We start from the raw sequence: 57,225 nt of genomic DNA on the forward strand, positions 1-57,225 counted from the left end.
GAGTGCCGTCAGCGAACTCGTCGTCATCGTCCGCTCGCCAATGATTGCCGATGCCACCTGGGTCAGGCGGACCGTAGGCGACACCTGCCAACCGAAATCGACCCCCGCGAGCCCCGTCAACTCATTTTCATAGGGGCGCCGCAGGAATTCTGTACGGCGCCACGCCGGCCCCGCCTTCACGCTCAACGTCAGATCCTTGGCGTCGAACAGCTTGTACCCCATTCCCCCCGACAGGTTCCAGCGCGCGCTATACCCCTGCATCCGATCGCGTTCCCATCGGCCGAACCCATATGCGAAAGCGCGTTCCCCGACCTTGATCTGCGGTTCATATTCGGCGAGATATTTTTCGATCGTCGTGCGGCCGTTGGTCCGCTGATAATCGGCCTGCGCACGAAAGCGCTGGTTCCAGTCGATCCCCTTGCGCGCGAGGGCAATGCCCAGACTGATCCCTGCCGAGCGGGTGTTGCCGGTGGCATGCGAAGCGCCGATCTGCCCCTCGCCTTTCCAGTTCTGCCAGATTTTCGCCTGCGCCAACCGCTCGCGTTCGGCGGCGGCGGCGGCGCGCTTTTCCTCGGCACGCTTCTGGCGATAATCGTCGAGCAGGGCATCGACCTCTGCCGCCTTGTCGGGCGCCGCGCGCTTGGCCAGCTTGCCGACTGCCTCGACATCGCCATCCTTCTTGCTCTCGATCGCCGCAGCGAGCATGTCACGAACCGGGTCGGGATCGGCTTGCAGATCGCCGTTGCGCCGTGCCTGATGCGCCGCGAGGATCGCATCAATATCGCCAATCGAGCGCGGATTGGTCGCCTTTGCCAGCGACACCACGGTTTCGACTTCGCTTTTTTTTCCGCCTTCCAGCGCGGCCTCGATCATGGTGCGAACCGGGACGGGCAGCGGCCGGGGCGCCATTTCGGACAACAGCACCGGCACGGCGGGAGGAACTAGCAACGGCGAGATTGGCGGAACCACGACCGGCGCCTGGGCAAAAAGCGGCGCGCCGAACGGAACGATCAGCAGCGACAGGGCCGACAGGCGCGCAAATTTGGTCATCGGACGGTCCTTCGCCGGAAAAGGAGAGGCAGATTATCAAGGGACGGCGGGGTTTTGCCGACCCCGGCGCCAGTCTTAGGCGGAAAGCCACTGGCATTTCCACCCTTAACGCCCCATGTGCAAACCTATGCTGATCGCGATCATCGCCATTTTTTGTGCCGGTATCGGCAATTTTGCGATGCACCGCGCCTTCATGGAAAGCGAAGATCCGCTGATCCAGCAGATGGTTCGCCCGCTCGCCGAAAAGGTCGGGCCAAATATCACCTATGTCTTCGAATTCCTGTTGCTGGTCGGTGCGATGGCGATCACGACGCGCAACTGGTTCACGGGCCTGCTCCTGTACGGGCTTTACACCATGTTCAACGCCATGGCGTTCAGCTGGATCATGCAACGCCCGAAATAGGCAGAACGGCACGCGCCAGCCGGATCGCCGGCATCGCCTTTCCTTCCCGCGACACTAGGCAGCGACAAAGCGGATCGGCAGACGCTTAAGACCCCCGACAAACACCGATTCAACGCGCGCCGGATCGCCCGCCAGCTCGATGCTTTTCAAACGCGGCAGCAATTCTTCCATCAGGATGCGCATCTCCATCCGTGCCAGATGCTGACCAAGGCAAACATGAGCGCCAAAGCCGAAAGCGATCTGCTGGTTCTTCGGCCGATCGGGATCGAAGGTAGAGGGTCGTTCGAACACCGCCTCGTCGCGATTGGCGGAAACATAGTTCAGCATCAGCCAGTCGCCCGCCCGGATCATCTGCCCGCCCAGCTCGACATCCTCTTTCGCGCTGCGCATGAAATGCTGAACCGGCGTGGTCCAGCGGATCGCCTCTTCGATCAACCCCGCCTTGTCGGCTCCGGCATCGCGGAACCGGTCGAACAGTTCCGGATTTTTCGCGAGTTCCATGATCGCCCCGGCGGTGGAGGCGCTCGTCGTGTCGTGCCCGGCGGTTGCGATGATCATATAATAGCCCGCAAGCTCACGGTCGGGAATTCGCCCGCCGTCGATCGCTGCATTCGCGATCACCGTCGCAATGTCTTCGCGCGGGCTGGCGCGCCGGTCGGCCGTCAACGCCCCGAAATACTGTTCAAAATCGGCGATGACATAGTGGAGCATTGCAATCGCCTGTTCGCTCGACGTGATTGCCTCGCGGCTGCGATTGAGTTCGGGGTCGGTCGGCCCGAACAATTGCTGCGTCAGCATCAGCATCCGCGGCTCGTCCTCCGCGGGCACTCCCAAAATGTCCATGATCACGCGCAGCGGATAATAAGCCGCCACGTCCCGTGCGAAATCGCACGCGCCGCCAAGCGACAGCATATGATCGACCGCCGCGCGGGCGTGATGCCGAATGCGATCTTCGACGATCTTCAGATTTTTGGGCATGAACCAGCTCTGTGTCAGCAGCCGGTATTTCATGTGGTCGGGCGCATCCATCTGGACCAGCGAGCGGACGAGATGCCCATCGCCGCCGGGAGTGGCCGTACGCGCCAACGCTTCTCCCGCACGGTCGGTGAGCACCGTAGGGCGGATACCGTTTGCAAAACGCTGGGGATCGCGGCTGATTGCCATCACATCGGCATGGCGCGTCACCAGCCAGAAGGGATCGTGCGACGGGTTTTCCGCGACCGCAAGCGGCGCGTTGGCGCGTGCCCAGGCGAGCCGTTCGTGGAGCGGATCCCACGCGCCATAAGCGGTCGGATCGATAACCGCGGCGGCGACCTCGACGGGCAGGATAGGTTTTACCATGCAACGAAGCTGCCGCGTTTCGAACCGCATGTCGAGCCGCAATAATGCCTGCGATCAACTTGCGCCCTGCAGCGACGATCCGGCAATGGCAGCGGTCCATTCGCTGTCGGCCCGGCGCACCATCGCCTTTAGTGCTGCCGCCTGGCGCCGCCAAGCCGCCTCAGCAGTCGCATCCCACCCATCCCCCGATGCCGCCGCGACGGCATCGACTGTCATGTCGATGAACGCATCATATTCGGCGATGGTCAGCGCGCCATAATTGCGATGGGTGACGACCAGTTCGGCAACCAGCGGCCACACCCACCCCTCCCCACCGGCGAGCCCGTAAAGTATTTGCAGCGTTTCGTCGGTCATCCGCCGCGATGCCGCGTCGAGATTCAGAAAGACGTCTCGACGATGTGGAAAGGCCGCGAGAAAGCGCTCGAACAGCGTGTGGCGAATATCGATCTCCGCCGCGGCGATGGCAACCAGGTTCGCTTCCATCGCCGCCGCGTCGGTCATTTGAACAGACCTCCAAGCAAACCGCGCAGCAACTGGCCACCGAATTTTCCGCCGACTTGGCGGCCAATGCTGGTCGCGGCCGATCGCGCTGCAGACTGCATCATCTTTTCCGCCATGCTGGGCTTTGCCGCCTCGCGCGCCGCGGCCTTTTCCAGCCGCAAGCGCTCGCGCTCCTCGGTCGCCTTGCGCTTGGCTTCTTCCTTTGCGGCAAGAGCCGCCTGTTTGTCCGCTTCGGCCTGGGCCTGGGCCTCTATCGCAGCCGCCTGCGCCTGTTCGGCCTTCGCCGCGAGCAATTCCTCCGCGCTTTCGCGATCGACCACCGTGTCATATTTCCCCTCGACCGGAGAAATCGACTGGATGATCGCGCGTTCCTTTGCGTCGAGCGGCCCCGCACGCGAGCAGGGCGGTTTGATCAAGGTCCGTTCGACCGGGGATGGCGCACCATCGGCCATCAGCAAGGAAACAAGCGCCTCGCCGACCTTGAGTTCGGTAATTTCGCGCGCGACATCAACAGCCGGATTGGGACGGAAGGTGTCGGCAGCGGCCTTTACCGCCTTCTGATCGCGTGGGGTAAAGGCTCGGAGCGCGTGTTGAACGCGGTTGCCGAGCTGCCCCGCCACCTCTTCGGGGACATCGATCGGATTCTGGGTGACGAAGTAAATCCCGACCCCCTTTGAACGGATCAGGCGCACCACCTGTTCGATCTTGTCGGTCAGAGCGGCCGGCGCATCATCGAACAGCAGATGGGCTTCATCGAAAAAAAAGACCAGCTTTGGCTTGTCCGGATCCCCAACCTCAGGCAGCGTTTCGAACATCTCGGATAGGAGCCAGAGCAGGAAGGTCGCATAAAGCTTGGGGCTGGCCATCAACTTGTCGGCCGCGAGTATGTTCACATAGCCACGCCCACGATCGTCGCACCGGATCATGTCGGCGATGTCGAGCGCGGGCTCGCCGAAGAAATGATCGCCGCCTTGGCTTTCAAGCGTCAGCAACTGACGCTGAATTGCCCCAACGCTTGCCTTGGTCACATTGCCATATTTGGCCGACAGATCGGCCGCGTTCTCCGCGCACCAAGCAAGCATCGCCTGAAGATCGCCAAGATCAAGGAGCAGCATATTCTGTTCATCGGCTACGCGGAATGCAATGGCCAGTACGCCTTCCTGCGTTTCGTTGAGCCCCATCAACCGTGCCAGCAGCAACGGCCCCATCTCTGAAATCGTGGTGCGCACGGGATGTCCCTGTTCGCCGAACAAATCCCAAAAGATCACGGGATTGTCGCGATAGGCCCACTCGCTATCGCCGATTTCAGCCGCGCGCTTGGCAAAAGGTTCGTGGGACTTGGCGGTCGGGCTGCCTGCCATCGCCATGCCCGACAGGTCGCCTTTTACGTCAGCGACAAAAACCGGGACGCCTACGGCCGAAAAGCTTTCGGCCAGCCCCTGCAACGTCACCGTCTTGCCGGTGCCGGTCGCCCCGGCGATCAGACCATGCCGGTTTGCACGCTTCAGCACCAGCGACTGGCGCGGCCCGTCGGGCGCCCCGCCGCCGCCCAGGCCGATATAGATTTCGCTCACCGTGCTGCCGTCGCTCACGCTTGATCCTCCGCTCTTGAACTTTTTCAAGGTCTAGAGCGCAAGGGCGGGAAATCAAGCCGAGCGCGGCATCAGGTCGCCGCCGCCGCTGGCGAGCTCGGCCGCGAATACAGCGGTTCGGCGAAACGCGGCGCGGCGCAGATGCTGCCAATCACCACCCCACCCCCCGCAAGCTGAGCCAAGCTGCGCGCTTGGTCCGGAAAGACCCAGCCGAGCAGCACGGCGGTTAGCGGACCGAGGAAACCGCGTGGCGATACCAGCGGCGCAAATTTGCCGGAGCGGGGCGGCGCCTGGGGCTGTCTCCGCCTGCGGTCAGCAAGAACATCAGCGAGTTGGAGGCCCATCTCGGTAACCGCCTGATCCACCGGCCCTCCCGGTGGACGAGCTTGACCGAGACGGGGATGGTCTATCTCGACCATGTCGGGCGCATTCCGGAGGACACGAAGCGGATCGCGCGCAAGCGAACCACCTTGCGCCTGGTCCTATTGGCGGCGGCGCCTTCCGCCTGACCGCGACAGGCGAATGGCGGCGCGCGCTCCGTCCGATCAGCTCATCACAAAGGCATTGAGCTTATTTCCATCGGGATCGCGGAAATAGCCCGCATAGAAATTGTCCGAACGCGGTCCCGGCGGGCCTTCGCACGTTCCGCCATGGGCCAGTGCAATGTCATAGAGACGGTGGACCTGTTCCTTGTCCTTGGCCTGAAACGCGACCATCACGCCATTACCGACCGTGGCGGCATTGCCGTCGAACGGTTTGGTCAACGCGATCCCTGCCGGCCCGTCAGCCTTGCCCCACGCGATAAAACTGTCGAACTCCATCATCCGCGGCGTCTCCAACTCTGCGGCGATGGCATCGTAAAAAACGGCCCCTTTGGCGAGGTCGTTGGTACCCAGCGTCACATATCCGATCATGTTCAGTCTCCCGATTTGAAGCGCGAACATAATAAGAACAAAATTCATTGGCGCAAAGAAAAAGGCGCCGAACCGAAGGATCGCGGCGCCTTTTTCTTTGCTCATCCGTTGAGATGGGGGACAGTCAGCTCTTCACGCGCACCGCAAGGAAAGCCGACGGACCGCCACGACGGAGCACTTCCAGCAGCACCGCATCGCGACCCGTCTTCTTCGCATCGGAAACCGCCTTGGCCATCGCTTCAGGGGTCGTAACCGGCGTACGGTTGACGCTCAGGATAACGTCACCGCGGCGCAGTCCTTTGCGACCAGCGTCACTGCTGCCCGAAACAGCAGCGATGACCAGTCCCTTGGTATCGATATCGACACCAACGGCGCGAGCAATGTCAGTGGTCAGAGCCTGAACCGCCAAACCAACCGCTTCCTGAATCATCTTGTCGGCCGCCCCCGACGGATCATCGGGCATAGCCTGCTCATCTTCGGGGTCGAAGTTCGATCCGGCCGAATCATTTTCCGGCAGACGCGTGCCGACAACGGCCTGCACAGTCATGGCTCTACCATCGCGCACCAGATCGATCGGAACGCGTGTGCCCGGCTTGATGTTGGCGACGATATAAGACAGCGTCTGCTGCGGCGTGACGTCCTTCCCATTGATTTTGGTCACGACGTCGCCGCGCTTCAGTCCGGCCTTGGCCGCCGCGCCATCAGGCTCGACACGCTGAACGAACGCACCCCGATTCTTAGGTAGGCCAAGGGCCGCTGCCAGATCTTCGTCGACGGGCGCAATGCCGATGCCGAGGAAACCGCGCTCGACGCGCTCGCCAGCACGCAAGGCGTTGATCACCGGAATGGCGGCATCGGAAGGGATTGCGAAATTGACGCCAATATTCGCACCGACAGGCGAGATCAGCATGTTGTTGATGCCGACGACATTGCCTTGAAGGTCGAACAGCGGGCCGCCCGAGTTCCCGCGATTGATGGCGGTATCGGTCTGGATATAGCGGTCATAGGCAGGGTTTATATTTGGATCATCCGTGTTGATACTCCGTCGAACGGCAGAAATGATACCCGCCGTAACCGTCGAACCGAGGCCCAATGGGTTGCCGATTGCTACCACCCAGTCGCCGACGCGCGCAGTGCTGCTGTCGGCGAATTTCACGAACGGCAAACCGCTCGCATTAATCTTGAGGAGCGCGAGATCGGAAGCATCGTCGCGACCGACAATCGTCGCCTTATATTCCTTTTGATTGGTCAGCGTCACCGTGACCTCCTTGACCTCCCGCTTGTTCTGGTCGGTGATCACATGATTGTTGGTGACGATATAGCCATCGGCGGAAATCAGGAAGCCCGACCCCCCGCCTTGCTGCTCCCGAGTGATCGGTTCGCGTGTCCCTTCAAAGCGATTGAGCCGAATGCCGACTGCCACGTCCTGCTTGGTCGAGATGTTGACCACCGCAGGCTGAAGCTGCTCGACGAGGTCGGCGAAGCTTTCGGGCGCGCCGGAGCGTGGGACGACCTTGGCGATCTCGCTGCGCTCATTCTGCGCGACCTGTGCGCCGACGGGCGACTGGGTTACAAGCGCCAGCGCCGTTCCGCCCACCAGCAGCGCCGAAGTAATGCCATATACATAACGCACGATCGCAATTCCTTTTCTCTTACGAAAATCCACGGTCCCGGCGTGTCGCTGTCTGCGACCCGGCGGCTGAACGCCATTTGAACATGAACGGCTCCGATAGGTTCCGTTCATGCCCCGATTCCCGACTAATTTCCGCGAAAACGCCGCAGATATTCATTGTCCGGCGACAGAATGATCGACGTTCCACCCTGGTTATTCTCGCCCAGGAAGGTCTGGCGATAGCTCTGCATCGCGCGGTAGAAATCATAGAATTCAGGATCCTTGCCAAAGCTGGCAGCATAAATGCGCGCCGCTTCGCCATCGGCGTTACCGCGGATGATCTGCGCTTCCTTTTGCCCCTCGGCGCGGATCGCCGTCGCTTCCTGCTGGCGGGCAGAACGCATGCGGTTATAGGCTGCAACCAGCGTGGCCCCTTCGGGAAGGTCCGCGCGCTTGATCCGGACGTCGATGATCTCCGCCCCATATTTCTGCGCCTCGCGGTTCAGCGCGACCTGGATATTGTCCATCACCGCGCCGCGTTCGGGCGACAGCAATGTCGCAAAGGTCCGCTTGCCCAGTTCATTGCGCAGCGACGAGCCGAGGATGGTCGCCAGCTGTTGCTGCAACCGTTCCTCGGTACGGATCGCGGTGTACATGCGCACCGGATTTGTAATCCGGAAACGAGCAAAGGCATCGACCTGCAACCGCTGCTGGTCGGTCGACAGCACCTGCTGGCGCTCCATATTGATGCCCAGAATGCGCTTGTCGATATATTGGATATTATCGAAAAAAGGCACGCGCATGACGAGACCGGCACCCGAGCGGCCGAAATCTTCGTTCGCCTTGTAGCGGTTCACCGTGCCGCGGATTTCACCGAAGCGCAGGATCAGCGCCTGCTTGTCTTCCGGCACGATGGCCAGCGTCGACGTCAGGACGACCAGCGCCGCGACGGCAGCAACCAGAAGACGGATCGGGTTGTTGAAAAGCGATTGCAACATCACTGTCCTCCCTTCGTCGCGACTTCGGGTTCCGCAAGCGGGGCAGCGCGGCGCTGCAATTCATTGAGCGGCAAATAGGTCGTCACGCCGCGCGGTTCGACAATCGTCTTGTCGACGTTCGACAACACATTCTCCATCGTCTCGTAATAAAGGCGCTGGCGGGTCACGCCCGGTGCCAGCTTGTACTGCTCGTAAATCATGTCGAACGCGGCGGTGTCGCCGCGGGCGCGCTCCAGAACCTGTTGTTCATAGGCGCGCGCCAGATTGATCGCCGACTCGCGTTCCTGGCGTGCCGCGGTGACTTCCTTGAAGGCTTCGTCGACCTGGCTCGGCGGGTCGGCCTGGCGGATCGCGATCCCCTGAATCGCCACCCCGGCGCGATACTGGTCGAGCAGCGCCTGCATGCGCTGCTGCACCTGCGCCTCGATCTCGACACGGCCGGGGCCGATCGCCTGGACAAGGTCGAAGTTGGCGACCGTCGCGCGCATCGCGCTTTCCGCAACCTCGCGGATCGTGCCTTCGGGATCGGCAAGCTGGAAAAAGAACAACTGCGGCTCGCGCACCGACCAGCGAACCTCATAAGCAAGATCGACAATGCTCTGATCGCGGGTCAACACGAAATTCTCATCGGTCGCATTGGGCGACCCGATCGGCATGGTACGGATGGCGCGCACGTCCTCCATCCGCATCTGTTCGATCGGCGCCGGCCACGTGAGCTTCACGCCTGGCTCAACCGTGCGGCTGTAGCTGCCGAGACGGGTGACGACGCCTTCCTTTTCGGGCGGCACAATATGGAACGAAGAAAAGAGGAGCCAGCCGACCACAAGGGCGCCGACGCCCCATTTCCACAGTCGGGCCGATTCGGGCAGGTTCATCTGGCCACCACCGCCGCCACCCGACCCGCCGCCGCCAAAGCCACCGCGCCCCTTGCGCAGCAACTCGTCGAGCGCCGAAGGGCCGCGCGGCTTGCGCCCGCGATTGATGTCGACCGGGTCGGGCGTCACCCAGGGGTTGCGCGGGCCGGGGCGTTTGTCGCCGCCATTGCCCCCGTCCCCATCCTTGGGACCATTGCCCCAGGGGCTGTTCGCCATCTGGCTGATTTGATGGAAAAAATGCCGCAACCCGCGAGGAGTACGGCGTCCCATGCTGACGTCATTGTCGTTACTCATGCTGCATTTATAGGCGCGGCGCGCGCGATTAACAGGGGGGGCGCGCGAAAATGGCTGGCAATCGCCTGCATCATGCCTATCTGCGCGGGACATGACCCAAAAAGCCGACATTGACCGCCTTTCCGAAACCGCCGCCGCCCTGACCGACGGACGCGCATCGGGCCTTCGCATGCTCGACGATACCGGCACGCTCGCTGTGGTGCTCGACGTAACCGGTATCCCCGCAGACGCACGCCAGCCGATCGAGGATCGCCTGCGTGCGGGGCTGCTCGCCGAACCAGGCGTCAAGGAAGTCCGCGTGGCGATGACCGCCGAAAGGCGCGCTATGACGATCATCGCGGTCGGCAGCGGCAAGGGCGGGGTCGGAAAATCGACCCTCGCAACCAATCTGGCGGTCGCCTTGCAGCGACGCGGCGTGCGCGTCGGCCTGGTCGATGCCGATATCTATGGCCCATCGCTGCCGCGTCTTGTCGACAGCGAGGGCGTAAAGCCCGAAGCGCGCGGCTCGAAACTGGTCCCGGTGCCCAACGCTTATGGCGTCCCGATGCTGTCGACCGGGCAGATCGCTGCTCCCGGGCAAGCCATCGCCTGGCGCGGCCCTATGGCGGGCAAGGCGCTCGAACAGCTCATCGACGCAAGTTGGGGCGACATCGACACGCTGGTCATCGATCTGCCCCCCGGCACCGGCGACGTCCAGCTGACGATGATCCAGCGCCACAAGCCGGCGGGCGCGGTGATCGTGTCGACACCGCAGGATCTCGCGTTGATGGATGCGACGCGCGCGATCAATTTCTTCGAACAGGCGAGCGTCCCGATCATCGGACTGGTCGAGAATATGGCGGGCTATGCCTGCCCTCATTGCGGCGAGGTCAGCGATCCTTTCGGCAGTGGCGGCGCAGAGGCGGCAGCAGCCGAGATGCGGCTCGACTTCCTGGGCCGCGTTCCGCTTGCGATGGGCATCCGCCTCGCCAGCGACGGAGGCGTTCCACCCGCGGCCGGAACCGACCCGCACGGCGAACCGTTCCACGCCATAGCGGCGAAAGTCGCCGACTGGCTCGAGGCACGAAAGGGCAAATGATGGCGATCAACGACGAAGGTGAAATTCGTGTCCTGATGGGCCAGCCACGGCGCATCGCGGTAATCGGCGCGTCGCCCAATCCCGATCGCCCGTCGAACGGCGTCCTCGCTTTTCTGATGGCGCAGGGGCATGACGTGATTGCTGTCAACCCTGGGCATGCGGGCAAGACAATCCACGGCGCGCCGGTCGTCGCGACACTCGCCGATGTCGAACCGCCGGCCGAGATGGTCGATATTTTTCGGAACAGTGATGATGCCGCCGCGGCGGTCGATGAAGCCATCGTCCACGGCGCCAAAGCCGTATGGATGCAAAAGGGCGTCGTCAACGAAGCCGCAGCAGCCCGCGCCGAAAAAGCCGGGCTGACCGTTGTGATGGATCGCTGCCCCAAGATCGAGATTCCGCGGCTGGGACTGCTGCGGTGAAGCGCGCCGCCGCCCTTCTCGCCGCGCTTTGCATGCTGCCAGGTTGCGCGGCAACGTCCGCCCCACCGGCCAGCAATCCCCAAGATGCCTTTTTCGCCGACCTGACGGCACGCTGCGGCAAGGCTTATGCCGGGCGCCTCGTCAGCGACCAGCAGGCGGACGCTGCCATGCAGGACAAGGCGATGGTAATGCACATCCGCAGCTGCACCTCCGATCGCATCGAAATCCCCTTTCACATCGCGGGCCTTGGCCCCGACGGCAATTGGGATCGTTCGCGCACCTGGATCATCAGCCGCACGCCCACTGGCCTGCGCCTGAAGCACGACCATCGCCACGCCGATGGCGAGGCCGACACCGTGACCTATTACGGCGGCGACACCGCCGATGCGGGAACCCCCACACGTCAGAGCTTTCCGGTTGACGCCGAATCAATCGCGATGTTCGGCAAGAACGGCTTGACCGCATCTGTAACCAATGAGTGGGCGGTCGAGACGAACGCCACCGACTTTGCTTATGAAATGCGGCGCGAAGGGCGCCATTTCCGTGTCGCCTTTGACTATGACAAACCCGTTGCCCCACCGCCCGCTCCCTGGGGCTGGTAAACGAAAGGCTTTGCCTCGCCCCGACCGGCCGATTATCAGCGTCAGCGATGACCGGCATTCGGGACAAGATAACGGACAATGGCAAGCGCGCGCGCCGCGTTAACCGCCGGTCGATACTGGTTGGTGCAACCACAGCGGGGGGCCTCGCCATCGCGTGGAGTCTGTGGCCCCGCGCCTATACCTCCAATCTGACGGCGGCGCCCGACGAGCACATCTTCAACGCCTTTCTGAAGATCGGCGACGACGGCCATATCAGCGCGATCGTTCCCCAGTGCGAAATGGGCCAGGGAGTGACGACGCTGCTGCCGCAGATCATGGCCGACGAGCTGGGTGCCGACTGGCGCACCATCGCCGTCGAAACCGCGCCGATCAGCCCCCTTTATACCAACACGCTGATCGTCAACGAAGATAGCGCAATCTTTACCCCGCGCGGCGGGGTTCCCGATTTTCTGTCCGACGTGCGCGGCTGGGCACGCCGCGAATGGGCGGTCCGTAACGCAGTGATGCTGACCGCCAACAGCTCATCGGTGCGCATGTTCGAAGGGCCGTGCCGCGATGCCGCAGCGCAAGTGCGCGCACTGTTGATGATGGCAGCGGCCAAACGCTGGGATGCCGACTGGCAGGATTGCGACACCCAGGACGGCTTCGTCACACTGGGAACCCGAAAGATTCGCTTTGGCGAACTCGCGTCCGCAGCCGCGACGTTCGACCCACCCGCCGAACCCATTTACCGGTCGAACAGCCCTGACCCGCTTTATGGCAAGGAGCTGACCCGGCTCGACCTGCCGGCGAAAGTCGACGGGTCAGCCAACTATGCGGGCGATATCCGCCTGCCAGGCCTTGTCTATGCGGCGATCCGCCAAGGCCCGCTCGGCGCAACGCGGCTGAAAAGCATCGACCGGAAACAGGGTATGGCCGCGCCCGGCCTGCTCCATGTCGTCACCCATGACCGCTGGGTCGCCGCCGTCGCGCGCAACTGGTGGGCGGCGAACCGCGCCCTCGACCATCTGGCCCCGACCTTTGAAACCACCGGCGCCCAGGTTTCGAGCGATCGAATCGACAAGGCGCTGAAAGCGGCGTTGAAGTCTGACGCCTATCGCATCGCCAAAAGGGGCGATGTCGCGGACGCGATGGAAGGACGCCCCCGCGTCGCGGCCGAATATCTGGTGGCGCCCGCACTGCACGCACCGATCGAGACGCGCACAGCGACCGCTGCCCCCGATGGCGACGGACTGCGGCTGTGGGTCGCAACCCAGGCCCCCGCCCAGTGCCGGGCGGCCGCGGCCCGCGCGGTCGGCCTGCCGGAGGCGGCGGTGACGCTGTTCCCGATGATGGCGGGCGGATCGTTCGACGCCTGCCTCGACCACAGCGTCGCGGTGCAGGCGGCGATCATCGCGCGGCAGATCAATCGGCCGGTCCAGCTCGCCTGGTCGCGGGCGGAGGAAATCATGCGTCTGCCGCCGCGCGCGCCGGCTCGCGCGCGGCTGACCGCGACGCTGAATGCAGCGGGTGGGATCGACGCGCTCGTCACGCGCATCGCTGTACCGGCCACCAATCATGAGGTGCGCGAGCGGCTGTTCGCGGGCACCCCTGCAGATGTCGCACAGCGCGAAGCGGCCGGACAGGCCGACGCCGCTGCAGTCGAGGGCGGCAATCCAGGCTATGCTATCCCGCATTTCGCTCTCGACCATTGCCCCGCCGACATCGGCCTGCCGACCGGGCGCTGGCGCGGTAATGCTGACAGCTATACCGCCTTTTTTACTGAGTGTTTCATAGACGAGATGGCGGCCCGCGCTGGATCGGACGCATTATCCTATCGCATGGCGATGCTGAGCGATGCGCCACTGATGGCCCGATGCCTGCTCACCGCAACCAGCCTAGGCGGCTGGGAAGGCGGCCTGTCGGGAACCGCGCAGGGGCTGGCGTGCCACGCGATGCGCGGCAGCCATATCGCGCTGATGGCCACCGCACGGCAAAGCGACAAGGGGCTGCAGGTCGAACAACTGGTCGCGGTGGTCGATGCCGGGCGGCTGGTGAACCCGGCGATCGCACGCCAGCAGATCGAGGGCGGGCTGATCTTCGGCCTCGCTGCCGCGGTCGGCGCGACGACCGATTATGAAGACGGGGTCGCAACTGCGCGCAAGCTGCACCAGCTGGGGCTACCGCGCCTGTCGCAATGCCCGCAGATATTGGTCGAATTCATCGACAGCGACCGCGACCCAGGCGGTCTTGGCGAAATCGGCGTTCCGGTTGTCGCGCCCGCGATTGCCAATGCGATGTTCGCCGCGACCGGCCGCCGTATCCGCCGCATCCCCCTGTCGGCCCATCCCATATGACCCGTCCCTTTGATCACTCCACCGTCCCGGCCGCGCGCGTCGGCGTGCTGCTCGTCAACCTGGGCACCCCCGATGCCCCTGAACCGGGACCGGTGCGCCGCTATTTGCGCGAATTTCTGTCCGATCGCCGCGTCGTCGAAATTCCCCCCCTGCTATGGCAGCCAATCCTGCGCGGCATTATCCTGACCACCCGGCCCCGAAAATCGGCGCATGCCTATGCACAGGTGTGGACCGATGCCGGATCGCCGCTGGCCGCCATCACCCGCGCCCAGGCCGATGCGCTGCAAGCCGCGATCGGGCCGGCGGTGACGGTGGCGCACGCCATGCGCTATGGCCAGCCGGCAATCGGGCCGGCGATCGATACGCTGGTCGAGGCGGGGTGCCGCCGCATCCTGATCGCCCCGCTTTATCCGCAATATTGTGCTGCGACGACCGCCACGGTGGTCGATGCGGTCGGCGCGCATCTCGCCCGTCTGCGCTGGCAGCCGGCGCTGCGCACCCTGCCGCCCTATCATGACGACCCCGCCTATATCGGCGCGCTCGCGGCATCGGTCACCGCGGGACTGGCGACGCTGGACTTTGTGCCCGATGTGCTGCTCGCGAGCTTTCATGGCATGCCGGAACGCACGCTTCGGCTCGGCGACCCCTATCATTGCCAATGCCTGAAAAGCGCACGACTGCTGTCCGAAGCACTCGGCCGTCCGGTCGAGGTTGCATTCCAGTCGCGTTTTGGCCGCGCCAAATGGCTTGAACCGGCGACCGACACCATGCTCGAACGACTTGGAAAAGAGGGGCGCAAGATCGCCATCCTCGCCCCCGGCTTTTCGGCCGACTGCCTCGAAACGCTGGAAGAGCTGGCCATACGCGGCAAGGAGCAGTTCGAGGCGGCGGGCGGACGCGATTTCGCCTATATTCCGTGCCTGAACGACAGCGCGGCGGGGATGGCGCTTCTTGAAACGCTAACACGCCGCGAACTGGCAGGCTGGGTCCAAGAATAATATGCCTAAATGCGTGTGCGCTTACTTCCTGTTTAGACATTTTTACTAAACTGCGCCCATAGGGCGCCGGAGGGTTATTCCGGCCTGGTTTCCGGAGGTAGCGCGGTGGACGATCTTGAAAGGGCCATGCTGCAGCTCGCCATTTTCACCCTGGCGTTTCTGGCGATCGGCGCCGGGATCTGGTGGCGGCGGCGACCAAGGGCCGAACCTGCCGGGCCGACGCCGTCCAAGTCCGCACGCACATCCGGCGAAAGCCGGTTTTCCCGCAAGTCCGGCCCGATCGTCGAAGCCATCGACATCGCGCCGTCGCGCCTCGCGCGGATCAGCGGCAAGCGTCCTGCCGACGAACCCGAACCCATCCCATATCATTCGCCCGCCGCCCCGCCCGCCGTCGCCCGCCCGCCGATGTCATCAGCACCAGCACCGGCAGGCGACGGCGCATTTCAGGAACCGGCTGCCCAATCGGTGGTCGAGGAGCGCCTGGACGCAATGGCCGTCGAAGCCGCCGAAAGGGCTAGGTCCGCCACCATCCCCCACGGCGACGGTCCGACGGTCTGCCTGGTACCGCAGGTGCCGCCGCACGACGCGATACTGACCACAAGCTGGCTGGGCGGCCGCCCACACCTTCCGCCCGGTACCGCCTGGCCGCTGATCGACGGGCGCGAAGGCGACTTCCTGGCCCAGATCGGCTGCGCCGATCTTCCGCCGGATCTCTGGGAAGGCCTGGGCCCCCGTCGCGGCTGGCTTGCCATTTTCGCCAACCCCGACAGCGGCGCTGCCCATGCGCTGCACCTGTCAGAGGACGGTCCGGCCCGGGAACCAGCGCGGCCGCCGGGGATATTGTGGTCAGCTCCCCCGGGTGCCGCCGCGGCTTTTGCCATTCGCGCCTTTCCGCACTGGCCCGTCGACCTTGTTGCCGTTCGTGCAGATGGCCCTGACCCGCGCAACGAGGCGGCAGCCACCGACCCGCTCGCGGACTTTGCCGCGACCGGTTATGATATCGCCGACCCCGCCTTTCATCCTTTCGACTGGGATATGATGCTGGCGATGGTGGTGCTTCTGGAAGGCCAGACCGCCGCGCCGCCCGACGTCGACGACGACCCCAATGCCGAGCCCCGCGAACGGGCGCAGGATATCATCACGATCGTTCGAGAAAGTTCCGGGCAAACAGCCTTTTCACCCACCGACGCAACGGCGGTGATGTCGGCGCTGCACGCGATCCGCTGGACCAGCACTAACGCGAACGGCGAACGGATAGAGCTGCCATTGACCCGCCACCATCAGGGCGCGAACCCCTGGATCGAGGATTATCTGGCCCTGCTGTTCGATCGCGCCAAGCATCTGTGGTGCGCGCACCCCGGCCATCTGAGCGCTCCGGCACGGGCATTGTTCGAGCCGCTGTGGGAGGGGATGGCTGCGCGCGAGATCGCGACGATCGGTGGACAGCCTTCGCGGCTGGTCACGGGCTTCGATCCCGAGCGCGACCTGTTGCTGATCGATTTGCCCGAAAGCCGTTTGATGAGCCGCGGTCCGGGGCCGAAGGGCCGCTATCGCATTGCGATGCGAAAAGCCGATCTGGCAGCGGGCGACTTTTCGAAACTGCGCCTTCTTTCCGACGCCTGAAACGCTCGCAACACCGCTTGCTGAATAGCTTTGCGATTGACGTTCCGGTCAACTTGCGGCCTCATGATGCGCACCCTAATCAAAGGGTTCAACTCTGTGGGAGAGCGGATTCATGGCACGCATCGCAATCGTTACCGGCGGCAGTCGCGGCATCGGGGAAGCCATTTCCCTGAAGCTTCAGGAAATGGGCGTCACCGTCGTCGCCAACTATGCCGGCAATGACGAAAAGGCGCGCCAGTTCACCGAACGCACCGGCATCAAGGCCTATCGATGGGACGTCGGCGATCATCAGGCGTGCCTCGACGGCTGCGCGCAGGTCGCGGCAGAGATTGGCCCAATTGATATCGTCGTCAACAATGCCGGCATCACCCGCGACGGGACGCTTGCACGGATGAGCTTCGACGACTGGAACGACGTGATGCGCATCAACCTGGGCGGTTGCTTCAACATGGCCAAGGCCACCTTTCCCGGCATGGTCGAGCGCGGCTGGGGCCGCATCGTCAACATCGGATCGATCAACGGCCAGGCGGGCCAATATGGCCAGGTCAACTATGCCGCCGCAAAATCCGGCATCCACGGCTTTACCAAGGCGCTCGCGCAGGAAGGCGCCAAGAAGGGCGTGACGGTCAACGCGATCGCGCCGGGCTATATCGACACCGACATGGTCGCGGCGGTCCCGGCGCCGGTGCTGGAAAAGATCGTCGCCAAGATTCCCGTCGGCCGCCTGGGTCACGCCGAAGAAATCGCGCGCGGCGTCGCTTTCCTGTGCAGCGAAGATGCGGGCTTTGTCACCGGGTCGACGATGTCGATCAACGGCGGCCAGCATATGTATTGACGATGGCAGGCGGGTAGCCAAGCGTTCGCACCGCGAACGGCGATGTTGGGTGCCGGTGCCGAAAAGCGGCAGCCATCGGAACGGTCAGCGGGGCGGCGATCCCAAAAGATCGCCGAACCCGTCTGACGGCAGGTGGCGGCGTTGCCGTGGGCATCAAGGCCGCTATATCGTCACCATGACCAACCCGTCCCTCTCCGAAGCCCAGCGCGACCTTTCCCGCGCCTATGCTGGGGGGGCGCCCGGCGTCTTTGCCTCCGGCCTCGTCTGGCTGATCGCGGGCACGATGTGGCAGTTTCACGGTACAAAGGCAGGCTTCGCCGCACTATTCATCGGCGGCATGATGATCCATCCGTTGGGCGTCCTAATCGAGCGTGCCGCATTCCGGGCACCCAAAGCGACCATCGGCAAGCCGCTCGAAACGCTGGCGATCGAGGCGACGATCCCGCTGTTCGTCGGCGTGCTGATCGCATGGGTGCTGCTCGTCCGAGCGCCCGACCTCGCCATCCCGGTCTTCGCCGCGATCGTCGGCGCGCGCTATTTCCTGTTCCGGACGATATATGGCGAGATCGCCTATTGGGTGCTCGGCGCCGCGGTCCTGCTGGCCGCCTTCGCCGCGCTGTTCGGGATCGGCATCCCGCCGAACGTGGCGGTCGCCGTTGGCGTCGTCGAACTGCTGGCGGCGATGCTGATCCTCCACCGTTGGCGGGCGCGACGGTGAGCGCTCCTTATTCCCATTCCACCGTCACACCGGCCACCCGCCACTGATTGCTTTCGCGCGCCAGCGACACCGTCTCGATTGCCGCCGCCTTGTTCGCATAGTCAGTCCGAAACTTGACCATCGAATAGCCATGGGGCGGTGCGGGCACATGCTGCTCGCTGATCAGCACGCGCGACCGAGCAGCCCCCAATGGCGCGCGCCCTTCTTCGGACACCTTCGTCCACATATCGACCGTGTTGAGCTCCTTGAACGACTGGGTCGTGGCATTCCAGCTTGCCATCCAGTCGCCCCTGTCGACGAGCGACAACCATTCGCGCGCTGCCCGGACCGGCGCGCTTTCGGCGGCTGAGGACGCTGGGGCTGATTGTATCGGGGCGGGCGCGCTTGCATTTCCCCCAAGCGAAGACAGGGCGACAAGCGCAAGACTGACTGACATAATGATACCTCCGAATATCCAGCCGAGGGTCCGCAACATGCGGTTTGTCTTGGCAGGTACCGGACGATCCTCCGCTGCGGCGGTCGTAGCGGCATCCCCCAAAAATGCGGGGACAGGATAATCGGGGGCGGTTCGTTCAACCGCGCGGAGCTGGCGTGCGGCCTCACGGCTGCTCGACACGGCCATCTTGCGCCGGGCCTCACGCAGTCGCTCATTGATGGTGTGAACCGACAGGCCCAGATGGCTGGCCATGGATTTGGCGTCATAGCCGCTCACCAGAAGGCGCAGCGTTTCCTTTTCCTTTTCGGTAAGGGCCTCGATCCCCATCGTCACCTTGGCAGCATTCCTTTGTCGGTCGGACCCGCCCGGCATAGGGTCAGGCGCCAACGCCCGTCACCCCCAAATAAATCGTACCCCGCGCCGCGCAGCCGCGATAAACTCCTGTCATGGCGAAGCTCTTTCACCCCCCGATCAAACGATCCGTCACAATCGCCGGCCATCCAACGTCGATCAGCCTGGAGCCCATATTCTGGGATGCGCTGGAAATCGAAGCCGCGCGCCTGAGTCTTCCCGTCAACGCCCTTGTCGCGCGGATCGATGTCGAACGGATGGAGGCGAGCAACCCGCCGAATCTGACCTCGGCGATCCGGCAATGGCTGTGGCAGCGCCGCGCGCCGGATCAGAGCGCCGAATAGACCGCTCGCCCGAAGGCCGCACCCTTGTCGGGGGCATGGTGCAGAAACAGCGAGGGCTCGATCAGTTCCAGTTCCATGATGTGGAGCGTCCCCGCCGCATCGCCGACCATATCGACGCGGGCATAAACCGGCGGTGCCGGGGCAGCAGCCACCGCACGGGCACCCAGATCGCGCGCGGCATCGGTCGCGGCCCAAGCCACTTCATGCCCGCCGAACTGTTCCTGTACGCGAAAATCGCCTGCTGCGGGCCGTTTAACCACCGCATGGCTGAACGCTCCGCCGAAAAAGAAGAGCGAATATTCGCCGTCGCGCGTCACGCCCGGCATCATCGGCTGCACCAGCCGCCTTTGGCCCAGCGCATCGGCTGGGATCTTCGCCCCCGACGCCAACCGATGCGTCCCGTCGGACCCGCCCGAGATGGCTGGCTTGATCACAAGTTCGTCAGCGCCAAGGGCGCCGCGTGCGTCGGCGAGGGACTGGTCGTCGAGGGCCGCGACCTCGACGGTCGGAACCACGGCGACATGACGCGCGGCAAGATCGGCAAGATATACCTTGTCACTGTTCCAGCGCAGCACCGGCACCGGATTGATGACCGGCCGCCCGTCGGCCTCCAGCCGGTCGAGCAGCGCATACCAGCCCGCCACGTCGCGCTGATAGCCCCAGGCGAAGAGCGGCAGGATCAGGTCAATCCCGGCGAGGTCGCCAGGATCGCTCCAGACGCGCGGTTCGACCGCCAGCCCGGCTGCCGACAATGCCACAGCCTTGCGCGCAAAGGCGGGCTGCCACCTTTCCTCATATCCCGCCGCCGGCACCAGGATCGCGACACGAGGCTGATAGGGCATACGGCAGCGCCTCTCCATTTTTCCGCCCTTGCGAGCAGCGGCGCTGCGAAGCGGCGCTGCTCGCAAGGAGCATTGATCGATCGATCTTAACGCCCGAGCAATCCACGCGCCTGGCCCGCAATGTGCGACAACATCGCGCCATTGGGGTTGGGAATCGTGCGGGCACGGTCCACGGTCGCGCGGAACTGCGCCACGCGCGGCGCATTGTCGGCGAGCCACTGCGTCACCGCCGCGTCGAGATCGCCAGCCTTGAGATGCGCAAGGAAGCCCAGGCGCATCTGCTGGAAATCGCGCGCCAGACTGTTGACGAGCAAGCGCTCCCACGGATCGGTAGGGCTCATATGCGCGGCCAGCGACTGCGCCCAGTCGAGCCCCAATGCTTCGCCCAAGTGGGTGAAGGCACTGGTGACGGCGACTTCGTCATCGCCTCGCCGTTCCGCCAGATCGACGATGCCGATTGCACCGTCGGTCTTGAACAGACGGACGACCGCCGCAGTCAGTTCTTCCGGAGCGCCCGCATCGAGGAGCTGCTGGGTCAGCATGTCCCACTGGCGCCGCACCGATTCGCTGAGCAGATTGTCGACATTGACCATCAGGCGGTCGACGCCGGGCTCGATCCGCGCGACCGTAGCGCCGGGCTGCGTCAGTGCCGGGCTGACGCGCAGCAGATCGGCGATCTGCGAAGCCATGGCGGTGGCGGCCTGCGCGAACAGCGACAGGCGGATCGCTTCGTCGATCCTGGCGGTGTCGAGCGCGCTCCACAGATCGCGCATGTCGAGTAGCCGTTCGACCGCGACAAAGGCCGCCGCAACCTCGCCGAGCGAACAGCCCTCTTCTTCGACCAGTTCGAACGGATAGATGACTCCCATGCGGTTGACGATGCGGTTCGCCAGCTTGGTCGCGATGATTTCGCGGCGTAGCTGGTGATCGGCGATCGCGCGGGCGAAATCGCGTTGCATCTCGGCCGGGAAGGCGGCCGCCAGATCGGCCGCCAGGGCGGGATCGTCAGGCAGCTCGCTCGCCTCGATCGCATCCTGCAGCGCCAGCTTGGCCGTCGCCATCAGAACCGCGAGTTCGGGCCGGGTCAGACCCCGCCCTTCCTGCGCGCGGCGCAGCAGGTCGTCGTTGACCGCCAGCCCTTCGACCTTGCGGTCGAGCCGCCCCGTCGCCTCGAAGGTTTCCATGATCCGCACCAGCGACGGCACCGCCGCCGATCCGTTCCGTTCGGCAATCGACAGCGCCAGCGCCTGAAGCCGATTGTCCTCGAGCACCAGCGTCGCGACATCGTCGGTCATGCGCACGAGCAGCGCATCGCGATCTTCCTGCGACAGGCGACCTTCGGCCATCTCGCGGTTGAGCGCGATCTTGATGTTGACCTCATTGTCCGAGCAGTCGACGCCCGCGCTATTATCGATGAAGTCGGTATTGATCCGCCCACCGGCGGCCGAAAAGGCGATGCGCGCGGCCTGGGTGACACCCAGATTGGCCCCCTCGCCGATCGCCTTGACGCGCAGGTCTTCGGCATCGACGCGCAGCGCGTCGTTCGCCGGATCGCCGACCTCGGCGTTATTCTGGCTCGCCGCCTTGATATAGGTGCCGATACCGCCGAACCACAACAGGTCGGCCGGCGCCTTCAGGATCGCCGAAATCAGGCTGAGCGGATCGATCTCGTCGACAGTCAGGCCGAGCGCCGCCTTGACCTCTTCGGTCAGCGGAATGCTCTTTTGGCTGCGGGGGAACACGCCGCCGCCCTTCGAGATCAGCTTTTTGTCATAATCTTCCCAGCTCGACCGCGGCAGCTTGAACATGCGGTCGCGCTCGTTCCAGCTCTTGGCCGGATCGGGATCAGGGTCGAGGAAGATATGACGATGGTCGAACGCAGCGATCAGCTTGATGGCCTTCGACAAGAGCATGCCGTTGCCGAACACATCGCCCGACATGTCGCCGCAACCCACGACGCGGATCGGGTCGGTCTGCACATCGACGCCCATTTCGGCGAAATGCCGCTGGACCGAGACCCAGGCACCGCGCGCGGTGATTCCCATCGCCTTGTGATCATACCCCTTCGACCCGCCGCTCGCGAAAGCGTCGCCCAGCCAGAAGTCGCGCTCCATCGCCAGGCCGTTGGCGACGTCGGAGAAGGTCGCGGTACCCTTGTCGGCCGCGACCACGAAATAAGGGTCTTCGCCGTCGCGGATCACCACGCTCGGGGGATGCACGACCTTGCCGCCAACCAGATTGTCGGTGATCGACAAAAGCGAACGGATGAAGATGCGATAACATTCGGTCCCTTCGGCGAACCACGCATCGCGGTCGAGTGCCGGATCGGGAAGCGCCTTGGGATAGAAACCGCCCTTCGCCCCTGTCGGCACGATGACGGCGTTCTTCACGCGCTGCGCCTTGAGGAGGCCAAGAATTTCGGTGCGGAAATCGTCACGCCGGTCGGACCAGCGCAACCCCCCGCGAGCAACCGGGCCAGCCCGCAAATGGGTACCCTCGACACGCGGGCTGTAAACGAAGACCTCGCGCCACGGCAGCGGCTTGGGCAAACCCGGCACCTGGCTCGAATCGATCTTGAACGCCAGCGCCTCGGCCGCCGCAGGTGCAAAGGCGTTGGTCCGCAGCGTCGCGCCGATAACGGCATTGTAGAGACGCAGAATGCGGTCATCGTCGATCGACTTGATATCGGCAAAACCGTTCTGGATTTCGGATTCCAGTGCCGCCGCCCGCGCGGCGTCATGCCCCTTTGGCTCATGCAAGGCGCGGAAACGATCGATCATCGAAGCGGTCAACCGCGGCGCATGCCGCAGGGCCGCAACCACCGTGTCCATGCCATAGCTTGATCCGCCCTGACGCATATAGCGGAACCAGGCGCGCAGCCAGACAACCGCCTGGGGATCAGTCTGCGTAACCAGCATCAGTTCGTTGAAGGCATCGTTTTCGGCGCGCCCGTCGAGCACCGCCGCGATCGCCCCTTCGATCATCTCGACATGCGGCAACAGCATCTTTTCATCGACCGTCGCGGGCGAACGCAGCGTAAAGTCGTGAATGAAGGTCGGCGCCTCTTCTTCACCGTCACCATCCGGCGATCGGACCCGGGTCAGCGCGGTCGGAATTTCCTCCAGCACTTCGAAACCGAAATGCTCCAACGCCGGAACGACATCGGACAATGCCAACGGCCCCACCGCGCTATACACTTTCAGCCGCAGGCGATCGTCGCCATCGAGGCTGGTCAGCGCCAGTCGCACGCTGCGCGGCGTGTCGGCATCAAGGTCGCGCAGGCGCAGAATGTCGCGAGCGGCCTCCTCGGGATCGTAAAGATTGCGATAGTTCGCGGGGAACAACGGCGCAAAGCGCGCCGCGAGCGCCGCAGCCCGGCCGGGGTCGCTGTGCTTCGCCAGCGCGGCTTCAACCTCGGGTTGCCAGCCCCGGATCATCTGTTCGAGCTGGGCGTTCAGCGCTGCCGTATCGGGGACGACCCCACCGCTGCGCAGGTCGAGCGTAAAGCGCAGCAGCGCCGCGCCTCCGTCCTCCAGCACCATTGTCCAGCCGATGACCCCGGCGCGCGCCTCGCGCACCAGCATGGCCTCGACCGACAGCCGGCGGCCCGTCGAGACCTCGTCGCGGGGCAGCCAGACAAAGGCGAACAAATGTCGTCCCAAGGCGCTGCGCACCGTGACGATCTTCGGCCGCGGACGGTCGGTGATCGACATCGAGGTGAGGACCAGATCCTCCAGCGATTCAGGATCAAAGGCGATCAGCAGATCGTGCGGCAACGCCGTCAACGCATGGGCAAGTGCCTTGCCCGCATGGCCCGCAGGGTCGAAGCCGAACTTGGCCATCAGCGCGTCGAGCTGCGCCCGCAGCATCGGCACCTTGTCGGGACGCGCCGACAGCGCGGCACTGGTCCAAAGCCCCGAATGGATCGACAGACGCTCGACCTTCTTGCCCTGATATTCGGGAACGACGACAAGGTCGAGCAGCACGCGGCGGTGCACCGACGACAGACGGTTCGACTTGATCAGCAGCGGCGACCGGCCGCCCTTGTCGAACCATTCGAAGGCAGCGACCAACCCGGCATCGGACAGCAACTCGCCAGGCGCCGAGGCGCTGACCCCCAAGGGGTCCTGAACCTGTCCGTCGCGGCCGCGCCATTCATGGCCAAGCTGGGTCATTGCCCCGCCCTCGAACCAGCGCAGCAATTCGGCACCTTCTCCGTCGAGGCGCATGGCAGCATCGGCCAGCATCGCGGCGCGCATCGCCTTCCAGTCGGTGACGGCGGCCCGTACGTCGGCCAGCGCCGCTTCGATCGCGTCGAGCAGGCGGCGGCGGGCGCGGGCGTCACCGCGCTCCAGCTCCATATAGATTACCGATTCCCGGGTTTCGCCGGCCTCGACCTTTTGCAACGCGCCCTTGGCGTCGCGTTCGACAGTGACGACGGGGTGCAGGATACGGTGAATGACCAGCCCCTGCGCGCCAGCGACCTGCGACACCGAATCGACCAGAAAGGGCATGTCGTCGTTGACGACCGCCAGCCGCATCCGCCGGTCGGTGCCGTCGGCGGCAAGCGGCTCGAGCAGCAAGGAGGGCTTGCCGGTCTTGCGGCTCAGCGAAGCACGGGCGGCGAAGGTGCCGGCCTCGGTCAACGCGGCCTTGTCCATATCGTCGCCCTCGCCGGGCAGCGCGCTGCCGCGAAAGGCCGCCATATAGGCAGCAGCGATTTTCGCGGGGACTTCTGGGGTGGAATCGGTGGTCGAATTGTCCGCTCGGGGGGCGTCGGACTGATTATCAGACATAAGGTGCAACATCCGTAGCAAAAAAAGCGGATCTGCCACGATCGGCGGACCCTTTCGCTACGGCTCCCTATGCGCCTCCCACGCGCGCGGCTCAAGGCCCGCGACCACGCCTGCGCAAAATTATTTCAATCGCGCGTTCGCCTGTTGCACAGAAAGGCCCGCGACCACGCCTGCGCAAAATTATTTCAATCGCGCGTTCGCCTGTTGCACAGAGCGGATCAATGGGGCGATCGATCGCCTCCCGATATCGGAATAGCCTTCTTCGCAAGGCGAGCGACAAGCGCCGGATCGTCGGCCGCCTTGGCCACGATGCCGATATCGCCGCCAGGCATCGCGCGGGCGATCAGTACGACGAATTCGGCATCACCCGCATCATGTTCCAGAATGACTGCCGGGTGGGCGCCGCGCAGCGCTTCCAGCTTCGCATCATCCTTCGGCGCTGTATCGCCATCGGGTTTGCGACGCGCCCGGGCATCCTTTACCAGGCCCTTCAACCCACCGGGATAGCGGTCGAGATAGGCTGGCAGTTCACCGCGCTCCACCCCCTCTTCGCGAGCATGGCTGAGCACGCAGGCATATTCTGCCAGCCGGGTCTTGTCATATTGGGCGCCAAAGACCAGCTTGACCACCGGCGTCATCGGCGCGCGATCCTGCGCCGTCAGCCCGGCGTCCTCAAGCAGGGCCGCAAAGTCATCGGGCCGCTGCTCGGCAGCCAGCGCAAAATCCCACGCCTTGCCTACCGCATGATAAAGTGCGCTACGGCTGCGACTGTCGGCCGCCATGGCGCGTTCCGCCGTTTCGCGGGCGAGCGCCAGCCAGTCGGCAAGTTCAGCGTCGGCACCGGGTTCCGCCTGAACCCCGTCGGCAATATCAATCCCATCATCAATCCCATCCGCAATATCGCCCACCTCGGCCTCGCGGCCCGAAACGGCAAGAGCAATCGGATCGACGCGCGGGGCCGCGCCTTCGCCATCCCCCAGTCCCGCGAATCCCGGGACCGCATCCTCGTCCATATGGCCCGAGTCGGGGCCATCGGCCCACACCGGAACCGGGGCCGTCAGCGGCGGCGCACTGCGCAGCGCCTGCTCGATCGACAGCTGCAGCTCCTCTTCCTGCTCGGCCGGAACGGCTTCCTTCCAGTTGATCACGCCCATGATGAAATCGATCGTGTCATCGTCGGACGAAAAGGGCAGCAGGATACCGCGGTACATGATCGTCACACCGCGATCGTTCACAAATTCCGCTTCAAAGCCGATCGGCGCACGGTTGGCGATGATCTGAAGATAATGATCGGTGAGCCGCGACAACAGCGAACGCCCCGGTATCTGGCTGATGTAATGGACATCTTCGCCAATCTGCGATTCGGCACATAGTGTTTCGCCGATGAAGGATATGCCCGGATTTTCGACCCCTGCCGTAAAATCCAGCAGAACGGCGTGCGGACCAAAATCGGCACGATCGAGGTCGATATCCTCGACAGAGGGATAGGCCCGATCACCCAGAAGCGAGGCCCAGTAATTATAGGCCCGCACCTGCATCCGCCGCTCATCGACCCCGACGACCGGCGGCGCGTCGATCGCGCCATCGCCCTGATCGTGGCTGCCCGAAAGCAGTCCGCGCATGCTGTCCATCACCTAATCCCCAGTCGCAAACATCGGCGGTTGTTATGCATCGCCACTGGTAAAAGCGGCGTAAACGATGGCATCGATCGCACCTTCGTAGCCCAAAGCAATATCGCATCGGCGCTTTGCGAACGACGGTCGATTATCGCGATTGGTCGCTCACAATCTGGCGCACGCACGGCTCCGTTGATCATGCGGGGCCGTTAACATCCTGCTCGCCGGGCCTTTTTCTTGTCATCGAACCTGCGCCCCACTATCCCACGCGAACGTCGCCGCCGGGCTGTTCGATCAGCGCTCGTCGCCATCGAAAGCCGCTTCCACTGATCCCTGTCCCAGCCACCCCTTATACAGAATTGCTTGGAATCGGTGCGGGGCGCCGTACGCTTTCGATCGGCTTGTCATTGCTGATCACCGGCCTCTTGCTGTTCATGATCCTGAGCTTCGGCTTGGGGAAACCGACCAAGAAGCGCGACGAATTCATCACCGTCGTTAGCCTTGAGGCAGCCGGAAAGTCAGACGGATCGCCCGAACCGGACTCCCGGCAACGCGAGCAGACGCAAGAGCGGCCCGAGCCGCCACGGTCGCCTCCCCTGCCGCCGCCGCCCATCCCCTCACCGGCCGCGGAACCCAAGGCCGCGCCGTCACCGCCGCAAACGGAAATGTTGCCACCATCCCAACCAACTCCGCAGGCCGTTCTTCGCCCGTCCGATGGCCGGGTTTACGGCCCACCGAATCGCGGCGCTCCAGCCTCGAACAACACCGAGCGGGTTGGCACAGCGCCCAATGGCGAGCCGCTCTATGCCGCCGTCTGGTATCGCGAACCGAGCGACAATGAATTGCGCGGCTATCTCTCGACCGCCAACGGGCCGGGCTGGGGCTTGATCGCCTGCCGTACGGCGCCCGACTATCGCGTCGAGGATTGCGTCGCCCTCGACGAATATCCGCAAGGATCGCAGATCAACCGCGCGGTGCTGGCGGCATCCTGGCAGTTCAGGGTGCGCCCGCCACGCCGCGGCGGACGACTATTGGTGGGAAGCTGGGTCAGGATCAGGATCGATTATGGCATCAGGCGCCGTTAGGGCTTGTGGGACCGAGATAGCCATCGACCGCCTGCAGCGCTGGAAAAAGCAGATGTCGACAAAAGCAACCAAGGCCCGCCGAGGCGGCCTCAAAATCGTCTAATGTCTGACCCTGGCACCGAGGTTGGACATCAATCCCCTAAAATCTTTGAAATTAAGGGACAATGTTCAAGAGGTGGAGGCCCGAGCCGGAATCGAACCGGCGTATACGGATTTGCAGTCCGCTGCGTCACCACTCCGCCATCGGGCCTCAACGGGTGCGTTAGCGCCCCTAGCCGCCAGCGTTTCGCATTGCAATCGGCTTGTTGCACCGCGCGCCGCGCCGATCGCTGTCAGATAGGCGCAGATGCGGGCTTGGCGCTTTCTTGCGGGAAGGCTATGCGCGGCGTGGCGCGGTGATGGGCTGTATTATTATTGCAATACAGCTCCACTTGGGCTAGAGCTGCGCCCGCGATGACATGATGCCCGAGGGAATCGGAACAAGGCTGATGGCAACCAAATTGAGCGAAACCACCACCGCGGACATGCGGGCTGCGATGATCGACAGCCAGCTGCGCCCCAATGACGTGACGGATCCGGCGGTGGTCGGCGCGATGGGCGCGGTCGCGCGCGAGGCACATGTCCCGGCCGCGCTGGCCGGTGTCGCCTATATCGACCGCCCGGTCGCGCTTGGCGGCGACCGCGTGCTGAACCCGCCGCTGGTGACGGGGCGCATGCTGATTGCGGCGGATATCCGTCCTGGTACCCGCGTCCTCCTTATCGGCGCGGCTACCGGTTATACGGCGGCGCTGCTCGCCCGATTGGGTGCCGAGGTCCATGCGGTCGAGGAAAAGGCCGAATTGCTGGCGATCGCCCGTGACGCTGCCGCCGACGGCACGATTCACTGGATCGAAGGACCGCTCGCCGCGGGGGCGCCCGATGCGGCTCCCTTTGATCGCATCCTTGTCGACGGAGCCGTCGAACAGTTTCCCGACACCCTGCTTGCGCAGCTTGCCGAAGGCGGACGCCTGGTCGCGGCGCGGCGCGAGGGCAGCGTCACCCGGCTGGTCCAGGGCGTAAAGACCGGCGGCATTGTGGCGATTCGCAGCTTTGCCGACATGGACGTCGCGGCGCTGCCCGGCTTTGCCGCGCCGACCGGGTTCCGCTTCTGACCCAATCCCCCCTCCCCTTCTTGGTTTCAGGCTGGAAAGACGATGATCGAAACGCATAATAAAAAGACGATCCGCCGCAGCCGCTGGCTGGCCAGCCTTGCCCTTGGCGCGCTGGTATTGCCCGTCGCCGCACAGGCTGAAACACTGCAGGGGGCCTTGGCCAAGGCCTATGAAAACAACCCGACGCTGACCGCGGCGCGGGCCGGTCAGCGCGCCAATGACGAAAATGTCCCGATCCAGAAATCGGGCGGGCTCCCCTCGCTCGGCGCCAGTGCCGATTATGAGGAAAATCTGGTTCTGCCCGGCAATAATTTCGTCTCGCCGATGCGGTCGCTGACTCTTGGCGGGCGACTGTCGGTGCCGATTTATCAGGGCGGCGCGGTACGCAACGGAATCAGGGCGGCCAAATATCGGGTCGAGGCTGGACAGGCCGATCTGCGCGCGACCGAAGCGAGCATTTTTTCGCAGGTCGTCGGCGCCTATATGGATGTCATCCGCGATCAGGCGATCGTCCAGCTCAATCAGAATAATGTCGCGGTACTGCGCACCAATTTACAGGCGACAAGCGACCGATTCGAGATCGGCGACCTCACCCGTACCGACGTGGCGCAGTCCGAAGCACGGCTGGCGCTGGCGGAGGGGGACTTGCGCCGCGCCGAAGCCAATCTGATCGCCAGCCGCGAATCCTATGTCCGGCTGGTCGGAGAGGCGCCGAGCGATCTTCAGGCGCCGCCGCCATTGCCCAACCTGCCCACCACGCCCGAGGACGCGGTCGCAATCGCCCTTAACAACAATCCCGACATCGAATCGGCGAACCAGCTCGTCAATGCGAACCGCGCCGACATCGGTGTCGCGCGAGCGGGCCGTCTGCCCAAATTGTCGGCGACGGTCGGAGGCGGCTATGTCAACAATCTGAACTCGATTTCGAGCCAGAATGTCGCCGCGGTCAACACGACCACCAGCGCCGCCGCCGGCGTATCGGTAACATTGCCGATCTTTCAAGGCGGACGTCCGGCAGCCCAGGTTCGGCAGGCGCAGTCGCGTACCAGTCAGGCGATCGAAAATTATGTCGCGGTCGAACGCGACGTCATCGCACAGACACGCGGCGCCTATGCCGCGTGGCAAGCAAATGAACGGGTGATCGCCGCAACGCAGCAGGCGGTGAACGCCAACGCCCTGTCGCTGGAAGGCGTGCGCGCCGAAAACAGCGTCGGAACGCGGTCGATCCTCGACATATTGAATGCCGAACAGGAATATCTGAACACCCAGGTCCAGCTCGTTTCCGCGCGGCGCAACTCCTATGTGGCGGCCTTTTCGGTGCTCGCCGCCATGGGCAAGGCCGAAGCCCGCGACCTGGGGATCGAGGGCGGTCCGCTTTATGATCCCGACGTCAATTATCACCGCGTCCAGGGCCAGATCTGGGATTGGTCGGACGATCCGGCACCGCGCCAGCAGGCGACCGACACGCGAAATATCCCCGCCGCGACGGCGGATGTTCCCCCAAGCACGCCGCTGCCGCGACAATAAGGCTTGGCAATCGCGCGCCGCAGCCGGTAAGACATGGTTAACCGTCCGCAGAGCGGGCGGTGTATCCTAAGGGGGCCAATATGGGCGACATGTCGCGGGAACCGTCGATGGAAGATATTTTGTCGTCGATTCGGCGCGTGATCGCACGTGACGAGGCGCCGGGGACCAATCGGGCACCGCGCGAAGCGGCGCCGGAGGATGTTCTGGATTTGCACGAAGAGGAGCTGGCCGAATCGGCTGCCGCCGCGGTGGCGGCCGACGACGAACTGGTATCATCGGCAAGCGCCGACGCCGCCCGCCAGTCGCTCGAAGCGCTGAGCGCGGCGATCGCGCCCGCCGCCACGCCGTCGGCACCCCTTGGCGCGGCAGCCGGGCGGACGATGGAGGATGTGGTGCTCGACGCACTGCGCCCGATGCTGAAGGAATGGCTCGACACCAATCTGCCGCCGCTTGTCGAGGCGATGGTGGCCAAGGAAATCAGCCGGATCACCGGCCGCCGCCTGTAAACGCTCAAACCACCGCGCAGCGCGTCAGGTGGCCCACAATTCCAGCAGATGACGCGCAATCGCCAGCGGCGGCGGAACCATGAAGGGCGCGTCCATGTCGCCCGCCAACGCGGCGCGAACCTCGGCCTTGTCGACCCAGATCGCCGCTTCCAGTTCGGTTTCGTCGAGCGTCAATGCCGGGTCGAGCGCGCGGGCGCGGCAACCAATCATCAGCGATGACGGGAAAGGCCAGGGCTGGCTCGCCACATAGTTGACGTCGGCGACGCGAATGCCCGCCTCCTCGAACAATTCGCGCGCGACGGCTTCCTCAAGCGATTCGCCGGGTTCGACGAACCCTGCAAGCGCCGAGAAAACGGCGGGCGGGAAACCCGGCTGACGTCCGATCAGGACCCGGCCTTCATATTCGGCCAGCATGATCACGACGGGGTCGACACGCGGGAAATGTTCGGCGCGGCACGCCCCGCATTGCCGTCCCCACCCCGCCCGAAACAATTGTGTGGGCGTTCCGCAAGCAGCGCAGAAACGGTGCCGGGCATGCCAATCGACCAGACTGCGCGCGCCGCCGTAGAGCGCCAGATCCTGAGCCGATAGCAGCGGCAGCAATCGCATGACGGAACGCGAGCGGGCGTCGATGCGCTGCGCCGGATGCGGCTCGCGCACGAAATAGCCGACCCCACGCTCATCGCGACCCAACAGCATCGCCGCCCGATCATCGGTGGGGTCGAGCGCTTCCCAGCGCAGCCCCCCGCCGTCGCCAGGAACGAAATCGATGCCATCCAGCGCGAGGCAGCGCGCTCGTGGGTCGGAAAGGGCCGCAGAAAGGGCGGCGGAATCGGCGCGCCATTGATCGGCCCGGTCGAGCCACGCCCCGGTAAAGCCGAGCGGGTCGGGCATCAGCGCATCACATCCCGATAGAAAGCCTTGCCGAAATCGCGCTGAAAGGGCAGCGCCTCGGCAGGCATATATTGCGTGTAACCGCCGACGCGATAGCCGCGCGTCCGATCGACGAAACCGATCGTCCCGGCCGCACCGCCCCAACCGAACACGCCCTCCCCCGTCGCCGATCCCGCCAGCGACACGCGCCCGCCCGCGCCAAAGCCTTCTCCCTCGATGAAGGTGCCGCGGCGATCGACATCGTCGCCGAGCAGGTTCGACATGGCTAGCCGGGCGGTTTCAGGGGTCATGATCCTCACGCCTTCGGTTTCGCCCTCGCCCAGCAACATGGCCAGGAAACGGTCGTAGTCGCGCGCGCTCGACACCAGTCCGCCGCCGCCATAGGGCATGGGGGGCGGGTCGAGATAAATGGAGTTGGTCGCCGGATCGACCGGGAACAGCACCGGCCCCAGCGGGAAATAGTTGGTCGACAGACGCGCGACCGCACCCTGCGGAACGTGGAACCAGGTGCTGCCCATTCCCAACGGGGTAAAGATACGCTCCTGCAGAAAGACCTCGAACGGCTGCCCCGACGCCACCTCGATCACGCGGCCGAGCAGATCCAGGCTGAGCGAATAGCTCCACCGCGTCCCCGGTTCGTACACCAGGGGGAGTTTCGCAAGCCGGTCGGCAAAAACCTCCAGACTGGGCGCCGGGGTAATCGGCGGCAACCCGGGAATCGGCAGGCGGCTGACCTGCCCGCCGACCAGTCCGTCGCGATTATAGGCGTCGCGGATCGGTCCTTTCTGGATGATATTATAGCCCAGTCCTGCCGTATGGGTCAGCAGGTGGCGCACCGTTATGCGGGTTCGCGCCGGGCGCACGTCGGTCAGCGACCCATCGGGCGTCGCCTGGACATTCATCTTCGCAAAAGCGGGCAGGAAATCCGCGATCGGCTGGTCCAGCCGCATCCGGCCGTCCTCGATCAACAGCATGGCGGCAATGCCGGTGATCGGCTTGGTCATCGAATAGAGGCGCCACAGCGTGTCGGGCCCGACCGGCTTCGCCGAATCCATCGCCTGCGTCCCGGCGCCGAAAAAGGTCGCGCCCCCCTGTGCCTTGCCGATCGCGGCGAGCGTTCCGGCCAGTTCGCGACGGTCGACGAAACCTTTGATGAAACCATGGGTCGCGGGGTAAAGATCGGCCCCGGCATCCTTCCACGCCAGCGCCGCGCCCGGCAACAGCGACACCGCGCCGCCAAGCGCCATTCCGCCCAGCAGGGCCCGGCGGGAAACCATCATATTCATGCGTCGTCCTTCCGCATCTTGTCGGTCAGTTTGCGATAGAGCGTCGGCAACCCGGCATCGTCAAGCGCCGAGAGCGGCCACCATTCGCCTTCCCCTGCGGAATCCCCGGCATCTTTTCGCACCAGACTCAGCGTCAGGTCGAAATGGGTAAAGCTGTGGTCGACACTGACCGTACCCGATTCGGCGGGTGGCGCATCTTCCCACGCACCGCCGGGCAACGCCCGCATTCCTCCCAGCATTCCCTTGTCGGGGCGGCGCACGAGCCACAAGGCACCATCGCGCTCGATCCAGTAAGCCACGCCATGACGATGCGGCTTCGCCTTTTTCGGCGGCTTGACGGGAATCCGCTCAAGGTCGGCACGCGTCCGTCCCCGGCAGTCGCTCATCAATGGACAAAGCGCACAAGCTGGCGTGCGCGGCGTACAGATGGTCGCCCCCAGATCCATCAACGCCTGCGCGAAGTCGCCGGGCCGCTCGACCGGGACAAGCGGCGCCAGCGCGGCGCGGATCGCCTTTTTCGCAGCAGGCAACGGGATTTCGATCAGGCGATGGCGCGCGATCACGCGCTCGATATTGGCATCGACAACCGTTGCGACCCGGCCAAAGGCGATCGCCGCGACCGCCGCCGCCGTATAATCGCCGACCCCGGGCAGGGTACGCAGCCCCGCCTCATCGTCGGGAAAACACCCGCCATAATGGTCCGCCACCATGCGGGCGCACGCGAGCAGATTGCGCGCCCGTGCGTAATAACCAAGCCCCGCCCACGCTGCCATGACATCGGCGTCCGCGGCGGCGGCGAGCGCCTCGACCGTCGGCCAGCGTTCGACGAAGCGCTGAAAATAGCCCGCTACGGCAGCAACGGTCGTTTGCTGGAGCATGATCTCCGCCAACCAGACGCGATAGGGATCGGGAATGGCCACGCTGCCCGGCGGCACCCGCCACGGCAGGACGCGCGCGGCGCGATCGTACCAGCCGAGCAGGCGGGACGCAAAATCGGCAGCGGGGTCGGACGGCTGGACGCTCACCCCCCGCCTATGGCATGACGCCCGCCATGACGAAAGCAGCGAGCGGCGATGGACCGGGCAAAAAGCCCAGGACAGGAAAGGCCGCACCAAAGGACGGGCCAAAGGAGCGCAAGGCTGCCAAGTCCGCCGCGCGCCCTTATGAGCGACCGCGCGGCGGCGAAGCGCGCGCGATCGCCGATCTGGTGCCGGGAATCGGCCGCACGGCATTTCGCAAATTCGGCTTTATCCAAAGCTCGGTCGTCAGCCGCTGGCGCGAGATCGTCGGGCCCCGGCTCGCCGACGTGACCCAGCCCGCGATGATCCGCTTTCCAGCCGGCGCCAAGGCCGGGGGAACTCTGCACCTGACGATCAGCGGCGCGCACGCCCCGATGCTCCAGCATGTCGCGCCCGATATCATAGAGGCGGTCAACCGCTTCTTCGGCTATGCGGCCATCGCGCACGTCCGCATGACCCACGGCCATGTCACCCCGGCCCCTGCCGTCCAGCCTCCCGCGATGCTGAAGCCCGTGCCCGAGGAACTGGGCGACAGCCTGCGCGACATTGGCGATCCCGAGCTTCGTACGGTGCTCGAACGCATGGCCGCCGGGCTCGCCACCACCCCCAAGCTGCCCCGGATCAGTTGACGAAAGTGACCTTCATGCCCGCTGCCCTGCCCCGCCGCGTCGCCATTGCCGCCCTGTCGGCCGGTGCGCTGACGCTGCTCGCCGCCGCCGCCCCATGGTCGACAATGATTTCGACCAGCGCGATCGGTGCGCATGTCGTCGGCAACCCGGCCGCGAAGGTCCGGTTGATCGAATATTACAGCTATACGTGCAGCCATTGCGCGCATTTCGCCGCACTCGCGGCGGCGCCGCTGAAAAGCCAATATGTCGACAAGGGGCTGGTTGTCGTCGAATACCGCAATCTGGTCCGCGACCCGGTCGACATGACAGCGGCCCTGCTCGCCCGCTGCGGCGGCGAAAGGGCGTTCATGGGCAACCATCAGGCGATCTTCGCCGCGCAGCCGTCCTGGCTCGGCAAGGTGCAAAAGGCGAGCGAAGCGCAAATGCAGAGCTGGTATGAAGGCAGCGTGGGCGAACGCGCGCACAAGATCGCAAATGACACCGGCCTTGCGGCGCTGATGCACGGGCGCGGCTACAGCCCGGCGCAACTCAACGCCTGCCTCAACAGCGAGGTGGCACAGGCTGAACTGACGGCCATGACCAACATCGGCCAAAATGCCGACCGCGTCCGGGCGACACCGACCTTCTTCATCAACGGCCGCCAGACCGACGCCAACCAGTGGCCCGCACTGAAAACGCCGCTCGACCTTGCGCTCAAGGGCTCCTAAAAGCCCATCGACGGCCATTTTTCGGAGAGACACAGACCATGACCCCTTCGCTGCGTATCGCCCTTTTGTCTTCGCTCGGCGCGCTGGCCCTTGCCGGTTGCGGCGGTGGCACTGCCGATCCGGCCAAGGAACAGGATGTGATCGTAAAGGTCACGGCGCCCGCTGGCAAAAGCTGGTCGGAAACGGTCGCGGCCACTGCTGATGGCGGCGTCGTGATGGGCAACCCCGAAGCGCCGATCAAAGTGGTCGAATTCGCTTCGTTGACCTGTTCGCACTGCGCCGACTTTTCAAAGGATGGGATCGAGGAACTGAAGCGCGACTTCATCGACACCGGCCGCGTCAGCCTGGAAGTGCGCAATTTCATCCGCGACCCGCTCGACGCTTCGGCTGCCGCTGTCGTGCATTGCGCGCCGGTGGAGCGCTATTTCCCGCTGCTGGAAAACGCCTTTGCCTCGCAGGCCGAACTCTTCGCGGGGGCGCAGGGCAACCCCGAGGGCGGTGAGGCCGCGATGAAACTGCCGCCAGCGCAGCGTTTTCCGGCGCTGGCAAAAGCCTGGAAGCTCGACCAGTTCTTCCAGGCACGCGGCATGACCGCCGATCAGGTCAACGCCTGCCTCGCCAATGTCGACAACATCTCGAAACTGGAACAGACCACCAACGCCGCGATCGAGAAACACAAGATTGCAGGCACGCCCAGCTTCCTGATCAACGGCCAGCTTGCCGAAGGCATTGCGAGCTGGGGCCCGCTGCGCGATCGTCTGCGTGCCATGGGGGCCCGCTGACCCGCGCTTGGACGCATGGGGGTGGGACAGCCTACCCCCTTGCGACTCCTCCCATGGCGCGGCATGACTGATCCATGGGGGATATGTGACAAGCAGGTTGCAGCCTTTGCCGACCGATTCGCTGCGCGGGGATAGTCCGTGCAGATAAAAAGGCTGCGCCTGACCGGCTTTAAATCCTTCGTCGAACCGACCGAACTGCGCATCGAGCCTGGGCTGACCGGGGTTGTCGGGCCCAATGGCTGCGGCAAGTCCAACCTGCTGGAAGCCATCCGCTGGGTCATGGGCGAATCAAGCCCGAAATCGATGCGCGGCGGCGGCATGGAAGATGTCATCTTCGCCGGAACGACAACGCGCCCTTCGCGCGATTTTGCAGAGGTCGCAATCCATTGCGACACCGAAGGGTCGCTGGTCGCCGGCCTGTCCGACGCCGCCGACGGGCATGAGCTGGAGATCATCCGCCGCATCGAACGCGGCGCCGGCAGCGCCTATCGCGCCAACGGCCGCGACGTGCGCGCCAAGGATGTCGCACTGATCTTTGCCGACGCCGCGACCGGCGCCCACAGCCCGGCCTTGGTCAGCCAGGGCAAAATTGCCAATGTCATCGCCGCCAAGCCGACCGACCGCCGCGCGATGCTGGAAGAAGCCGCGGGGATTGCCGGGCTGCACGTCCGCCGCAAGGATGCCGAGCAAAAGCTGCGCGCCACCGAAACAAACCTCGCGCGCCTCTCTGAAATCGTCGCGGATATGGAGCTGCGCGCCAATTCGCTGCGCCGTCAGGCCCGCGCGGCCGAAAAATACAAAAAGCTGAGCGACGACATCCGCATCGCCGAAGGGAGGCTGATCTATGCCCGCTGGCGCGATGCCGCCGCCGCCGCCGATCAGGCGCGGCGCGACGCGGACGCCGCCGAAGCCGCGGTCAAAACCGCGCAGGGCGAGCTGGAAACCATTTCCAGGGCGCAGGCAGAAGTCGCAACGCGGGTGGCATCGGCGCGTGCCGACGCGCAGACACAGCGCGATGCCCTGGCCGAAGCGACCGCGACGCAGGTGCGCCTGCAGGGTGAGGAGCGCGCGGCGCGCCAGCGGCTCGAAGACCTCGCGGCGCAGCAGCAACGGCTCGCCGACGACCGGGCGCGCGAAGGCGAATTTGCACGCGAGGCGCATGGAGCGCTGACCGCGCTCGACGAAGAGGGCAAGGCGCTGGCGCGTGACATCGCTGCGCATGGCACCAGCCGCACCGCGCTGGTCGAGGCCGATCAGGGCGCACAAGCCCGGCTGCGCGATGCCGAGGTAGCGCTCGCACAGGCGCGCGCGCGCGCGGCGAGTGAAGCCGCCGACCGCCGCATCGCGGTGTCGGCGCGCGATGCGGCCGAAGCGATGGTGCGGCGTATCACCGGCGAACAGACTCGTGTCGAGGCCGAGGTGGCAGTGTTGGGTGACGGCGACGCACTCGCCGCCGCCCAGCGCGACAGCCTCGCCGCCGCAGCGGAGGCCGAAGCGGCGATCGGAACCGCCGAAAACGCGTTGCAGGAAGCCGAAGCCGATCGCGAGGCCGCCGCCGGTGCGGTGACCGAAGTCGAAACCAGCCTCTCCGACGCACGCGCTGCCCTTGCCGCACTCGAAAGCGAAATGGCGACGCTTGAACGCGCACTCGCCGCGGCGCGCAGCGATGCCAATCCCCTGCTCGATCAGTTGCGCGTCGAGCCCGGCTATGAGGCCGCGCTGGCCGCTGCCCTGGGCGACGATCTCGACGCGGGGACCGACGCGGCTGCCGCGCGCAGTTGGGGTAGCGCGGAAGCACAAAAGGGCGACCCAGACCTGCCTGTCGGTACCCGCGCGCTGGCCGCGGTCGTCCGGGCTCCCACCCTGCTCGCACGGCGTCTCGCGCAGATTGCCGTCGCAGACCGCGACGACGGCATGATGCTCGCCGTCGGGCAGCGGCTGGTGACAATCGATGGGGTGATGCGACGCTGGGACGGTTTTGTCGCCCGCGGCGACGGCGCGACCGCGACCGAAAGATTGGTGCGACAGAATCGACTGGACGCGCTGACCGCGCAGCGCCCCGATGCCGAAGTGACCATGCGAAAGGCAACAAACCGGCGCGATGCGGCGGTGGCGACGCTGGCCGAGGGCAGCGAGGCGGTAGCGCGTGCGCGCAAAGCGCTGTCAGAGGCCGATGAAACACGGCGGAATGCGCTACGCTCGGTCGATCAGGCACAGGCGGCACTTGACCGCCACCGCGACGCCACCGCGCTGTTCGAACGGCGGCGGCAAGAAATCGCCGCAGCAGCAGCCGAGGCCACCGAAACGCTCGCCGCGCAGCAGGCGGCACTCGACGCGCTGCCCGACGATAGCATCGCCCGCGCTGCGCTGGACGCCGAAGAAACCGCCGCCGATCGCGCGCGCAGCGATGCCGGCTCGGCGCGCGAGGCCCTCGCCGCGCACGACCGCAGACTCGCCGCGCTCAGCGAGCGGCAGGCGGTGGTCAGCGCCGAGATCAAGAGCTGGAAGGCGCGCGCGGGCGAAGCGGCCCGCCGTGTCACCGAGATGGACAAGCGCGCCGACGCACTCGCCGCCGAAGCCGCGAAGCTTGCCGATATTCCCGACCGGCTGGCACGCGAACGCGCCGCGGCCGAAACACGGCAGGCCGAACTGCGCGACAAGGTCGCCGCCGCCGAAACGCAGGAGCGCGAAGCCGAAGCCGCGCTGCGCGAAGCCGAAACTGCGCTCACCGCGATCCGCGAGCGCGTCGCAGCCGCGCGCGAAACCCGCGCGGGCGCCCTCGCGCGCTCCGAAAATGCCGAACTGCGCCGCATCGAAATGGGCCGTCTGTCGGGCGAGCGTTTCGAATGCCCGCCGCCCTTGCTGCCACAAAAGGCCGGTTTCGAAAGCGCCGACGTCGGCGAGGCAAGCGCCGAATCGGCCCAGCACGACCGGCTGATCGCCGACCGCGAGCGGCTGGGCCCGGTCAATCTGGTCGCCGCCGACGAACTCGCCGAACTCGATACCGAGCGCACCAAAAATGCGGCGGAGATCGAGGAGCTGCAACAGGCGGTGAACCGCCTGCGCGGCTCGATCGGCAATCTGAACCGCGAGGGCCGGGTCCGCCTGCTCGCCGCGTTCGAGACGGTAAACGGCCATTTCCAGCGCCTGTTCACCACCTTGTTCAACGGCGGCCAGGCGCATCTCGAACTCATCGATTCGGACGATCCGCTCGAAGCGGGCCTCGAAATCATGGCGCAGCCGCCGGGCAAGAGGTTGGGAACGCTGACGCTCTTGTCGGGGGGTGAACAGGCGCTGACCGCCGTGGCGCTGATCTTTGGCCTGTTCCTAACCAACCCGGCGCCGATCTGTGTCCTCGACGAAGTCGACGCCCCGCTCGACGATGCGAATATCGAACGCTTCTGCGATCTGCTCGATCGGATGAGCCGCGAAACCGCCACCCGCTATCTGATCGTCACCCACAATGCGGTGACGATGGCGCGCATGCACCGCCTGTTCGGGGTGACGATGATCGAAAGGGGGGTCAGCCGCCTCGTCTCGGTCGATCTCGGCGGTGCCGAGGAACTGCTCGCGGCGGAATGAGCGGTCGCCTCAGGACGCGCTGCCCACGACCAGCATCGCTGCGAAAACGAGCAGCCCCGCAAAGCGGTTGCTGCGGAATTTGGCGAGCGCGTCGGCGCCGTTGGCGGGATCGAGCGTCACCACCTGTCCAGTGAAGTGCAGCGCCGCCGGGATGAGCGCAACGAATACCAAGGGATCGGGGCGCACCGTCCACAATGCCCCGCCCCACAGCGCAAGCGCCAGGCCATAGCAAAGGCCGACCCCGCCGCGGACATGCCGCCCCATTGCCCGCGCGCTCGACTTGACGCCGATCAGCGCGTCATCCTCGACATCCTGCAGCGCATAGATGGTGTCATAACCGATGACCCAGGCGATACAGCCGGCATAGAGGAGCGGCAGCGCCATCCCTTCGGGGCCGCCGGCGGCGACCCAGGCGACAAGCGCCCCCCAGCTGAACACCAGCCCGAGCCACGCCTGCGGCCACCAGGTGATGCGCTTCATGAAAGGATAGGCGGCAACCGGCGCCAGGCTGGCGAGCGCGACGATCTGGGCGCGCCAGGGAAGCTGGATCAGCACGAACAGGCCAAGCAGCGACAGAAGGATCATCCACAAGACGGCGTTGCGCACCGGCACCGCTCCGCTCGCGACCGGGCGCGACGCGGTGCGCGCGACGCGCGCGTCAAGATCGCGGTCGACGATGTCGTTATAGACGCAGCCCGCGCTGCGCATCGCAATGACACCCAGCATCAGCCACAGGAACAGCGGCCAATGGCCGACCGCCCCGCCGGCCAGCGCGATACCAAAGGCGCAGGGCCAATATTGCAACCAGATGCCGATCGGCCGGTCGAAGCGCGCCAGCAAGGCATAGGGGCGTACGCCCGCCGGAAGCAGAGCGACCAGCCCCCGATGCTGGCTGTCGGGCGGATGAAGTGCCGTCATGGCGAAGCGCGATAGCAGCGACGCCGGGACGGATAAATGGGGGATCGTTCGGGAAATGTGCGCGATCGCTTACTGACAGCGCGACACCGTTGCCCCTTCGGCGTTATAGATTCGCGTCAGATCGCGGCCTTCGCGAATATTGAAGGCGGCGGTCGACCGGATCCGCTTCGGTCCCAACCAACTGCCATAGGCCAATGGCTGATAGTCATAGACGATTTCGACGAACATCACCGCCGTTCCGGCGCTCGCCTTGACCTCCTTGTCGACCTCTCCCATTCCGGGAAAGCTCGTGCCCGTGGCGCCGTCACCCTCATCGCCATAGCTCGAAGCAACGGCCAGATCGCCAAAGCAGCGCTGCCAGCGAATCCACTGCCCACCTTCGGGATTCTGCTCCAGGCTCGAAAGGATCAGACGGCCATGCTGCTTGAAATCCAGCCGACCGGTCTGCTTTTCGACCCCTGAAAAGACGTCGTTGACATCGCGTTCTCGTATCTGCGGCAGCGCCAGATTGCTGCCATAGGCTATGCGCGCCGCATTATCGGCCGCGCTGAGCCCGGTTTCGCTGATCTTGGTGGTGGTCAGCGTCAGATAGGCGATTTCGAGTCCGGCAAAACCCAGCAAGACGACGACAGGCACAACAAATGCCATTTCGACCATAACAGCCGCGCGGGTCTGCGCCTTCAAGCGGATCGCGAAATCGCGCACCCTGAACAAGATACCGTTCATCTGCACTGGACCGGATTGGCATCCGCCCCCGCGTTAAACGGCTGGTTGCGCAATACCGTCGATGCGCTCAGCGTTACCTGCTGCGGCTGCCCCAGCATTTTCCAAACCGGCAGTACGCGGTCGAACTTCACACTGGCGGTATAAAGGACAACGTCGTCGGCGCCGCCGTTGCCATCCCGGCCACGATCCGCATCCCAACGCCCGTTGCCATTGATATCCTCGAAACATTCGCCGGCATCATATGATTCATTCTTGTTGCTGTCGGTATAGGGTTCGGCGTCGCCGACCTCCTCGAAACTGTCATAGGCCTTGCGGACGAATGTGACTTCCGAACCGCTCATCACCGTCTGAACAACATCGCGAACCTGATTGTCGAGTGCGGCCTGGTCCGCGATATTCTCTTCCAGCGTCGCATCGCGCGCGGCCTTTGCAACCGCACCATCCAACACCTGCTGCGTATACATCTGCCATGTATAATCGAAGATACCGAGAAGCAGGAGGAGGAATATCGGCGCGGTCAGCGCATATTCGACGATCGCGACCCCGCGCTCGTTGTGGCGTACTCGGCGCCACAAGGGGACACGCCGCGTCATTTCGATAGCCTCAGGCGCGAAATCTGCCCGGCGATCGATTTGAAGATATTCTCCAGCTGCTCGTTCGTTCCGGCCTGAAAGGCCTTGCCGGGCGTCGCGCAGGCGTTGAGCGGGACGTCATCGCTGATCGTGCCGCCAAAACCGATCACCCAGACAATCACGCCCTCGGCACGCGACCGGTTGCAAAGCTGAACGAAGCGATTGCTGTGGCGCCGGTCGGCCTCCGAACTGCTCGTCGTCCCGATCCGCTCGATCGCCTGTTCAAGGCCCTGATGCGCATAATAGCTGACCGGGGTATTGATATCGCCATCGGTCATGAAGATGACGTGCCGACCGATTGGGCGCCCATTTTCGGCCTCGGCATTTTCGTCAGCGAACAGACCGTTCGGCGATATCAACCGTGCGCCCCAGGCCATGCCGGCGTCGTGATAAGTATTACCGGCCGCCTGCAAAGAACCGATCAGCGAACGAAACCGGGAAACCCCGGCATTATCCATCGTCGTGAGTTTCATCGCCGGGGCAGGACAGGCGCCGTCACCAAAGCTGCTGGTGTTGCTTTGTGTATCCGAATCGGGCGCGACAGCCTGCGACGACGAGCGCGCAGGCCGGTTATAGGCAAACTGCGGCAAAAACAGCTTCCATTTGGTGTCGTCACCACTCGTCGGCACGCTCGCAATGTCCATGTCCAGCGCACCGGACGGCGGAGCGCTGGTCGCACCGAACGGCACGGTCGCGCGTTCCATCACGCAACCTTCCCATACCGTGGACACATTGGCGCCTCGTCGTCCCGTATTGAATGTCAGTGACACTCCCGCCTTGGGTGATTTTCCGCTGCGCACGTCGAAGGTTCGATTGGTCCGTCGATACCAGTCTTCCTGGACAGTCACATTTTGACAGCCCCGCCGATCGCACTGCTGCTCGGTATATTGCTTCAAATAATACTCACGCGACGGGACCGTCACCGTGTCCGACAGCCAGGCCGGATTCGCATCGTACAAGATCTGGCCGACATTCGCGGTGCTGGCATAGGGGACGACCCCGACACGCAGCACCCCATCGCCCGCATCGGCGGACAGCAATGTGTTCAGAAACAGATTAGATGCGTTCTGTAGCGCGGTAAGACGCGACCCCGCCATCGATCCGGTCACGTCAAGAACCAGCATCACGTCGGTATTCGAAATTTCCAGGCGCGCCCCGCAATTGACCGTGAGGTTGAATTGCTCATTGCCAAAAATGGCCATGACAGTGGTAGGCAGGATTGCGGTGGCAGTGCCGATGACATCGCTCGCCCCTTCGGGCTCTGACTCGAACAACGACGCCTTTGACCCGTAGATATTCTCGCTGAAGTTATGCTGGAACATCTTGTCGGCTTCGGCCCTGGCCGTCGCATCATATTCCCCGCCCGCCATGGCGCGGCGTCCCGCAAGAACGCCCGCGTCGCACGCCTGCTGCAGGCGGAGCTTGGTCATATAGGCCCGGCCGATATCGACGCTCGATCCGACGATCGCCAACAAGGGCAACAGCGCTGCCCCGGTCAGGATCAGCGTATTGCCGCGTTGATCGGCGAACAGTCGCGCGGCGCCTGTGCGCAGGCGGCGGAAAAAGGTCCCTCGCATGGTCAAACCCCTCTATGCCGACCGCGCGGCCCACTAGATGCGCGACTGGCAACCTTGCACCTAGGGCGGGACTGCTTACCAAAATGCTAATCGCCCCTAGCCACACGCGGCCGCCGGACAGGATGTGATCCGTTCCGGGACAGATCGGCCCAAGTCGTGCCGGTGGATGCGCGCGAACGGACCATATGCTATCGCCGGGCCATGCCCGCGACTCCCGCCTGGCCACCTGCCAGCACACCCCGCCTTTTCATCGATCAGCCGCTGACCGCCGATTCTTCGCCCGTCATCGACGGCGCTGCGGCCCATTATCTGTTGAACGTCATGCGACTGAAAGCCGGCGATCCGATCTTGCTGTTCGACAATCGCAGCGGCGAATGGCTCTGCGAGACTGTCGACACCGGCAAGCGGTCCCTTCAGCTGCGCGCCCAACAGCGCTTGCGACCACGCGAGGAGGTACCCGATCTCTGGCTTTGCTTCGCCCCCGTCAAAAAGGCGCGGCTCGACTGGATCATCGAAAAGGCCACCGAGCTTGGCGTCGCCCGGCTTCAACCGGTGATCACCGAACGCACGATCGTCGAACGCATCAAAAGCGAAAGACTGGAGGCCCAGATTGTCGAAGCATGCGAACAATGCGGACGGACCGCGCTGCCCGAACTGGCCGACCCCGTGAAATTGCCCGCGCTTCTGCGACAGTGGCCGACCGCGCGCGCGCTGCTGTTCGCCGACGAAGCGGGCGGAGAGCCGATGGCCGGCCTCCAGGCAGCGGCTCCTGCCGCGATACTGACGGGCCCCGAAGGCGGGTTCACCGATCGCGAACGCAGCTTGCTGTTGGAGCATGACGCCGTCCGCCGCATGGCGCTCGGTCCCCGCACGTTGCGCGCCGAAACCGCCGCCATTGCCGCCATCGCGCAATGGATGGGGCTGCATGGCGACTGGGGCTGACCACACACCGAAACCGTCCCAAAGTCGAACAAAAAGGCGCGCCCTTAACCGGCCATTAGGGGTCGCTGCGGCATAAGGCGGGTCATGCAACGGCGGGACCAGAGCCGATATTGCTGGCGTGGGGGCCGGCATGCGCAGCCTTGTGGAGCATGGATCATGCTCTTCTGGCTGCTGCTTGCCTGTGCAGCCGCACCGGCAAAGGCACAGACAGCGACAACCTACGGCAACACCGCTGGCGCGGCGATCGGCGGCGGCACACCGTGCAGCTCGCCGCTGGTTCGCAATTTCGCCGTCACGGCGAACGGCATCGTCACCGACGTCGACCTCGGACTGCTCGCCACCCACAGCTGGCGCGGGGATATTCGCGTGACGTTGCAATCCCCGGCCGGAACGCGGGTTCAACTGGTCAACGGTGATGCGGACAATATCAAGGGCAACAATTTCAACGTCCGCCTCGATGATTCCGCGAGCCAGCTCGTCAACACCGATGGCAACAACGCCAACCATTCCGCCACCGCACCGCCCTATCAGAATGTTTTTCGTCCCAATGCACCGCTGTCGGCGTTCAACGGCGACAATATGCAAGGCGTCTGGCGACTGGAAATCTGCGATCTCTTTCCTTCGAGCGATGACGGGAGCTTCATCCGCGCCGACCTGTATCTGACGTCGGTCCCCGCCGATCAGGCCGACCTTTCGCTGACCAAGACGGTCAGCAACAACGCCCCCGCGCCGGGTGCCGGCATCAGCTATACGCTGCGCGTCACCAATGCGAACACATCACCGCAAACCGCGACCGGCGTCACCGTCGAGGACCAGCTTCCTGCCGGCTTCAGCTTCGTCGGCGCGTCTGGATTTGGCACGTACAACGCCGGAACCGGCGTATGGAGCGTCGGATCGGTTCCGCCGGGAACGACACGGGTGCTGACGATCAACGGCACCGTTGCGGCAACCGCTGGCGCCTCGATCACCAACCGCGCCGAAATAAGCGCATCATCGGCACCAGACCCCGACTCAACACCCGGAAACGGCGTGACGGGAGAGGATGATCAGGCCTCGGCGACCTTTACGGTGTCCGGGTCGCGCACCGCCGGGACCGCACCGGCGCTGACCTGCCCCGCCGGCATCACTGCCCACGACTGGGACGCCATCGCCTGGAGTGCCGGCACGACGAGTGCCAGCCATGCGGTGCCGGCCATCGGCGCCGTCGGATTCGACATCGCCATCAATGGCGGCGCTTTCCTCAACAACGGCACCTATGGCGGACAATCCCCATCGCGGCAAAATGTCGTGAACGGCGGCAACACGGGACAATATTCGATTTTCGAACTGGTCGATTTCACCAGCCAGTCGGGAACCGTGGCGACGACGATCACCCTGCCGACGGCTGTCCCCGGGGCGCAGTTTCGCCTGTTCGATATCGACTATGCCGCAGGACAATTCGCCGACCGGGTCGTGGTGACGGGGCGTTACAATGGGGCAATTGTCTATCCCGTCCTGACCAATGGCGTCGCGAACTATGTCGCGGGCAACGCCGCCTATGGCGATGCCCTGTCCGCCGATGCCAGCGCCGACGGCACTGTCGTCGTCACCTTCAGCGCGCCGGTCGACACTATCCGCATCGAATATGGCAGCCACGCCCTCGCGCCAGCGAATCCGGGCCAGCAAGGCGTTGCCCTTCACGACATCATCTTTTGTCGTCCCGTCGCGAATATGGCGATCGCAAAGACCAGCAGCGTCGTTTCGGACCCCGTCAACGGCACAGCGAACCCAAAGGCGATTCCGGGCGCGACGATGCGATATTGCATCGTCGTTACCAACAATGGCAGCGCGACCGCCACGGCCGTCAATGTCGCAGACCCCCTGCCCGCTGCGACCAGCTATGTCGCCGGATCGCTGCGCAGCGGATCGAGCTGTGCCGGGACCACCACCGTCGAAGACGATGATGCGACGGGGTCCGATGAAAGCGATCCGTTCGGTGCATCCTTTACCGGATCCGGCGTTGCTGCGACCGCACCCAGCCTGGTCGCCGGGGGGTCGCTGGCCATCGCCTTTACAGTGATCCTCGACTGAACAGCCGGTCGCGATCAACAAAGCCGTTCGGGCGCGATTGCATTTTCCCGTGAAGCACTTACTTGCGTGGCATGAGCACGCGAACGGCTTCGGATCAGAACGATCCCATCATCGAGCACCGCGACCAGCTGGCCGCACCCATGGCCAAGGGTGAAAAGCCGCGTGAGCAATGGCGGATCGGCACCGAACACGAGAAATTCGTCTATCGCACCGACGATCACCGCGCGCCGAGCTATGACGAACCCGGCGGCATCCACGACCTGCTGATGGCGCTGACCCGCTTCGGCTGGGAACCGGTAATCGAAGGGGGGAAAGTCATCGCCCTGTCGGGCAGCGACGGCACCGTCAGCCTGGAACCGGCGGGACAGCTCGAACTGTCGGGCGCGCCGCTCGAAAATCTGCACCAGACCTGCGCGGAAACCGGCCGCCACCTCAAACAGGTCAAGGAAGTGGGCGCCGAACTCGGCCTCGGTTTCCTGGGGCTCGGCATGTGGCCCGACAAGACCCGCGACGAACTGCCGATCATGCCCAAGGGGCGTTACCGGATCATGCTCGACCATATGCCGCGTGTCGGCAGCCTCGGCCTCGACATGATGCTACGCACCTGCACGATCCAGACCAACCTCGACTATGGGTCCGAGGCGGATATGGTGCAGAAATTCCGCGTCAGCCTGGCGCTGCAACCGCTTGCGACCGCGCTCTTTGCCTCCTCGCCCTTCACCGAGGGACAACCCAACGGCTTTTATTCCTATCGCAGCCATATCTGGACCGATACCGATCCCGCGCGCACCGGGATGCTGCCCTTCGTGTTCGAAGACGGCTTCGGCTATGACCGCTATGTCGACTATATGCTCGACGTGCCGATGTATTTCGTCTTCCGCGACGGCCGCTATATCGATGCCGCAGGTCAGAGCTTCCGCGATTTCCTGAAGGGCGAACTCCCCGCGCTGCCGGGCGAAAAACCCTATCTCTCCGACTGGAACGACCATCTGTCGACCGCCTTTCCCGAAGTGCGGCTCAAAAGCTTTCTCGAGATGCGCGGCGCCGATGGCGGTCCCTGGAACCGCATTTGCGCGCTGCCCGCGCTGTGGGTCGGGCTGCTCTATGATCAGGGCGCGCTCGACGCCGCCTGGGATCTGGTCAAGGGATGGAGCATCGCCGAACAGCAGGCGCTGCGCGACGCGGTGCCGCGTGAGGGGCTATGCGCCGCCGCGCCCGGCGGCGGAACCCTCCGCGACCTCGCGGCCCCGGTGCTCGACATCGCGGCGGCGGGCCTCGCCGCGCGCGGCGAAGTAAATTCGATGGGCGACAACGAGGTCGGCTTTCTCGAACCGCTGCGCCAGATCGTCAAAAACGGAAAATCGCCCGCGCACGACCTGCTCGACCGTTATCATGGCGCGTGGGGCGGCGATCTGTCGAAAATCTACGACGAGCTCAGCTTCTAGGCGACCGGCCCAACCCGCACATCAGGCTCAAGCCGGATCAGGGGGCCGTCGCGGCCGGTCAGTTTCGCGAACAGGCGCGGGACAAGGGCATGGCCCTGCGCCCAGTTCCAATAGGCGACATAGGCAGGATCGCCGAGCAGATGCTTTTCCTCGGTTTTGGCTCGCCAGTAATAGATGGCGCTGACCAGGCCGAGCAGGATGACGTTTCGCGCGCCCTCGACCCAGCCGCCAGCCGTGACGAGGAAGGGCATCGACCCCAGCCACCAGCTCAGATTCTTTGCCACATAAGCCGGATGGCGCGTGAAGGCATAGGGGCCGTGGGTGATGATCCCGCGATGCGTCAGGTTGGAAAAGCGAATGCCGAACGCCATTGTTGCCCAGCTATAGATCGCGATCAGACCGATCAGCATGATGCCCCAGGCGATGATCAGAATGTCGTGCCCGGCCAGCCAATGCCCCCAGTCGGCGCCATTGATCCGATAATCGAGCGGCCCGCCATTCATCAGGATGAAGGGCGGATAGCAGACGAGCGCCGCGACCCACGCCATGCCATAGGGGTTGGCCGTCCGGATATGCGCATCAAGCGGCTTCAGCGTCAGAATATAGCCGACCGTCGCGATATGGACATCGACCAGATAGAGCAGGTTGAGCGCCCACAGGGCGGTCATATAGGGATTGGCGAGCACCTCGGTCATCGACACCGTGACCAGCGCCGAAAAATTGCCCGGCACGATCGACAGCATGAAGGCCGTGAAAAACCCCTTGACCGCCCAGGCCCGGAAATGATGCGCGATCGCGCGCCCATCGACCGGCCGTCCCGGCGCCAGCAACCAGCGGCCAAAGGCATAGCAGCCGTCGCGCGGTTCGATCATGCGACGGTCGAGCCACAGCATATAGGGCACCGAAACCAGGAGCAGCCAAGGCGCGACCCGTTCGAGCAAATCCATCGAAAAGGCATATTGGCCGAACCAGTAATAACGCATGGTGACATAGGTCAGCGCGATCAATCCCCATGTCGCCCACAGGCCGACGATCTTGGTCAGGCTGATGTCCACCGTTTCCCGCCATGGGCGGCGCTGTGCCCAGTCGATCCCGGTTGATGGATTGCGATGCACCTTGTCGACGAACACCGACCACAGCACCATCGGAATGCCGCAGGCGAGCACGCTGGCGATCGCCGAATTGGGTCCGCTCATCGGTCCCCGGTCGCCCCAGTCGACACCCAGGACGGCCGCGACCTCGGGCGCATAGCGCGCCAGCAGAAGATAAAAGATCAGCCCCGCCAGCCCGACCAGCCCGACACCGGCACTGACCGCCGAGCGCGGGCGCTCGGACGGCACCTGCGGCATGGCGGCCGACATAGGCGCCGCGCTGGAGGTGGAGGTTTCAACCATGGACGTCACCCCCTAGCCCTAGCCAAAAATGGTAAGCAAGCCGTCAATGATTTCGCGGCGATTCGCCCGAAGAATCCAGCCAAATTGGCGGCGTTCCGCGTGTTTCACACCGTTCACCCCGCCACATGTTCGATTCGCCGCGAGTCGCCCCCCAAAGATTCGCGCCCCCTCCCTCGGCCTGTTAATGGCCCATTCCAGTCGGGGCGGAGGGCTCCACAAGAACAAAAAGACGGGGTCGTGACTTGTCTTCGCAAACGACGGGCCTGCGCCATTGGCGCCAGCGCTTTTCCGCGCTGTTCCAGGACCATGAAATTTTCATCCGCACGCACGGACAGGTTCGTTTCGTGCGGATCAGTGCCAAATGGCAAAAGCGCGTTGCGCTGATCCTCGGCGCCGTTCTGCTCATCTGGGCCGCCGCCACCCTGTCGGTGCTGGTCAACCAGTTGCTGACGGCCGACGAGCGCGCCGAAGTTGCCGAGAAGCAGGCGGCGGCGGCAGCCGCTGAAAAACGCATCGCCCAATATCGCGACCGCGTCGGCGAGATCGCTGCCGACCTCGACGAACGCCAGGCGCAACTCGAAGAATGGTCGAAGGTCCATTTCGGCGTCGAACCGGGCGCCCTGACGGAAAAAGCGGATGCCACCCCGGCCGAGGCAGAAGCAGAGGCAGTTGACGCGGCCAACACGCCCAAAACCAGTGCACTGATCGATCCGCGCCTGCCGCCGGAGGCACAAAGCCTGGCCCGCCTCGAAGCGCGGCAGGAAGCCTTTGCGGCACGCCTGCTTGCTGCGGTCAAGGAACGCGCCGACAAGGCCGAGGTCGCGGTTGCCCAGCTCGGGCTGAACCCGGCGGCACTGGTCCGCAACGCCTCGCTCGGTCGCGGTGGTCCCTTCATTCCCTATCGCAGCGGCAACGGCAAGGCGAAGGCCTTTGGCCCCTCCTTTGCCGCACTCGAAGGCGCGCTGTTCCGTATGGAAGTTCTGGAACGCACCCTGGTCGCCGTCCCGTCGGGCAACCCTGCCGATGTACTGATGATGTCGTCGGGCTTCGGCTATCGCAGCGACCCCTTCACCGGCGCGGGCGCGATGCATGCCGGGCTCGATTTCCGCGGCCCCGTCGGCACCCCGATCCTGTCCGCCGCCCCCGGCCGTGTCAGCTTCGTCGGCCGCAAATCGGGCTATGGCAATGTCGTCGAGGTCGACCATGGCCAGGGCATCATGACCCGCTATGCCCACTTGTCGGCCTTTACCAGCCGCGTCGGCGATCAGGTCGCCGCGGGGCAACAGATCGCCAAGATGGGCTCGACCGGCCGCTCGACCGGCAGCCACCTGCATTTCGAAGTCCGTTTGAACGGCGTCGCGGTCAATCCGCGCCGCTTCCTGGAGGCCAAAGCCGATGTTCTCGAAGTCAAAGCAGACGCCCGACAGCGAGTCGGTTCCGTCGCCCGCGGTGCAAAGTAAAATGGCAACCGGGGCACGCCACACCACTTTTTCGATCCTGGGGTCGGATGTCGTCGTCACCGGCAATGTGTCGGCCACCGTCGATCTGCACGTCGATGGCAAGATCGAGGGCGATCTGAAATGCGCCAACCTCGTGCAGGGCGAAGCCAGCGAGATCAAGGGCGCCGTTGTGGCCGAGACCGCAAAAATCGCCGGACTGGTCGACGGTTCGATCGAAGCCAAGACGCTGGTTGTGCACGCCAGTGCGCGGATCACCGGCGATGTTGCCTATGAGAATATCACGATCGAAACCGGCGGCAAGGTCGATGGCAAGCTGAGCCATCGTCGGCACGGCGCCGGCGCGGCAAAGGCGCCGCCGCCACTGGAAGTCGTCGAAAACAAGGCGATGTCGCAGGGGCTTTGATCCCCTGCCCTGTCAGGACGATAACCCCCGGGACGGCAATGGGCCGTCGCTCGGCAGCGTGCCGGGGAATGCAGGGTTCGGCGATTCATCGCGGCGCCGGATGACCACGCGGTCACGCCCCTCACGCTTTGCGTCGTAAAGCGCCTCATCGGCCAGCCGATACAGATTCTGGAAATCGCAAGCGGGACGCACCACCGCGACCCCGACGCTCGCGGTAACGACCCGGTCGCCCAGCAGCGCCCCGTGATCGCAAGCGGCGATGCCGCGCCGAACGCTTTCGGCAAAGCGTTCCAGGATGATGCCTTCCATCCCGATCGTCACCAACCCGAACTCTTCGCCGCCCATCCGCGCCACCGTGCACATCGCCCCTTCCCAGCGCGCGATACGCCGCCCGATGGCGCACAGGACGGCATCGCCCGCCTCATGGCCGTGAACATCGTTGATCGACTTGAAACGGTCGATGTCGACCAGCAAAAGGGCGGCCGGCAGATTGTCCGATCGCGCCCTGTCCAGCAGCGGCGTGACGCTTTCGATAAATCCGCGGCGATTGGGCAGTCCGGTCAACGGATCATGCCGCGCGAGGCGGCTGGCCTGTGCCTCGGCCGCCCGGGCAATGTCGCGCTCGACGCGCAATTGTCCCAAACGGCGCGTCGCGGCGGCGGCGAGCCACAACGCCTGCCAGGTAGCGGCAAACAGGACGGGAAGCTGCGCGCCGCCGCCCCAGATTCCTTCGCCGACATCGACGATATGGATGAAGGCCAGCGTCGCCATCGGCAGCCCCCAGGCTGCCAGGAAATCGCGAGCCTCAACCGAACCCCGCCGCCACGCCAACCCCAGAAAGACCGTCACGACGATCAGATCGGCGAGCACCGCGAGACCCAATATCTGGCCCCATAGCTCGAGATTGCCGCCCGGCATCCACGCGACCGGAAACCCGGCGATCCCCACGCCAGCGCCCAGGGCCAATGCCGCGCGCCGCAGCACGGCCGATCCATGGTTGCGGTCGATCGCCTTCACCGCGCTGACCGACGCCAGCGCCACGGCCGCACAGGCCAGAAAGGTGCAGGCCTGTGCCGTCACCGTGCCGGCCATCCCCGGAAACAGCGCCAGATGCACCTGCGACCACAGGGCACCCCACAGCAACATGGTTCCCGACCATCCCGCCTGCCAGGCCAGATACTGGCGGCGTACCGCCACGGCGAGCGACAGGCTATAGATCGCGCCGACCAGCAACAGCGTCAACGCGGCCCCCACTGCCGCTGCCATATTGGCCGACTGGACGACCGCATCGCCCTTGGGCATCAGACGGGCGCGGATCAACGCATGATCGGCCATGCCGTCAAAGCGCATGATGACCGCACGGATCGGCGCGCTGCGATCAGGCGCCTCGAACATGATCTGACCACCGACCCGCCAATGCGATGCGTAGTCACCCTGCCGGACATGCTGCCAGCGGAGGATACCGTCGGCATAAAGAAAGGCGACCGCCAGCCGATCAAAGCGCGTCTGATGAACCATCAGCGCCAGATCGCGCGGCGGCAGGGACAGCCTCGACAGGTCGGCGCGCAGCCACAGGCTGCCGCGGCGATAGTCCGTCGGCGTCCCATCGCAGGCGAAGGTCAGGCGTGCGGCCATATCGTCGGACGGCTCGGTGCCGCCAACCGCATGGCACAGCGTATCGTTGAGGCGCAGCGGTGCCGCCTCGGCAGGGGACGAACCAAACGCAAGGACAAGCATCGCGAAAAGCATCGCGACCCCGTTCCTCCAAGACAAAACTCGTACCCCCACCATGGTCATAGCCGCCTGTATCACGCAAATATGTTTGGATTTCTTTACCGCGCCCCGCGCGCGGGCGGGCTAGTGCCCCGGCGACGCCCTCATGACAAGGGCTGCGCGACGCAGATTCGGTCCATGATCCGATTCAGGGGCGGGATCCTAGTTGCGCGGCACCTGCCGCCGATAGCCGAGCGCCTCGGCAATATGCTCGCGGCGGACGTTCTCGGCACCCGCAAGGTCGGCAATACTGCGCGCGACGCGCAGGATGCGGGTATAGCCGCGCGCGGACAGGCGCATCGCCTCCGCCGCCTGCGCAAGCAACCGCCGCCCCGCCTCATCGGGTGTGGCAAACTTTTCGAGCAGTTCGCCATCGATTTCGGCGTTGCTGCGCGCCCCTTGCCCGGCATAGCGCGCGGTCTGAATATCGCGCGCCGCCGCAACCCGCGCCGCGACCTCTGCGCTTCCTTCTACCGAGGACGGCAGCACCAGATCGGCGGCGCTCACCGCCTGCACGTCCACGTGCAGGTCGATCCGGTCGAGCAGCGGCCCCGACAGCTTCGCCTGATAGTCGGCGGCGCAGCGCGGTGCCCGGCTACAGGCCAGCGCGGCATCACCCAGATGGCCGCAACGACACGGATTCATCGCGGCGATCAACTGCACGCGCGCCGGAAAGGTGACATGCGCATTGGCCCGCGCCACGCTGACCTGACCCGTTTCGAGTGGCTGGCGCAGGCTGTCGAGAACCGCGCGCTGAAACTCGGGCAATTCGTCGAGGAACAATATGCCGAGGTGCGCCAGGCTGACCTCGCCCGGACGCACGCGCAACCCACCGCCGACCAGCGCCGGCATCGAGGCCGAATGATGCGGAGCGCGGAACGGGCGAGCCCGGACCAGCCGTCCGCCCTCGAGTTGCCCCGCAACCGAGGCGATCATCGACACCTCAAGCGCTTCGGCCGGGGTCAGGTCGGGCAGGATGCCCGGCAGGCACGCCGCCAACAGCGATTTTCCCGCGCCGGGCGGCCCTGCCATCAGCAGATTATGGCCGCCTGCTGCCGCGATTTCGAGCGCCCGCTTCGCCGTTTCCTGTCCCTTGACCTGCGCCAGATCGGCACCGCGCGGCGCGGCATCCACCGTGCCGGGTTCGGGCGGAGCAAGCATCGCGGTCCCTTTGAAATGATTGAGCAATGCCAGCAGATCCGGTGCCGCCAGAACCTCGACCTCGCCTGCCCATGCCGCCTCGGGTCCCTGCGCCACCGGACAGACCAGCCCGCGCTGCTCGCTGCCCGCGTGGATTGCCGCGAGCAGGACGCCGGGCGACGGGGCAATTCGGCCATCAAGGCCGAGTTCACCCACGACGACATAAGCGCTCAATGTTTCGCGATCGACGACCCCCATCGCGCCGAGCAGCGCAAGCGCGATCGGAAGGTCGTAGTGCGATCCCTCTTTGGGCAAGTCGGCGGGCGACAGGTTGACCGTGATCCGCTTGGGCGGCAACGCGAGCCCGATCGCGGACAGCGCCGCGCGCACCCGTTCGCGGCTTTCGGCGACCGCCTTGTCGGGCAGCCCCACGATGGCAAAGGCGGGAACGCCCGCGGCAAGCTGGCACTGCACCTCGACCCCGCGCGCCTCGAGCCCGAGATAGGCGACGGTGGATACGATCGCGACCATGAAGCCCTCCCCGCGCCTGTTCCCGTTGTTGTTGCCGCCTTCGCCATATCCGCAACAGGCCGCACCACTTCTGGCGGATCGCAAAAACAAGGTCGAGAAAAAACAAGAAAGATGTAATCGTTCGCCTCGAAACAGCGACGTGCCTGCAATAACATTCAAGAGACCAGGCGAACGAAGGCGCAAATTCGCTCTCCCTCTTCTTTTGCCATCGGCGCAATCGACCCCGGATGCGCCATGCGTTGCGTAGGCCCCTTCGCCACCTTCTCCCTCTGTTGGGATTCCGCGCCGACCCGACGCTTATCGCGCGATCGAAACGACCGGCATCACCGCCGACCCTCTGCGAATCGCAGAGCCGCCCACCCTTCCGAACAGCGAATCCATCGCGGCGAGCGCAGCCGAATCGCGCACAAATCCTCAGGAAAGCCACATCTCTTCGGAGTTGTTTGACACCATACCAACTGGTTGGTATGCATTACTCATGACGAACAGCCGCGCCCTATCCTCCTCATCGGACGCCCCGGCCGCCGCAAAACGCCCGCCGCGCGGCAGCGCACGGGCAAAGCTGATCGCCGCCGCGCATCAGACGGTGCGCAAACAGGGCTATGCAGCGACCACGGTGGACCAGATTTGCGCGGCCGCCGGCGTGACCAAGGGCGCCTTTTTTCACCACTTCGAATCGAAGGAAGCGCTGGCGGTTGCGGCGGCGGAGGCATGGACCGAACGCGCCCGACCGTTGTTCGAAATGCCGCCCTACACACGGCTGGCGGATCCGCTCGACCGGCTGATCGGCCACATCGACTTCCGCTTTTCGATGCTCGACGGACCGGTTGAGGAATTCACCTGCTTTGTGGGGACCATGGTGCAGGAAGCCTTTGCGACCAGCGACCCGATCCGGCTCGCCTGCGCGGCGAGCATCGACGCCTATTGCGAGGCGCTGGCCCCCGACATCGCGGCGGCGATGGAAACCCATGGCGCCCCCGAAGGCGTGACTCCCATTGGCCTCGCGCGGCATGTCCAGGCGGTTCTGCAGGGCAGCTTCGTTCTGGCGAAAACAACCAACGACCCGGCGATTGCCCGGGAAAGCGTCACCCATCTGAAGCGTTATGTCCGAATGCTCTTCGCACGCGAGATCGGATCATGACCGCCGAGGTAATTGCCGGGCGCCGCAGTTCACGCTGACGCTCGGTTCCGCCTCCCCCCCTCCGAAGGAGAAAATAGCATGAGCAAGATGATATTCGTGAACCTGCCGGTCGCCGACCTCGAACGGTCGAAGGCTTTCTACGAAGCGGTCGGCGCAACGAACAACCCTGCATTCACCGACGACAGCGCCGCGTGCATGGTTTTTTCCGATACGATTTTCGCGATGCTGCTGACCGCAGAAAAATGGGCGCAGTTCACGTCAAAGGCGATCCCCGACGCACGAACCCATGCTCAGGTGCTGCTGTGCCTGTCGGAGGACAGCCGCGACGCGGTCGACAGCCGGGTCGCGCTCGCCATCGCGGCAGGCGGCAAGGCCGATCCGACCCCGACGCAGGATTTCGGTTTCATGTACGGTCGCAGCTTCGAAGATCTCGACGGCCACATCTGGGAACTGATGTGGATGGACCCGGCAGCGGCGAGTGGCAACCAGGCCGCGGAAACCGCCGCCTGATCGCCGCGGGCGATGGCGGCTGCTCCCCCTCCCTTGCTCCGCCGCCATCGCCCGCCCGACCAGAAGACCGAGACAGGAGCCCGCCCATGTCGTTTCAGACCTATCTAGACAATATTCAAACCAAAACGGGCCAATCCCCGGATGCGCTGAAGGCCAGGGCGATCGGAAAGGGGCTCGCCGATCCGGCTGGTCTCGCCCCTGGCGTAAAGGCGACGGCACTGATCGACTGGCTGAAGGCGGATTTCGGCCTCGGCCATGGCCACGCGATGGCGATCGTCGCCTGGATCAAGGGCAAACGAAACTGACGGCCGCCCGCCGCCCTCGATAATAACAAACGCGCCCCCCCAAGGAGAGAGAAAATGCCAATATCCCCCCAAGCCGATCTGGAAATAACCGCCTTCAACTGGGTTCCCGATTTTGCGCGCGGCTTCGTGCGCGACCTGCGGCCCCGATGGGCGTGCGAAGAAATCGGCCTCGACTATTCGGAAAAGCTGATCAGCGCCGTCGAGCGTCCGGCCGACCATTATCAGGTCCAACCCTGGGGGCAGGTGCCGGTGCTGCGCGATGGCGATGTGACCCTGTTCGAAAGCGGTGCCATCCTGTTGCACCTCGGCCAGAAGGACCGCCGACTGATGCCCGACGATCCGCAAGGCCGCGCCAGCGCGACCGCCTGGGTTTTCGCGGCACTCAACAGTGTCGAACCGATGATCTTCGAACTCGGCAATGTCGACATATTCTCGAAGGACGAGGAGTGGGCAAAGCTGCGGCGCCCGGGACTGATCGCTTTCATCCGAACTCGGTTTGCCCGCCTGTCGGAC

At 64.7% G+C, this 57,225-nt stretch carries 49 protein-coding genes, 1 tRNA gene and 1 pseudogene (2 of these 51 cut by a window edge); 28 read left to right on the forward strand and 23 right to left on the reverse strand.

Features of this window, described 5'->3' with window-relative positions; genetic code table 11:
* Positions 1-1,050 carry the 5' portion of a DUF481 domain-containing protein gene (locus U0S50_RS01745; RefSeq protein WP_322307026.1) on the reverse strand. It extends 126 nt beyond the left edge of the window, so 1,050 of the gene's 1,176 nt are visible here — the first part of the coding sequence; it begins with the start codon at positions 1,048-1,050; the stop codon falls past the left edge of the window.
* Positions 1,051-1,177: 127 nt separating this feature from the next.
* Here U0S50_RS01745 and U0S50_RS01750 point away from each other — a divergent pair, with 127 nt between their 5' ends.
* On the forward strand, positions 1,178-1,453 hold the full coding sequence (locus tag U0S50_RS01750) for a hypothetical protein (protein ID WP_322307027.1): 276 nt from the start codon (positions 1,178-1,180) through the stop codon (positions 1,451-1,453).
* Between the two features lie 54 nt (positions 1,454-1,507).
* On the opposite strand, the gene U0S50_RS01755 is transcribed toward U0S50_RS01750, so the two are convergent.
* The 3 genes from U0S50_RS01755 to U0S50_RS01765 are packed head-to-tail and all read right to left on the reverse strand — an operon-like array spanning position 1,508 to position 4,887.
* Entirely contained in the window at positions 1,508-2,794 is a 1,287-nt protein-coding gene (locus U0S50_RS01755) for a cytochrome P450 (protein ID WP_322307028.1), read from the reverse strand.
* A gap of 54 nt (positions 2,795-2,848) precedes the next feature.
* The gene (locus tag U0S50_RS01760; protein ID WP_322307029.1) at positions 2,849-3,295 is read right to left on the reverse strand and encodes a globin; all 447 of its coding nucleotides are present in this window, start codon (positions 3,293-3,295) and stop codon (positions 2,849-2,851) included.
* Positions 3,292-4,887 carry a helicase HerA-like domain-containing protein gene (locus U0S50_RS01765; RefSeq protein WP_416194938.1) on the reverse strand — a complete coding sequence of 532 codons (1,596 nt, stop codon included), beginning with the start codon at positions 4,885-4,887 and terminating at the stop codon, positions 3,292-3,294. Before U0S50_RS01765 ends, U0S50_RS01760 begins: the two co-directional genes overlap by 4 nt.
* A gap of 269 nt (positions 4,888-5,156) precedes the next feature.
* Between U0S50_RS01765 and U0S50_RS01770 the strand changes: the two are divergent.
* Positions 5,157-5,396: pseudogene (locus U0S50_RS01770) on the forward strand (LysR family transcriptional regulator); the annotation flags it as partial.
* A gap of 36 nt (positions 5,397-5,432) precedes the next feature.
* Here U0S50_RS01770 and U0S50_RS01775 read toward each other — a convergent pair.
* From U0S50_RS01775 to U0S50_RS01790, 4 genes are all read right to left on the reverse strand, one after another.
* On the reverse strand, positions 5,433-5,801 hold the full coding sequence (locus U0S50_RS01775; protein WP_322307030.1) for a VOC family protein: 369 nt from the start codon (positions 5,799-5,801) through the stop codon (positions 5,433-5,435).
* Between the two features lie 124 nt (positions 5,802-5,925).
* A complete protein-coding gene (locus U0S50_RS01780) occupies positions 5,926-7,545 on the reverse strand; it encodes a Do family serine endopeptidase (protein ID WP_322307031.1) in 1,620 nt (539 codons plus the stop codon).
* A 14-nt stretch (positions 7,546-7,559) separates the two neighbouring features.
* On the reverse strand, positions 7,560-8,411 hold the full coding sequence (locus U0S50_RS01785; RefSeq protein WP_322307032.1) for a protease modulator HflC: 852 nt from the start codon (positions 8,409-8,411) through the stop codon (positions 7,560-7,562).
* On the reverse strand, positions 8,411-9,502 hold the full coding sequence (locus tag U0S50_RS01790; RefSeq protein ID WP_322307033.1) for a protease modulator HflK: 1,092 nt from the start codon (positions 9,500-9,502) through the stop codon (positions 8,411-8,413). Before U0S50_RS01790 ends, U0S50_RS01785 begins: the two co-directional genes overlap by 1 nt.
* 169 nt (positions 9,503-9,671) lie before the next feature.
* On the opposite strand from U0S50_RS01790, the gene U0S50_RS01795 reads away from it, so the two are divergent.
* The 8 genes from U0S50_RS01795 (at position 9,672) to U0S50_RS01830 (ending at position 18,192) form a co-directional block, all read left to right on the forward strand.
* Positions 9,672-10,658, forward strand: coding sequence for an Mrp/NBP35 family ATP-binding protein (locus U0S50_RS01795; protein WP_322307034.1), 987 nt, complete (start codon positions 9,672-9,674; stop codon positions 10,656-10,658).
* A complete protein-coding gene (locus tag U0S50_RS01800) occupies positions 10,658-11,080 on the forward strand; it encodes a CoA-binding protein (protein ID WP_322307278.1) in 423 nt (140 codons plus the stop codon). Before U0S50_RS01795 ends, U0S50_RS01800 begins: the two co-directional genes overlap by 1 nt.
* The gene (locus U0S50_RS01805) at positions 11,077-11,682 is read left to right on the forward strand and encodes a hypothetical protein (protein WP_322307035.1); all 606 of its coding nucleotides are present in this window, start codon (positions 11,077-11,079) and stop codon (positions 11,680-11,682) included. The genes U0S50_RS01800 and U0S50_RS01805 overlap by 4 nt, the downstream gene beginning before the upstream one ends.
* Before the next feature lie 47 nt (positions 11,683-11,729).
* Entirely contained in the window at positions 11,730-14,018 is a 2,289-nt protein-coding gene (locus tag U0S50_RS01810) for a xanthine dehydrogenase family protein molybdopterin-binding subunit (RefSeq protein WP_322307036.1), read from the forward strand.
* Entirely contained in the window at positions 14,015-15,016 is a 1,002-nt protein-coding gene (gene hemH / locus U0S50_RS01815) for a ferrochelatase (protein ID WP_322307037.1), read from the forward strand. The genes U0S50_RS01810 and hemH overlap by 4 nt, the downstream gene beginning before the upstream one ends.
* 105 nt (positions 15,017-15,121) lie before the next feature.
* Positions 15,122-16,639 (forward strand): DUF1963 domain-containing protein, encoded by a 1,518-nt coding sequence (locus tag U0S50_RS01820; RefSeq protein WP_322307038.1) that lies wholly within the window; start codon positions 15,122-15,124, stop codon positions 16,637-16,639.
* Between the two features lie 112 nt (positions 16,640-16,751).
* Positions 16,752-17,474, forward strand: coding sequence for an acetoacetyl-CoA reductase (gene phbB / locus U0S50_RS01825; RefSeq protein ID WP_322307039.1), 723 nt, complete (start codon positions 16,752-16,754; stop codon positions 17,472-17,474).
* Between the two features lie 175 nt (positions 17,475-17,649).
* Positions 17,650-18,192: a DUF7010 family protein gene (locus U0S50_RS01830; protein WP_322307040.1), complete on the forward strand. Its 543-nt coding sequence runs from the start codon at positions 17,650-17,652 to the stop codon at positions 18,190-18,192.
* A gap of 7 nt (positions 18,193-18,199) precedes the next feature.
* Here the strand turns inward: U0S50_RS01830 and U0S50_RS01835 are convergent, their stop codons facing one another.
* On the reverse strand, positions 18,200-18,955 hold the full coding sequence (locus U0S50_RS01835; protein WP_322307279.1) for a helix-turn-helix domain-containing protein: 756 nt from the start codon (positions 18,953-18,955) through the stop codon (positions 18,200-18,202).
* A 119-nt stretch (positions 18,956-19,074) separates the two neighbouring features.
* On the opposite strand from U0S50_RS01835, the gene U0S50_RS01840 reads away from it, so the two are divergent.
* Entirely contained in the window at positions 19,075-19,323 is a 249-nt protein-coding gene (locus U0S50_RS01840; protein ID WP_322307041.1) for a ribbon-helix-helix domain-containing protein, read from the forward strand.
* On the opposite strand, the gene U0S50_RS01845 is transcribed toward U0S50_RS01840, so the two are convergent.
* The 3 genes from U0S50_RS01845 to U0S50_RS01855 form a co-directional block, all read right to left on the reverse strand.
* On the reverse strand, positions 19,308-20,165 hold the full coding sequence (locus U0S50_RS01845; RefSeq protein WP_322307042.1) for a hypothetical protein: 858 nt from the start codon (positions 20,163-20,165) through the stop codon (positions 19,308-19,310). The two genes, U0S50_RS01840 and U0S50_RS01845, sit on opposite strands and share 16 nt — an antisense overlap.
* An 86-nt stretch (positions 20,166-20,251) precedes the next feature.
* Entirely contained in the window at positions 20,252-24,961 is a 4,710-nt protein-coding gene (locus U0S50_RS01850) for an NAD-glutamate dehydrogenase (protein WP_416194939.1), read from the reverse strand.
* 218 nt (positions 24,962-25,179) lie between these two features.
* A complete protein-coding gene (locus U0S50_RS01855; protein ID WP_322307043.1) occupies positions 25,180-26,592 on the reverse strand; it encodes a hypothetical protein in 1,413 nt (470 codons plus the stop codon).
* A gap of 650 nt (positions 26,593-27,242) precedes the next feature.
* On the opposite strand from U0S50_RS01855, the gene U0S50_RS01860 reads away from it, so the two are divergent.
* Positions 27,243-27,662 (forward strand): hypothetical protein, encoded by a 420-nt coding sequence (locus U0S50_RS01860; RefSeq protein WP_322307044.1) that lies wholly within the window; start codon positions 27,243-27,245, stop codon positions 27,660-27,662.
* A gap of 176 nt (positions 27,663-27,838) precedes the next feature.
* Here U0S50_RS01860 and U0S50_RS01865 read toward each other — a convergent pair.
* Positions 27,839-27,912 (reverse strand) — tRNA-Cys (locus U0S50_RS01865).
* 238 nt (positions 27,913-28,150) lie between these two features.
* On the opposite strand from U0S50_RS01865, the gene U0S50_RS01870 reads away from it, so the two are divergent.
* From U0S50_RS01870 to U0S50_RS01880, 3 genes are all read left to right on the forward strand, one after another.
* Positions 28,151-28,813, forward strand: a complete 663-nt coding sequence (locus U0S50_RS01870) for a protein-L-isoaspartate O-methyltransferase (RefSeq protein WP_322307045.1) — start codon at positions 28,151-28,153, stop codon at positions 28,811-28,813.
* 42 nt (positions 28,814-28,855) lie between these two features.
* Positions 28,856-30,340, forward strand: a complete 1,485-nt coding sequence (locus U0S50_RS01875) for a TolC family outer membrane protein (RefSeq protein WP_322307046.1) — start codon at positions 28,856-28,858, stop codon at positions 30,338-30,340.
* Positions 30,341-30,420: 80 nt separating this feature from the next.
* The gene (locus U0S50_RS01880; RefSeq protein ID WP_322307047.1) at positions 30,421-30,846 is read left to right on the forward strand and encodes a DUF2497 domain-containing protein; all 426 of its coding nucleotides are present in this window, start codon (positions 30,421-30,423) and stop codon (positions 30,844-30,846) included.
* A 24-nt stretch (positions 30,847-30,870) separates the two neighbouring features.
* Here the strand turns inward: U0S50_RS01880 and nudC are convergent, their stop codons facing one another.
* From nudC to U0S50_RS01895, 3 genes are read right to left on the reverse strand one after another with little or no spacing between them, the layout of a single operon-like run.
* Complete coding sequence (nudC, locus tag U0S50_RS01885; RefSeq protein WP_322307048.1) at positions 30,871-31,740, reverse strand: NAD(+) diphosphatase; 870 nt, start codon at positions 31,738-31,740, stop codon at positions 30,871-30,873.
* On the reverse strand, positions 31,740-33,026 hold the full coding sequence (locus U0S50_RS01890; protein ID WP_322307049.1) for a serine hydrolase domain-containing protein: 1,287 nt from the start codon (positions 33,024-33,026) through the stop codon (positions 31,740-31,742). Before U0S50_RS01890 ends, nudC begins: the two co-directional genes overlap by 1 nt.
* A complete protein-coding gene (locus U0S50_RS01895; RefSeq protein ID WP_322307050.1) occupies positions 33,023-34,051 on the reverse strand; it encodes an A/G-specific adenine glycosylase in 1,029 nt (342 codons plus the stop codon). The genes U0S50_RS01890 and U0S50_RS01895 overlap by 4 nt, the downstream gene beginning before the upstream one ends.
* Positions 34,052-34,077: 26 nt before the next feature.
* On the opposite strand from U0S50_RS01895, the gene U0S50_RS01900 reads away from it, so the two are divergent.
* From U0S50_RS01900 to smc, 4 genes are all read left to right on the forward strand, one after another.
* Complete coding sequence (locus U0S50_RS01900) at positions 34,078-34,674, forward strand: DUF721 domain-containing protein (protein WP_322307051.1); 597 nt, start codon at positions 34,078-34,080, stop codon at positions 34,672-34,674.
* Between the two features lie 14 nt (positions 34,675-34,688).
* Complete coding sequence (locus U0S50_RS01905; RefSeq protein ID WP_322307052.1) at positions 34,689-35,381, forward strand: DsbA family protein; 693 nt, start codon at positions 34,689-34,691, stop codon at positions 35,379-35,381.
* Between the two features lie 38 nt (positions 35,382-35,419).
* Positions 35,420-36,163, forward strand: a complete 744-nt coding sequence (locus tag U0S50_RS01910) for a thioredoxin domain-containing protein (protein ID WP_322307053.1) — start codon at positions 35,420-35,422, stop codon at positions 36,161-36,163.
* 138 nt (positions 36,164-36,301) lie between these two features.
* Positions 36,302-39,745, forward strand: coding sequence for a chromosome segregation protein SMC (gene smc / locus U0S50_RS01915; RefSeq protein ID WP_322307054.1), 3,444 nt, complete (start codon positions 36,302-36,304; stop codon positions 39,743-39,745).
* Positions 39,746-39,754: 9 nt separating this feature from the next.
* On the opposite strand, the gene ubiA is transcribed toward smc, so the two are convergent.
* The 4 genes from ubiA to U0S50_RS01935 all read right to left on the reverse strand — a co-directional run bounded on the left by ubiA (position 39,755) and on the right by U0S50_RS01935 (position 43,598).
* Positions 39,755-40,663 carry a 4-hydroxybenzoate octaprenyltransferase gene (gene ubiA, locus U0S50_RS01920; RefSeq protein WP_322307055.1) on the reverse strand — a complete coding sequence of 303 codons (909 nt, stop codon included), beginning with the start codon at positions 40,661-40,663 and terminating at the stop codon, positions 39,755-39,757.
* Between the two features lie 69 nt (positions 40,664-40,732).
* Positions 40,733-41,389 (reverse strand): TadE family protein, encoded by a 657-nt coding sequence (locus U0S50_RS01925; RefSeq protein ID WP_322307056.1) that lies wholly within the window; start codon positions 41,387-41,389, stop codon positions 40,733-40,735.
* The gene (locus U0S50_RS01930) at positions 41,386-41,982 is read right to left on the reverse strand and encodes a TadE/TadG family type IV pilus assembly protein (RefSeq protein ID WP_322307057.1); all 597 of its coding nucleotides are present in this window, start codon (positions 41,980-41,982) and stop codon (positions 41,386-41,388) included. Before U0S50_RS01930 ends, U0S50_RS01925 begins: the two co-directional genes overlap by 4 nt.
* Positions 41,979-43,598: a TadE/TadG family type IV pilus assembly protein gene (locus tag U0S50_RS01935; protein WP_322307058.1), complete on the reverse strand. Its 1,620-nt coding sequence runs from the start codon at positions 43,596-43,598 to the stop codon at positions 41,979-41,981. The genes U0S50_RS01930 and U0S50_RS01935 overlap by 4 nt, the downstream gene beginning before the upstream one ends.
* Before the next feature lie 201 nt (positions 43,599-43,799).
* Here U0S50_RS01935 and U0S50_RS01940 point away from each other — a divergent pair, with 201 nt between their 5' ends.
* From U0S50_RS01940 to U0S50_RS01950, 3 genes are all read left to right on the forward strand, one after another.
* On the forward strand, positions 43,800-44,540 hold the full coding sequence (locus tag U0S50_RS01940; protein ID WP_322307059.1) for a 16S rRNA (uracil(1498)-N(3))-methyltransferase: 741 nt from the start codon (positions 43,800-43,802) through the stop codon (positions 44,538-44,540).
* A 156-nt stretch (positions 44,541-44,696) separates the two neighbouring features.
* The gene (locus tag U0S50_RS01945) at positions 44,697-46,610 is read left to right on the forward strand and encodes a proprotein convertase P-domain-containing protein (protein ID WP_322307060.1); all 1,914 of its coding nucleotides are present in this window, start codon (positions 44,697-44,699) and stop codon (positions 46,608-46,610) included.
* 71 nt (positions 46,611-46,681) lie between these two features.
* A complete protein-coding gene (locus U0S50_RS01950; RefSeq protein WP_322307061.1) occupies positions 46,682-48,055 on the forward strand; it encodes a glutamate--cysteine ligase in 1,374 nt (457 codons plus the stop codon).
* Here the strand turns inward: U0S50_RS01950 and U0S50_RS01955 are convergent.
* The gene (locus U0S50_RS01955; protein WP_322307281.1) at positions 48,052-49,404 is read right to left on the reverse strand and encodes a methyltransferase family protein; all 1,353 of its coding nucleotides are present in this window, start codon (positions 49,402-49,404) and stop codon (positions 48,052-48,054) included. The two genes, U0S50_RS01950 and U0S50_RS01955, sit on opposite strands and share 4 nt — an antisense overlap.
* 287 nt (positions 49,405-49,691) lie before the next feature.
* Between U0S50_RS01955 and U0S50_RS01960 the strand changes: the two genes are divergently transcribed.
* Positions 49,692-50,909, forward strand: a complete 1,218-nt coding sequence (locus U0S50_RS01960) for a M23 family metallopeptidase (RefSeq protein WP_322307062.1) — start codon at positions 49,692-49,694, stop codon at positions 50,907-50,909.
* 1 nt (position 50,910) lies between these two features.
* On the forward strand, positions 50,911-51,312 hold the full coding sequence (locus U0S50_RS01965) for a polymer-forming cytoskeletal protein (RefSeq protein ID WP_322307063.1): 402 nt from the start codon (positions 50,911-50,913) through the stop codon (positions 51,310-51,312).
* A 12-nt stretch (positions 51,313-51,324) separates the two neighbouring features.
* Here U0S50_RS01965 and U0S50_RS01970 read toward each other — a convergent pair whose 3' ends face one another.
* Positions 51,325-53,061, reverse strand: coding sequence for a GGDEF domain-containing protein (locus U0S50_RS01970; RefSeq protein WP_322307064.1), 1,737 nt, complete (start codon positions 53,059-53,061; stop codon positions 51,325-51,327).
* A 186-nt stretch (positions 53,062-53,247) separates the two neighbouring features.
* Complete coding sequence (locus U0S50_RS01975; protein WP_322307065.1) at positions 53,248-54,756, reverse strand: YifB family Mg chelatase-like AAA ATPase; 1,509 nt, start codon at positions 54,754-54,756, stop codon at positions 53,248-53,250.
* A 478-nt stretch (positions 54,757-55,234) separates the two neighbouring features.
* Between U0S50_RS01975 and U0S50_RS01980 the strand changes: the two genes are divergently transcribed.
* From U0S50_RS01980 to U0S50_RS01995, 4 genes are all read left to right on the forward strand, one after another.
* Positions 55,235-55,897: a TetR/AcrR family transcriptional regulator gene (locus tag U0S50_RS01980; protein ID WP_322307066.1), complete on the forward strand. Its 663-nt coding sequence runs from the start codon at positions 55,235-55,237 to the stop codon at positions 55,895-55,897.
* Positions 55,898-55,975: 78 nt separating this feature from the next.
* Positions 55,976-56,407 (forward strand): VOC family protein, encoded by a 432-nt coding sequence (locus tag U0S50_RS01985; RefSeq protein WP_322307067.1) that lies wholly within the window; start codon positions 55,976-55,978, stop codon positions 56,405-56,407.
* Between the two features lie 86 nt (positions 56,408-56,493).
* Complete coding sequence (locus U0S50_RS01990) at positions 56,494-56,712, forward strand: DUF4287 domain-containing protein (protein ID WP_322307068.1); 219 nt, start codon at positions 56,494-56,496, stop codon at positions 56,710-56,712.
* A gap of 54 nt (positions 56,713-56,766) precedes the next feature.
* On the forward strand, positions 56,767-57,225 hold the 5' portion of the coding sequence (locus U0S50_RS01995) for a glutathione S-transferase family protein (protein ID WP_322307069.1). It continues 210 nt past the right edge of the window; only the first 459 of its 669 coding nucleotides appear in the window; its start codon is at positions 56,767-56,769; the stop codon falls past the right edge of the window.

The sequence above is a fragment of the Sphingopyxis sp. genome (assembly GCF_034380315.1).
Classification (GTDB): domain Bacteria; phylum Pseudomonadota; class Alphaproteobacteria; order Sphingomonadales; family Sphingomonadaceae; genus Sphingopyxis.

What these genes read in the sequence shown, in the direction of transcription:
- U0S50_RS01750 (WP_322307027.1), top strand. Translation starts at nt 1,178, where the DNA reads ATGCTGATCGCGATCATCGCCATTTTTTGTGCCGGTATCGGCAATTTT.
- U0S50_RS01755 (WP_322307028.1), bottom strand. Translation starts at nt 2,794, where the DNA reads ATGGTAAAACCTATCCTGCCCGTCGAGGTCGCCGCCGCGGTTATCGAT.
- U0S50_RS01760 (WP_322307029.1), bottom strand. Translation starts at nt 3,295, where the DNA reads ATGACCGACGCGGCGGCGATGGAAGCGAACCTGGTTGCCATCGCCGCG.
- U0S50_RS01775 (WP_322307030.1), bottom strand. Translation starts at nt 5,801, where the DNA reads ATGATCGGATATGTGACGCTGGGTACCAACGACCTCGCCAAAGGGGCC.
- U0S50_RS01780 (WP_322307031.1), bottom strand. Translation starts at nt 7,545, where the DNA reads ATGAACGGAACCTATCGGAGCCGTTCATGTTCAAATGGCGTTCAGCCG.
- U0S50_RS01785 (WP_322307032.1), bottom strand. Translation starts at nt 8,411, where the DNA reads ATGTTGCAATCGCTTTTCAACAACCCGATCCGTCTTCTGGTTGCTGCC.
- U0S50_RS01790 (WP_322307033.1), bottom strand. Translation starts at nt 9,502, where the DNA reads ATGGCGAACAGCCCCTGGGGCAATGGTCCCAAGGATGGGGACGGGGGC.
- U0S50_RS01795 (WP_322307034.1), top strand. Translation starts at nt 9,672, where the DNA reads ATGACCCAAAAAGCCGACATTGACCGCCTTTCCGAAACCGCCGCCGCC.
- U0S50_RS01800 (WP_322307278.1), top strand. Translation starts at nt 10,658, where the DNA reads ATGGCGATCAACGACGAAGGTGAAATTCGTGTCCTGATGGGCCAGCCA.
- U0S50_RS01810 (WP_322307036.1), top strand. Translation starts at nt 11,730, where the DNA reads ATGACCGGCATTCGGGACAAGATAACGGACAATGGCAAGCGCGCGCGC.
- hemH (WP_322307037.1), top strand. Translation starts at nt 14,015, where the DNA reads ATGACCCGTCCCTTTGATCACTCCACCGTCCCGGCCGCGCGCGTCGGC.
- phbB (WP_322307039.1), top strand. Translation starts at nt 16,752, where the DNA reads ATGGCACGCATCGCAATCGTTACCGGCGGCAGTCGCGGCATCGGGGAA.
- U0S50_RS01830 (WP_322307040.1), top strand. Translation starts at nt 17,650, where the DNA reads ATGACCAACCCGTCCCTCTCCGAAGCCCAGCGCGACCTTTCCCGCGCC.
- U0S50_RS01835 (WP_322307279.1), bottom strand. Translation starts at nt 18,955, where the DNA reads ATGGGGATCGAGGCCCTTACCGAAAAGGAAAAGGAAACGCTGCGCCTT.
- U0S50_RS01840 (WP_322307041.1), top strand. Translation starts at nt 19,075, where the DNA reads ATGGCGAAGCTCTTTCACCCCCCGATCAAACGATCCGTCACAATCGCC.
- U0S50_RS01845 (WP_322307042.1), bottom strand. Translation starts at nt 20,165, where the DNA reads ATGCCCTATCAGCCTCGTGTCGCGATCCTGGTGCCGGCGGCGGGATAT.
- U0S50_RS01850 (WP_416194939.1), bottom strand. Translation starts at nt 24,961, where the DNA reads ATGTCTGATAATCAGTCCGACGCCCCCCGAGCGGACAATTCGACCACC.
- U0S50_RS01855 (WP_322307043.1), bottom strand. Translation starts at nt 26,592, where the DNA reads ATGGACAGCATGCGCGGACTGCTTTCGGGCAGCCACGATCAGGGCGAT.
- U0S50_RS01860 (WP_322307044.1), top strand. Translation starts at nt 27,243, where the DNA reads ATGTTGCCACCATCCCAACCAACTCCGCAGGCCGTTCTTCGCCCGTCC.
- U0S50_RS01870 (WP_322307045.1), top strand. Translation starts at nt 28,151, where the DNA reads ATGGCAACCAAATTGAGCGAAACCACCACCGCGGACATGCGGGCTGCG.
- U0S50_RS01875 (WP_322307046.1), top strand. Translation starts at nt 28,856, where the DNA reads ATGATCGAAACGCATAATAAAAAGACGATCCGCCGCAGCCGCTGGCTG.
- U0S50_RS01880 (WP_322307047.1), top strand. Translation starts at nt 30,421, where the DNA reads ATGGGCGACATGTCGCGGGAACCGTCGATGGAAGATATTTTGTCGTCG.
- nudC (WP_322307048.1), bottom strand. Translation starts at nt 31,740, where the DNA reads ATGCCCGACCCGCTCGGCTTTACCGGGGCGTGGCTCGACCGGGCCGAT.
- U0S50_RS01890 (WP_322307049.1), bottom strand. Translation starts at nt 33,026, where the DNA reads ATGAATATGATGGTTTCCCGCCGGGCCCTGCTGGGCGGAATGGCGCTT.
- U0S50_RS01900 (WP_322307051.1), top strand. Translation starts at nt 34,078, where the DNA reads ATGACGAAAGCAGCGAGCGGCGATGGACCGGGCAAAAAGCCCAGGACA.
- U0S50_RS01905 (WP_322307052.1), top strand. Translation starts at nt 34,689, where the DNA reads ATGCCCGCTGCCCTGCCCCGCCGCGTCGCCATTGCCGCCCTGTCGGCC.
- U0S50_RS01910 (WP_322307053.1), top strand. Translation starts at nt 35,420, where the DNA reads ATGACCCCTTCGCTGCGTATCGCCCTTTTGTCTTCGCTCGGCGCGCTG.
- ubiA (WP_322307055.1), bottom strand. Translation starts at nt 40,663, where the DNA reads ATGACGGCACTTCATCCGCCCGACAGCCAGCATCGGGGGCTGGTCGCT.
- U0S50_RS01925 (WP_322307056.1), bottom strand. Translation starts at nt 41,389, where the DNA reads ATGAACGGTATCTTGTTCAGGGTGCGCGATTTCGCGATCCGCTTGAAG.
- U0S50_RS01930 (WP_322307057.1), bottom strand. Translation starts at nt 41,982, where the DNA reads ATGACGCGGCGTGTCCCCTTGTGGCGCCGAGTACGCCACAACGAGCGC.
- U0S50_RS01935 (WP_322307058.1), bottom strand. Translation starts at nt 43,598, where the DNA reads ATGCGAGGGACCTTTTTCCGCCGCCTGCGCACAGGCGCCGCGCGACTG.
- U0S50_RS01940 (WP_322307059.1), top strand. Translation starts at nt 43,800, where the DNA reads ATGCCCGCGACTCCCGCCTGGCCACCTGCCAGCACACCCCGCCTTTTC.
- U0S50_RS01945 (WP_322307060.1), top strand. Translation starts at nt 44,697, where the DNA reads ATGCTCTTCTGGCTGCTGCTTGCCTGTGCAGCCGCACCGGCAAAGGCA.
- U0S50_RS01950 (WP_322307061.1), top strand. Translation starts at nt 46,682, where the DNA reads ATGAGCACGCGAACGGCTTCGGATCAGAACGATCCCATCATCGAGCAC.
- U0S50_RS01955 (WP_322307281.1), bottom strand. Translation starts at nt 49,404, where the DNA reads ATGCCGCAGGTGCCGTCCGAGCGCCCGCGCTCGGCGGTCAGTGCCGGT.
- U0S50_RS01965 (WP_322307063.1), top strand. Translation starts at nt 50,911, where the DNA reads ATGGCAACCGGGGCACGCCACACCACTTTTTCGATCCTGGGGTCGGAT.
- U0S50_RS01970 (WP_322307064.1), bottom strand. Translation starts at nt 53,061, where the DNA reads ATGCTTTTCGCGATGCTTGTCCTTGCGTTTGGTTCGTCCCCTGCCGAG.
- U0S50_RS01975 (WP_322307065.1), bottom strand. Translation starts at nt 54,756, where the DNA reads ATGGTCGCGATCGTATCCACCGTCGCCTATCTCGGGCTCGAGGCGCGC.
- U0S50_RS01980 (WP_322307066.1), top strand. Translation starts at nt 55,235, where the DNA reads ATGACGAACAGCCGCGCCCTATCCTCCTCATCGGACGCCCCGGCCGCC.
- U0S50_RS01985 (WP_322307067.1), top strand. Translation starts at nt 55,976, where the DNA reads ATGAGCAAGATGATATTCGTGAACCTGCCGGTCGCCGACCTCGAACGG.
- U0S50_RS01990 (WP_322307068.1), top strand. Translation starts at nt 56,494, where the DNA reads ATGTCGTTTCAGACCTATCTAGACAATATTCAAACCAAAACGGGCCAA.